The sequence below is a fragment of the Endozoicomonas sp. ALD040 genome, assembly GCF_049275945.1.
Taxonomy (GTDB): Bacteria; Pseudomonadota; Gammaproteobacteria; order Pseudomonadales; family Endozoicomonadaceae; genus Endozoicomonas_A.
The window spans coordinates 3,289,729-3,346,215 of the sequence record NZ_CP184829.1; the positions used below are offsets into that span (position 1 = coordinate 3,289,729).

The following is a 56,487-nucleotide window of genomic DNA, read 5'->3' on the forward strand; positions in this document are numbered from 1 at the left end:
TCGGTGCTCTGCTGCCGGGCAACAGAGAGAACAATTTGATAAAGAGGATCTTGTTTCTTGCGCTGAGGCTTTGTAATGCGCAGGAGGTGATCATCCAGTGAAAGCTTCATGCTCTTCAGGTCCATAGCTAGGGCGTCAGGACATTTTTCCAGACGGGATCTGAGTTCAAACCCTTTAACTTTCAGAAACCTGTCACCAAGATCTTTATCCTGACGGATCTTCTTCAGCAGTCGTTCCAGATTTTCAGTGTTGGATGATTGCAACCAGCCATCCATTTCAATCAGTGATTCGGCATTATCATCCCACTGTCGCTTCTCATCTTTTGCAACCTGATTCGCTGCCTTGGCAGAAGAAGGCGTGACAACATTGCCCTGAGTCTCAGTAATAAGGTCTTTGGTGAAGGCATCAAAACAGTTCCGGGTGGTCTGATACAGGTCATTCAGATCGCCCTGAGTTGCGCACAGATGACTGAATTCATCCAGCCATTCAAACAGTGCTGTTCTGTAGAATCCGACCAGCTGGTTGAGATCGCTGACGTCCATAAAGTCGCAGAATCTTGAAAAGCCTTCATGCAGGGTTTGTTTCAGTTCGACCTGAATATTTTTCCCGGTTTTTTTGGCTTTGACGGAAGCTTGCAGCAGATTATTGAGCTGCTCTCTGGTACGAATGATCTGACAAGCGGGGGTTTTCAGGAATGCTGCGACCTGTTTGGTCAGTACTGAGAAGTCCAGCTCTCCCGCTACCTTTGCTTCAAGCATTGAGGCGGAACGATCACTGAGGTTGAGGTATTGATTCACATCCTGGGCTGATTGAATTAGCGAGCCGAGCAGGTTTCTCAGGCGAACCGGGTCCGGATGAGTGACAATCCAGTCTTTATAGCTGGCTATTACTTCCACCAGTTCGTATTGGTCATTGAGTCCAACCCTGGTACCCGGTGCAAACTTATTACGATCTAGCGTCAGATCCCGAACCTGTTCATAAAGACCCTGAGTCATTGTTTACTTCCCTGTTTTAAAACCTCTTTATCAAGAATCTAGCAACAGAAACAGAGTCAGGATCAGAGTCAGAAACCTGATTCAACATTTAGATAAGCTTTAACAGTGAGTGGAGATGACAAAAAGGCGTCAGCAGGAGAGCACCCTGAGCACTCTTCAGTACAGATCAGATTTCCTTGTGAGGGCCGAATCCTGGTGAGCGCCCGGGATTTCAATCTGCTCACGAATCAGTACGATGACCCCCTGTGTCAGCGTTCATGGTGGTTTTGGAAGGTTGCACGCTGGCTGATCTGATTGAGAATCCTAATGAGCTGTCAGAGCTGTTGGCAGTGGGTTGAGCACTGTTATTTTACTCGTTCATCAAGGCCAACAGCCTTGAGACCGGGTGAGGAATCTCGGTATTCCCAAAACGCTTAACCTGACTTCTACAGGAGTAGCCGGTAGCCAACAGTTGATCCTGGTTGTCAGGATTCTCGATCACAGGTTTCCAGCTCATGTCGTATAGCTTGCGGGACGTTTCCTGGTTACGGGTTTCATGTCCGTAGATACCCGCCATACCGCAACAGCCAGTAGCCTGGTAAGTCAGTTTTAGTCCACAGGCGGCAAACAGCTTTTGCCACTGTGCCGGTGCTGCTGGCGCATTCGTGGTCTCCGTGCAGTGCCCCAGCAGCTTGAACTCACCATTCAGATTTAACTGAAGCTCACGAATGGTATCTGCCTGACTGGCAAACCATTCCGAGAGTAATTGCACTTTGGGAGCTTCTTCACCCATGATCTCATGGTATTCATCGCGATAAGTCAGGGTAACGGCAGCATCAATCCCTATCAGGGCTACACCTTTATCGGCCAGTTTTTTGAGTGCTCTGGCATTGGTTTTCGCGACTTTCTCAAAACGCCCCAGAAAACCATAGACATGCAACACTTTGCCGTTGGGTTTATAGGGCGCAACGAGAGGACGATAACCGAGTCTGACCAACAGCTCGACCAGGTCAGTCAATACCGGAGTTTCGAAAAAACTGGTAAAGGCGTCCTGAACAATCACCACCGTTCGAGCCAGCTCTTTTTCTGTCATGGAAGCAAGCAGACTGTCTGAGGCCACGGAGGCACCAGAACGACAGCTGTCTTCCAGAGGGGATGCACTGGTGATAGTCGGCAGATCCTGAAGACCGGACGTTTTGGCCGAAAGCTTGTTCATCAAACCCGAGTTGGCCACACGGTTGTAAACAGATTTGGCTTTTGCCAGTGTTGGCAGAACGGGTTCCAACATCGCAGCAGCATGATGTTTAGCAGGGCGCAGGTAGCGAGTGTGGTAAAGCTCAAAGTACCGGGACCTCAGGTCAGGCACATTCACCTGAATAGGGCACTGACCTGCACAGGACTTACAGCTCATACAGCTGTCCAGTGCTTCATAAACATCATGACTGAAATCTTCCTTGCCTCGCAGCTTGGCAATGCTGTTGCGGGTCTTGTCCATGGCGTTATAGAAAAGTCCGGACTGGCGAGCTTCGTCCATTGCTTCAGAGATGTTGCTGCCCGCCGCGCTTTGCAGTCGCAACCATTCACGTACCAGTCCTGATCGGCCTTTGGGTGATTGAGTTCTATCCAGAGTGGCCTTCCAGGTTGGACACATGGCGCTGTTGGGATTGTAGTTGAAGCAGGCGCCATTGCCATTGCAATACATGCCATGGGTAAAAGCATCGAAGGCTTTTCTTTCGATGGTTCTGTCCAGCTGGCCACGGGTTTGCACACCGTCAATCTTCAGCAGGGTTTCTGATGCCCGGGTGGAGGGTGTCGCTATTTTTCCCGGATTCAACTGATTATGGGGGTCGAAAGCACTTTTGATGTTTTGTAGTACCGGGTAAAGATCCTGAAAAAAGTCGGGTGCGTATTCAGAGCGAACGCCTTTGCCATGCTCTCCCCAAAGGACGCCACCATGGGCTTTCGCCAGCGCAGAGACTTCATCACTGATGGTTCTGACCAGAACCTCCTGCTCAAGATCTTTCATATCAATGGCGGGTCTTACATGGAGAACCCCGGCGTCGACATGACCAAACATGCCATAAGACAGGTTATGGCTATCCAGTAACGCCCGGAAGCGAGCGATAAAAGCAGCCAGATTCTCTGGTGGCACGGCAACGTCTTCTACAAAGGGTATAGGTCGTGCGTCGCCTTCCATGTTGCCCAGCAATCCCACGGACTGCTTGCGCATATTCCAGATCTTTTTAACGTTTGGAGTTCCTGTCACAACGCTGTGACCCACCCGTTGGATTTCCGATGGCTTGTCCAACTCCGCTTTCAAGCGCTCAATACCTTCTTGAATATCGGCTTGCGACTGACCGGTGTACTCAACAAAGTTAATGCCGTCTATTTGATCAACATCATCCGGGAAGTACTCTTTGACGCTCTCCCAGACACTGTCTGCTTTGGCAAGCGAAAGAACTTTGGAATCAATGGTTTCAACAGAGCTTGGAGTCGCTTGCATAAGGGACTGGGCATCCCTCAGCGATTCCTGAAAGCTGGAATAGAACACCAGAACCAGTGCAGAGGTTTCAGGTATGGGCAGAAGGTTGACCTTGATTTCACTGATCATGGCCAGAGTCCCTTCAGAACCGCAGAGAATGGCATTGAGATCAAACTTGCCAACGTCTTCAGGGTTCACAGGATCTTTTCTGCGGATGTTGGCCAGATCGTAGCCGGTCAGATTACGGTTGAGCTTTGGAAAGATGGTTTCGACACGATCTTTATTCTGGTTATAGGCTTCAATCACCGTTTTGTGAACCTGCCCTGCGCGGTCTTTGCGCTGACAGATTTCATCAAGCTCCTGTTCTGTCAGTGGTGATGAGTTCCATACGGTGCCATCAGCAAAGACCGAGGTCAGTTCAAGGACATGATGGCGGGTTTTGCCATAGACAACCGAACCCTGACCACTGGCATCGGTGTTCACCATGCCACCCACTGTCGCCCGGTTGCTGGTGGACAGTTCCGGGGCAAAAAACAGTCCGTGCTTTGCAGCCAGATCATTCAGATAGTCTTTGACGGTACCGCTTTGAACCCTTGCCCAGCGCTCTTCAGGGTTGATCTCCAGAACCTGATTCATATAGCGACTGGTGTCTACCATAAATCCCGAGGTTAGTGACTGGCCGTTGGTGCCGGTACCTCCTCCCCTTGGAGAGAGTACAACCGTTTGAAAAGAAGGTTCATTAGCCAATGACAACATTGTGCTCAGATCTTCGGTGCCTTTGGGGTATAGGACACCTGCCGGATACACCTGATAGATCGAGTTGTCAGTAGCCAGCACAGTCCGTTCTGCATAGCCCAGCTCTATATCGCCCTGGAATCCGGAGCTGGCCAGCCGATCGGCAAAATTCTGATACAGCGTCCCTTCTGCGCTGGTGGCATTGACGGCCTGTTGGTTCAGTTTGCTGATCACTTTCCTACTCCCGGGCTTTGCTGTTTTATCGTCTTGCGAAGCGAAGGTGACGTTTCTCGGACTGCGTATTGTACGCAATTAAAAGTCTTTAGTCAGTGGGGATTTTTGCTCATTTAGTTGTTTCATGATTTCGGTGCTATATTGCACTGGGTTACAATTTTTCAGGTTTATTAAGATGCGTTTTTTTTATATCCAATTTATGTTTATTCCGGAGAGTTTTTAGATGCCATAAAAAGTGCAGATAAGGAGAAAGTTACTCTGCTCGTTACGCAAGGAAAAGATATTAATGTAAGGGAGTTCGATGGAGTAGTTGAAGATGAAGAAATCTATGAAGAGGCTGTCTATCCAATAGTGGCAGCTCTTCAGCATGGAAGTGTTGAGATGATACTTCATTTACTTCAAAATGGGGCTGATCCCAATGTGTCTGCTTTTTGTATTAGATTTATTGGCTATTCTTCTTTCCATCCAGCCATTTTTGAGACAGAAAGCATGCAGATTATTTTTTTATTATTAGTATATGGAGCTGACCCGAATGCTGGTTTAGGTAGTTCTTACCATATTGATTGCAATACTATATATACGTATGCGAGAGATAGTTGTTTATTTAACCATTATTTTATTTTTTTCTACTGGTTTCTTTTGCCAGAAGATACACGGGCTGAGCTAAAGAGAAATATAACGAACATCCAGGAATTAAATAAAGCATTATTTGATCTTTTTCCGGTGCTAACAATTACTGCTTTAATTACCATATTATCTATAACGCCACAGTTACAATTATCACGCTTCCCATATGCCTTTAGAAAAGTCTTTGAGGGGGTATTGAGACCATTTTTATATGAACGTAATTATATGCGTTATGAAAACTCTTCAATCAATTGTACTGAAAATTGGGATGAGTAACATCTAGAAAAAGGTTTTCAAAGACATTCTTTCATTTGGTGTGATTTTTTCAATTCGTAGTTAACTCTTATCGAGGGGTGAGGTTTGGCTATAGAGTTTCACAAAGAATGACTCATTACCATGAACCGGCATAGGAACGAGTCAAACTAGTCAACAGGCTTTCCCGGTTATTGAAAAGTCTCAGGCCGATCATTTATCAGTTGATATGCGGCTTTAAATAATTCAGAAATTATAAGTTTCCACTGTTTGTTATCGTTTACTTTACTCTTGGCAGCTAGCTCATTCTCTCTTTCATATTCATCTAAAATGTCCTTAACAAGTTCGCCTTTAATTTTATTAGTGTTTTTTGTTGTTAATTTATCTGATTTTGAAGTAACAGAACAAAGACGGTTTTCCGTTACTTTTGCAAGAAGTGAGGAGAGTATAATCTGATTCTCTTGCTTTATTTTTTTATTTTCGTTAGGAAGTGCTTTTTTAAAATTGGTTTCAGCAAATCTCGGGTTTTTTATTTTTAAAATGACAGGTTTTTGGTATTTTAAAAATTTAGGCTGCACAGGCTTAATAACAACACCTTCTGCAACATCACCGGTTTGACTATGAAAACTTGTAAAAACCGGATTGAAAGAAAGAGCACTTTCAAGGGAGTCACATATTTTTATCTCTGTAACCGTAGGGATACCAATGGCTGAAGTCCACTGTTTAAAAGTGTTATAATCTATTTTTTGTTTGTTGACGAAAATGTCAAAAGCCGCAAATTTTATATTATCCTGATAAAAAATTTCTTTCTGAATAGATTTGCCGTAGAGTTCGCCCGTAACATTTAAAATGTCTCCTTCTTTACAGAACTTCCGGTGCATATCAAGAATCATTTCTCTGTATTGTTCATTTACCGGGCGGTGGTTAAAAAAGTTTTCATCTTCACCAATCCAATCATTCCTTCTACCCACCTTAACAATGCTGCCGTCCGTCCAGAAGCTGTAGTTGCAGCCGTGAATTTTTTCAAGTACGACCCATGAAAGATCCTGTTCATCATTTTCTTCAATGAATGCTCTAATGGCATCAAGCACGATTTGATTCGAACTGTTTTCTATTGAGTGATACGTGTTGAAATTTTCAGATAGAGGCTTCGGCGTTAGATCAGCTTTTTCATCCAGCGCTGAGGCTTCCGATCGCTGTGTGGGGGTTGAAGCAGTTTCGACTGTGGTCGAGGAATCTGTTGTCGCTTCTGAAGTAGTGTCTTCCGAGTTGGGGTCATCACCGGACGAATTGGTCGTTTGCTTTTCCTGTTGCCCTCCGTTTTCGCTTTTTTTCTCAGGGCTATCAGGCACTTTTCTGATAATCTGCTCAAAAAAACCGGATGTGGAGTCAGAGTCCTTTCCTTTTGGGTAAACCCTGATGGTATCCCGAGTTTCAAAATCAAGGTCAATATAATCCCCCTCGGATGCCGCTGAGGACACAGGGGTCAGCATAGGAATAGAAGCTGTCGCATAAAATGTATTTTGAGTCTCCTGATAGAGTTCCAGCTCAGAATAAGCGATCGTTTTAGAGTTGTATTCCGTTGGCGGGGCGTACAGAGTGGGTGTAGAAAGAACGATGGTTTTATCGATTACGGTGGTTGCCAGTGATATAACGCTGTCGTTCAGCAGTTGTAGCCCTCTGGTTTGGTCAATGGTTTGAATGCCTGTGGCCGATGGGGTTGGCTCAATCAGTAGTGGAAAATAAATGGTGTCTGGCAAGTTGTTTTTATCTTTGTAAATTTCTATCTTGTCCGGTTCTATTTCTATTTTTTGAATGCCTTTGTTATCCATTGCCAGAGACAACGGGTTGCTTTTGTGAAGCATTTCGTTGTTTTTAAACAGGGCCTTATCTCCCTGAACCTGTACTGCCAAGCTTCCCATTCTCCCAATAAAAACCGCTCCGGAAGCTTGTGCACTATTTGACAGTATTGAGCCTGTAATAGTGCACATCAAACCAAGACGCAAACTACCGAGTGCCTTAAACAGCATAGCCATAAATCCTGAATTATTTTGCAGAAGTGAGAAGACTAGATGAATCTTAGGAAAGTTCTATTCTTATTCGGGATTAAGCGGTCAGGGTCTGAAAAGAAACGGCTCTTAAGTACTTTTTCGTTCGTGACCGCTTAAAAAGCAAGTAGCCGGAAGTGCTGAAGAGCATTACTGTACCGGGTCTCGGTTGATGTTGAAAAAAAACAAATGTGTATTATTTTAAACACGTTGTTCAAAAGGTTATGAGATGTTTAAATCCTATCTGATATTGCCAATAGTTATTATGTGCATGTCTTTCGAAGCCTTTGCAGAGAAGACAATGGAGTGCGTTCGAACTAAAGAAGGATTGCTGTTTTACGAACAGGAATTCAGGTTGAATCCACCAATTTCAATTGATGGAAAAAGAATCCACTATATAAAATTAAGATCAGCACTGAAGGTTGCAACAGAGTTAGGAGCCGATGAACCATTCTTCATTATGGGTAGGGGGATGAGGATATACGCAGGTGAAAATTCCGCAGAGGGGCTGATAATACAACAGTTGGATGGAACGACAAATCCAAATGAAATAATTTCACAAGTTCCGCAACTAAGTGGATATAACACTGATTGTGTTATCGACTACTCAAATAAACTTGATGAGAAGCTGCCATTATTCAACGCTGGAGATCCAATGGCTGAACTTAGTAGATTCAAAGTCAAAGTTGTTCCCATGCATGGCCGCAGCAACTTTTAGAGCGCAGCCAGACAAATTGAGAGCCCCGAAAACAAATGTTTCCATTTCTTTTCGGGGCTTTGTCGATCGGTTGAAGCAGACATTCGTCGTTTTTTCATATTACAGGGGACCTACTCTCAGGTCTCAGTCAATGGCTGAGTAACCGGACGAATCACGCACTGCTGACTGAAGAGCGTAGCCAGAAAGCTACGCTCTAGTCGGCTGGCAATCAGGCATCAATACGCTTGTATTTCATACGATGAGGGCCCGCTGCCTCTTCACCCAGACGCTCTTTGCGATCGGCTTCGTACTCGGTGTAGTTGCCCTCGAAGAAGGTGACTTTGGAATCGCCTTCGTAAGCCAGGATATGTGTGGCCACGCGATCCAGGAACCAGCGATCGTGAGAGATCACCATGGCGCAGCCCGGGAAGGCCAGAAGTGCATCTTCCAGTGCACGCAGGGTCTCAACATCAAGGTCGTTGGAGGGTTCGTCAAGTAGCAGTACATTGCCGCCTTCTTTCAGTGTCGCGGCCAATTGCAGTCGACCGCGCTCACCACCGGAGAGCTCACCCACACGCTTCTGCTGGTCACCGCCTTTGAAGTTGAAACGACCAATGTATTTGCGGGACTGCATTTCGTAGCCATTGATGCGAAGAATGTCCTGGCCATCGGAGATCGCTTCAAAAACAGTTTTGTCGTCTTTCAGCTCGTCACGCATCTGCTGAACATTAGAGATTTTGATCGTCTCGCCGTGTTCGATGCTTCCGGAATCAGGCTGTTCGTCTCCGGTAATCATCTTGAACAGGGTGGTTTTACCAGCACCGTTACCCCCGATGATACCGACAATAGCACCCTTGGGAATGCTGAAACTCAGGTCGTCGATCAGCAGCCGATCACCAAAGCCTTTGGAAACATGATTGAATTCCAGAACCTTATCACCCAGACGTGGGCCGGGTGGAATGTAGATTTCGTTGGTTTCGTTACGGGCCTGAAATTCCTGGGACTGCATCTCTTCAAAGCGTGCCAGACGTGCTTTGGATTTGGACTGGCGACCTTTGGCATTTGAGCGGGACCATTCCAGTTCCTGTTGCATCGCTTTTCGATGAGCGTCCTGTTGCTTGCTTTCCTGCTCGAGTCGGGCTTCTTTTTGCTCCAGCCAGTCGCTGTAGTTACCTTCCCAGGGTATACCGTGGCCACGGTCCAGCTCCAAAATCCAGCCCGCTGCGTTATCCAGGAAGTAACGATCGTGGGTGATAGCCACAACGGTTCCCGGATATTCAACGAGAAAGCGCTCCAGCCAGGCCACTGACTCGGCATCCAGGTGGTTAGTAGGCTCGTCCAGCAGCAGCATTTCGGGACTGGAGAGCAACAGGCGGCAAAGAGCTACACGACGGCGCTCACCACCTGACAGATTGTCTACGACAGCGTCCCACTCGGGAAGACGCAGAGCGTCGGCAGCGACGTCCAGTTTGCGCTCCAGGTTATGGGCATCGGCCGCCTGAATAATGTTTTCCAGTCTGGCCTGTTCTGTCGCCAGGGCGTCAAAGTCCGCATCGGGCTCAGCGTAAGCTGCGTAAACGGCTTCCAGCTTGTCCTGGGCTTCCTTGATTTCACCTAGTGCCTCTTCCACCACTTCACGGACTGTTTTACCGGGTGTCAGTTGCGGCTCCTGAGGCAGGTAACCAACATTCAGACCGGGTTGTGGACGGGCTTCGCCATCAAATTCCTGATCGACACCAGCCATGATGCGCAGCAGAGTGGACTTACCGGCACCGTTCAGACCTAGGACGCCAATTTTGGCACCGGGGAAAAAAGAGAGGGAAATGTCTTTAAGAATCTGGCGCTTTGGGGGAACGATCTTGCTCACCCGGTTCATGGTATAGACGTATTGTGACAATTTAGGCATCCATAATAGGTTTGATCGAAACCCCCGTATGATAGCACTTTTGAGGCATTTCTGTATGCTCGTACTTACCTCCGCAAAGGCGTCAGCCTCTGCATGCTTCATTTTGATTCCCTTCCGTTCTTTGCCTACAGTGTTATGGCAATGGAGGTATTTTTATGGAAAACCTGTATGACACTGATTTCTATAGCTGGTCGTATCGTCAGGCCGAGTTGATTAGGCAAGGTCGTTTCAATGAACTTGATATTGCCAATCTGGTAGAGGAAATTGAAGACATGGGTAAGGCTCAGTATCAGGCTTTACGCAGTTGTGTTAAAGAATTGCTCTTGCACCTGCTGAAATGGCAAATGCAGTCTGGAAAAGACGATCAGCACACAATGACGGACTGGTACAGGAGCTGGCTGGTCAGTATCGCTAAACAACGAGGTGCCATCTTCGATCTACTCGAAGATAACCCTGGCCTAAACAGTAAGATTGATGAGGTCTTGCCAAAAGCCTATCGGTCTGCAAAAAGAGATGCAGCGGCTGACATGAAATGTAAGCCCGATGATTTCCCGGCTGACTCCCCCTGGAGCTTTGATCAGATCATGACTGAGGACTGGCTGCCAGAAAGCTGAGCCAGAGCCCATGAGTCTCGCTCAAATTGACATGAAACTTTTTCGATACGAAATCCTGAACAGCTGTATTAGAATGGTCGCCGAAAAACCTCATTAACAGGCAACATTCCGAGGAATCATTAATGTTCAGAAAGGACATGTCCATCGCTGAGTTCGACCCTGAACTCAAGGCTGCCATAGACGCTGAAGCGGTTCGCCAGGAAGAGCACATCGAACTGATCGCTTCCGAAAATTACACCAGCCCCAGAGTGATGGAAGCACAAGGGTCTGTCCTGACCAACAAATACGCAGAAGGTTATCCGGGCAAGCGCTACTACGGTGGCTGCGAGCATGTTGATGTCACTGAACAGCTGGCTATTGATCGTGCCAAAGAGCTGTTTGGTGCCAGCTACGCTAACGTTCAGCCTCATTCCGGCTCCCAGGCCAATGCGGCGGTCTACATGGCTCTGATCAAGCCCGGTGACAAGGTTCTGGGTATGAGCCTGGCCCATGGTGGCCACCTGACTCACGGTGCCAAGGTCAGCTTTTCCGGCCGTATTTACGAAGCGGTTCAGTATGGCCTGAATCCTGAAACCGGCGAGATCGACTACGAAGAAGTTGAGCGTCTGGCGGATGAACACAGGCCAAAAATGATCGTTGCAGGCTTCTCGGCCTACTCCCGTGTTGTGAACTGGCAGCGTTTCCGCGATATAGCCGACAAGGTAGGTGCTTTCCTGCTGGTTGATATGGCTCACGTGGCTGGTCTGGTTGCTGCCGGTGTTTACCCGTCTCCGGTAGGTATTGCCGATGTTGTTACGACAACGACTCACAAAACCCTGGGTGGTCCCCGTGGTGGTCTGATCCTGGCTAACGATGATGAAGAGTTGAACAAAAAGTTCAACTTTGCGGTATTTCCCGAGTCCCAGGGTGGTCCTCTGTGTCACGTGATTGCAGCTAAAGCGGTTTGCTTCAAAGAGGCCATGTCCGATGACTTCAGGACTTACCAGCAGCAGGTCGTTAAAAATGCTCAGGCGATGACCCGGGTTATGCTCGAGCGCGGCATCAAGGTTGTATCCGGCGGCACTGACGACCATCTGTTCCTCATGGATCTGATCGGTAAAGAGTACACAGGTAAAGACGCCGAAGCGGCTCTGGGTGAAGCTAACATTACGGTCAACAAGAATGCTGTTCCAAATGATCCTCGCTCTCCATTTGTCACCAGTGGTCTGCGTATTGGTACTCCGGCCATTACCCGCCGTGGTTTCAATGAAGAGGATTCTGCTGCTCTGGCAGGCTGGATCTGTGACGTACTTGAAAACATTGGTAATGAACAGGTTGTCGGGGATGTGAAGGCGAAGGTTTTGGCAATCTGCAAGCGTCTGCCTGTCTACAGCTGATCCAGGGCTGTTTTTCAAAGTAAGACCGCTGACCTGAGAATCGGGTCAGCGGCTTACCCACACAGAATCACTTCATTCTGCAAAGTCTTGGTAATTTTACAGGGGTGAATTATGATGGAAGACTCACTCTGAAAAACGTTTCTCTTACCCATGCACTGCCCTTTTTGCAACGCTGTCGATACCAAAGTCATTGATTCCCGCCTGGTGGCAGACGGTAACCAGGTTCGCCGTCGTCGTGAATGTTTGACCTGTAGTGAACGATTTACGACTTATGAAATGGCAGAGTTGTTGATTCCCAGGCTGGTCAAAAGGGACGGTTCCCGTGAACCCTTCAATGAAGAAAAACTAAGGGCAGGCATATCCAAAGCTCTGGAAAAGCGTCCTGTCAGCGTGGAACAGATTGAAGAGTCTGTGAACCGGATCAAGCATCGGCTTCGGGCCACCGGTGAGCGGGAAATAAAATCCCTGGTTTTGGGGGAAGAAGTGATGCGTGTACTTCGGGAGCTGGACGAAATAGCCTATATCCGGTTTGCCTCTGTTTATCGTCACTTCAAGGACCTGAATGAATTCCGGGAAGAAATTGAACGACTGGAAACCATTGATAAACAATGAGGCCATTGCTGACCTCATTGCAGAGTTTTTCGTTCATAAGTCAATGATTGACAATGCCAGCACACCCATAGTAGACGGCAAATGCAGCAAGAATAATGGCACTCTTATGACGCGGTACCCTGCTGCATGCCAATCTTCCCATAGTCATGGATGAAGAGGTGCTGGCGCGATCCATTGACAGGCTGGTTAGTATGCAAATCGCCAGAAGCTATGAGAATGATATCCAGAGGAATTACCGAAGTGCTGCCATACAAATATGTCTTAGTATCTGTTTTGGTGGTCTGTTCTCAGTTTCCGGCTTTTAGAACAGGCAGTTTCGGTTCAAAACTTTCGTCTCAGGGATTGACGGCAGGTTCCAGCATCGTAATAGTCCCTTTACTTGCGTCGATACGAACCTTCACACCTTCACCAATGGTAAATATACTGGCCTGATGGCCAATCATTGCTCCATTCCAGGCTGGAATATTCAAGGGTGAAATATGTTGTTTTAACACCTCCTGCAAGCGGTAAGAGCCATAAGGAACCTTGGCATTACAATTTATACATTGACCAAAAATAAAACCAGAGATTTCTTTTAATATACCGACAGTTTGTAACTGGGTTAACATGCGATCAATTTGATAAACATCTTCACCGGTATCCTCCAAAAACAGAATTTTATTTTTAAAACTGGGTAAGTAGGGGCTTCCCAGCATAGAAACTAAAACGGATAAGTTGCCACCCAGAATTTCCCCTGTGGCAATGCCAGGGCGAATAGTTTGAATCCTGGCAACAGTACGGGTTAAATCATCGCTTTTGATGATGGGGTTGCTCATGGTAATGGCATTACCTTCAAAGAGAATTTTCTTTAAATAATTAACGGTGTATTGTGTCCAGGGGTAAGCTGCAGCCATCGGGCCGTGAAACGTTATTAAGCCGGTTTTCTGGTGGATGGCTAGCAGCAAGGTGGTAATGTCGCTAAAACCCATAAAAATCTTGGGATGCTTTTTGATTAAAGGGAAATCTAAATATTCCAGTATTCGCGCTGACCCCCAGCCGCCCCGCAACTCGATAATGGCTTTTACTTTTGGATTGGCAAACATGTCATTGATATCAGCAGCTCGTGCCTGATCAGTACCTGCAAAATATCCGGTTTGTTGAAAAATAGTTTTACCGTAGATAACGCTCAAGCCCAGTGCCTCGAGTCGTTCTGTTGCAAATTGCACATCCTGGGCGGTATTAACACGAAAGCCACTGGAAATTAAGGCAACGGTATCACCCTTATTGAGAGGAGCCGGTTTAATAGCAGGTAACGCCAATACAGGGCTGGTCATTAGCCAACATAGAATAATAAATAATAATTTTTTCATAGTTTACTCCGGAAGAAGGGCTTGTTTTCCTGGCCTCTCCCTCTCTTATCTCCGGGCTTGTCATCTTCCCGACAGACTTCATCAATGGGTACGTCGTTTGTGAGGGGTGGCTGTCATTACGTCCTGTCATCACTTGCATGCGCTTAGTTCTTAGCCATGAAACATCTCATACAGGGCTGAAAGCTATCTAGGATAGTCTAGACAACATATCAGCTTCGAACAGACTTTGAGCTATTGATTAACAAGCGTGAATGACTCAGTTTTAAACGCTTGTTTCTTTCTACTGTTTGAATGGCTATGATGCTCGGCATAATTACTAGAAGATTTGAGTATGTATCCATTCATTCGACTGCTGACCACAATCCGTAAAGCCAAAAAAGCGCCCAAAATTTCCGTCGATGCTGTCAGTGAAAACTGCTTTCGCTGTATGCCATGGGATTTAGATCTGTTCATGGAAATGAACAATGGTCGGGTTTTGACGCTTTATGATCTGGGCCGGTTTACTCTTTCGATTCAGTGTGGGCTGTCTGATGTCCTCAAAAGAGAGAGCTGGGGATTGGTGGTTGCTGGCAGTACCACTCGTTATCGAAAGCGGGTCCGGATGTTCGACAAAGTAACTATGTACACTCAGGTGGCTGCGATGGATGAGCGATGGGTTTATATTATCCAGTCCATGTGGGTCAAAGGGGAACCGGCTTCTTCAATTCTGTTAAGAACGGCCGTCACCGAGAAGGGCCGGATAGTCGCCACTGAACGAGTCAGAAAAGCCACGGGCAGGGAAGACTGGCGTCCAGAGCCGGAAGGTTGGGTCAAGGCCTGGATTGAGAGCGAAGAGCAGCGTCCATGGCCTCCTTTGTCAGCCCGGACTTAAGACGATATGGGCCATTGACTGAATCTTTTTTAACCGAAAGCATCCCGCTAAACTCATTTACTTTTGGCTGATTCTCCCTGGCTGAAGGGGGCAATGAGAAGTGAGTATTGTCCTCTTTAAATTTTATCGAGCGCTTTCACCAGTGAGTGATGCCGGAGGTAAATTCATATAAACTGGCCCCATTTCTGACTGAGCCTGGAGAAGGTCCCATGGCGTCTGCGATTGATCATGAAATGATGTCTCGTGCGCTGCAACTGGCACGTAAAGGGTTATACACCGCAATGCCCAATCCCAGGGTAGGGTGTGTGATCATAAAGGATGGCGTCATTGTCGGTGAAGGCTTTCATGAACGATCGGGCGAGCCCCATGCTGAAGTGCATGCCCTGGAAATGGCAGGTGACCGGACTAAGGGAGCAACGGTCTATGTCACCCTTGAGCCCTGCAGTCATTTCGGAAAAACACCGCCCTGTGCAGAAGCGCTGATCAAGGCCAGGGTGAGCCGGGTGGTCGCTGCTATGGAAGACCCTAACCCCCTGGTATCCGGTCGTGGGTTGAAAAGGCTGAGTGACGTCGGCATTGAGGTTGAATCCGGTGTTCTTGAAGCCGAAGCCAGAGCATTGAATCCTGGCTTCATCAAAAAGATGATGAGCGGGCAACCTTTCGTCCGACTCAAGCTGGCCATGAGCCTCGATGGCAGAACGGCTATGGAGAGTGGTGAATCCCAGTGGATTACCGGACCCGATGCCCGCAGTGAAGTTCAAAAGCTCCGGGCGCAGAGCTGTGCCATTGTTTCGGGTGTTGGCTCGATTCTTCATGATAATTCTTCATTAACAGTCAGAGCTGAAGAGCTGGGGCTGCCAGACGCTGAAAAACTGGCCCGCAGACAACCATTAAGGGTGGTTCTGGATTCATCCCTGCAAACCCCTGTCGACGCGAAAGTGGTCACCGGGCCCGGCAGGGCTCTGATTGTCTGCACGGATCAGGCAGAACAGAGCCGACAGGCTCAGCTGGAGGCTGCCGGTGCTGAAGTGATCAGGCTGAACGCCGGCAGACAGGTGGACCTGAACGCATTAATGAGCGAACTGGCTCAAAGAGATTGCCAGGAAGTTTTGCTGGAAACAGGAGCAACCCTTGCCGGAGCCGCTGTCAGTGAAGGACTGGTGGATGAGCTGAATATCTTTATGGCCCCGATCTTGATGGGGTCAGCAGCCCGGCCATTGTTGAACCTTCCATTCCAGTTTATGTCAGAAAAGCTGGGTCTTAATATCTCTGATATCCGTGCTATTGGCGATGACTGGCTTATTAAGGCAACGTTTAAACAGAACACTGATTACTGAGATTCACTATTCATGTTTACAGGCATTATCGAGGCTGTTGGTAGCCTGCAGAAAGTAGAACCCCGCTCTGGTGATCTGAGGTTAACGGTCAACTCTGGTTCGTTGGATCTTTCTGATGTAAAACTGGGTGACAGTATTGCCACCAATGGCGTCTGCCTGACTGTGGTGGAATTGACCGGACAGGGATATGTAGCCGATGTTTCCCTGGAAACGCTTGAAAATTCAACGCTTTCGGGACAGGCTGTCGGTTCTGCCCTGAATCTGGAAAAAGCTCTGACGCCTTCAACCCGGCTGGGTGGCCACCTGGTCAGTGGTCATGTCGACGGTGTCGGTAAAATTGTCTCCATCGAACTCTCGGGTCGTTCGACGGTCTATTGGGTGGAGGCTCCCGTTCATCTGGCCCGGTACATTGCCCACAAGGGGTCAGTCACGATAGATGGTGTCAGTTTAACGGTAAACAGGGTGGATGGCTGTCGCTTTGCCCTGAACATCGTGCCTCATACCCGGCAGGAAACCATTATTGCCGGGTACCGGGCAGGAACAGAAATCAATCTGGAAGTGGATCTGCTGGCCAGGTATCTGGAAAGGCTAATGGACCCGAGCCTCAGGGAACAGAGTGAATCGGCTCCTGCCAGCCTGACAGCCGGTTTTCTTGCTGAACATGGCTTTATGAAGTGACTGCTTCCAGCTTGGGAACGAAACCGTTAGAATACGCCGGTTTCGCATACCGGATGTATAAAAAACACACATGGGGGTGTTATGCAGCTTAACTCCATTGAAGAGATTATTGAGGATATTCGCCTCGGGAAACCTGTCATCCTGATAGATGATGAGGACCGTGAAAACGAAGGTGACCTGATAATCGCTGCTGAAAAAATCACTCCTGAGATCGTGAATTTCATGGCCCGGGAGGCCAGAGGTCTGCTCTGCCTGACACTGACCGGAGAGCGCTGTGATTTTCTGGGGCTGCCACCGATGGTGACTTCGGAAGACAATGCATCGGGCTTTGGTACACCTTTTACCGTTTCCATTGAAGCCGCAGAAGGCGTAACCACAGGTATTTCTGCCCATGACCGGGCCAGAACCATTCGAGTGGCAGCGGACCCACTGTCCCGCCCCGGCGATATTGTTCAGCCAGGTCATGTATTCCCATTGAGAGCGCAGCCTGGCGGTGTACTCAGCCGTGCGGGTCATACCGAAGCCGGTTGTGACCTGGCGCGTCTGGCCGGACTGACACCGGCAGCCGCTATCATCGAGATCATGAACGAAGACGGCACGATGGCTCGTCGTCCCGATCTGGAAGTGTTTGCCAAAGAGCATGATCTGAAAATCGGCACCATCGCCGATCTGATCAACTACCGAATCCTGAATGAGAAAACCGTTGAAAAGTCAGAGCGGCGCACACTGGATACCGATTTTGGCCAGTTTGATATGACGGCCTACAAGGATTCTATCAGCGGCGCTACGCACATTGCCCTGACCAAGGGCTATATTACACCGAACTCTCCGGCGCTGGTGCGAGTTCACGCTATGGAACCATTCCGTGATCTGCTGTCGGCACATCCGGAAAGCGGTAAGTCCAGCTGGCCGCTGCACAAGGCGATGGCCAAAGTGGCCAGTGAAGGTCGTGGCGTGATTGTGCTGCTGGACTCTGAGTCCAGACTGGACCTGGGCGGAGCACTGGAAAAGTTCTCGGAAGGCAAGAGTGGCAGCAACGGTATGTCCGGTGCTTATCTGACCATTGGTACCGGTTCACAGATTCTGCGTGACCTGGGAGTAGGCAAAATGCGCCTGCTCAGCTCACCGGTTCGCTTCGCTGCCCTGTCCGGATTTGATCTGGAAATTGTAGAATATATCCCGTGTGAAGACTGAACGTCAGAGCACATGTACTTTGAAGTAAGTGCATTACAAAGATTTATTGAGGAAAGCGCAATGTCATTGCAAACCATCGAAGGTACTCTGCAGGCTAATGACGGCAAGTATGCGATTGTTGTTGGCCGCTGGAATGCCTTTGTTGTAGAAAGTCTGCTCAATGCGGCTGTGGACAGCCTGACCCGTCACGGTGTTGCGGAAGAAGATATTACTATTATTCGTTGTCCGGGTGCGTTCGAAATTCCACTGACTGTTAAAAAAGTCGCCAAAACCCAACGCTTCGACGCTATTATTGCTCTGGGTGCCGTCATTCGTGGTGGCACGCCACACTTTGAATTCGTTGCTAACGAGTGCGTGAAAGGCCTGTCCAGCGTGAATCTGGAGGAAGAAATTCCAGTGAGCTTTGGTGTTCTGACCGTAGACACCATTGAACAGGCTATCGAGCGTGCCGGCACCAAAGCGGGTAACAAGGGTGAAGAGGCTGCCATGGCAGCTTTCGAAATGGTGTCCCTGCTCAAGAAACTGGAGGCCTGAGTTGTCCACTGAGAAGCAGGAAACCGGGCAGAAACCTGCCCCGCGTCCTAAACCATCTGCCCGTCGTCGTGCACGTCAACTGGCGCTGCAAGCCCTGTACCAGTGGCAGATGTCCCAGTCATCCGTCACCCAGATTGAAATGCAGTTCCGTGCGGACAACGATTTCAGCAAAGTTGACGACGGCTATTTCCACATGCTGCTGACCGGGATTGCCCGTGAAGTCAGTCAACTCGATGACGCCATGTCGCCGCTGCTGGACCGTCCCATTTCACAGCTGGACCCGGTTGAAATGTCGGCTCTACGCATTGGTTGCTACGAACTGATGAATCGCTCTGATGTTCCATACCGCGTGGTCATCAACGAAGCGATTGAGCTGGTTAAGCGGTTTGGTGCTCAGGATTCTCACCGTTACATAAACGGCATTCTGGACAAGCTGGCACCCCGTGTTCGTCCTGACGAGGTGCGTAACTTCCGTCGGAAGTAATCGGTTTTTGATCAGGAGGTAGCGCTGTTGTCTCCTGATCTGTTAACCCGCCTGACAGCAGGTTAAACTCATATTTTAGCTTGGCTGGAACCTTTCCTATGGCGCTTGGCGAATTTGATCTGATTCGCAGTTTCTTCGATCGTCCGGGTCTTCGATCGCACTTAAGTGATGTCGTTGGTATAGGCGACGATTGTGCGCTTCTGTCTCTTCAACCTGGTCAACAACTGGCTCAATCCCTGGATACGCTGGTTGAAGGCATTCACTTCCCGAAAAACTGCGACCCTTATCTGCTGGGTTGTCGGGCGCTGGCCGTTAATCTCAGTGACCTCGCCGCTATGGGGGCAAAACCCCACAGTTTTACGCTGGGTCTCACCATGCCTGAATCGAATGATGTCTGGCTGCAGTCGTTTTCTGACGGTTTGGCAGAGCTTGCGTCAACCTATCAGATAGGATTGATCGGGGGTGACACCACCCTCGGGCCATTGACCCTCTCGATACAGGTACAGGGAACATTACCTGTAGCTCAAGCGCTGCGGCGAAATGGCGCTAAAGTCGGAGACCTGATTTACGTCAGTGGTTGTCTTGGTGACGCTGTCGGTGCATTACCTGATGTTTTGAGAGGTGAGAGCCCGGACAGTGTTCGCACCCTCGAACAGCGTCATCTGCTGAAACGTTACTATCGACCGACACCCAGAATAGCGTTGGGTCAGTGGTTACTGGAAAATGGAGCCACAGCTGCCCTGGATATTTCCGATGGTCTATTAGGCGATCTGGGGCATATTCTCAAAGCTAGCCGGGTAGGTGCTCAAATCAGTACTTCATCGGTTCCCGTCTCCAAAGAGCTCGAAAGTTTGCAGGGTCTGGAGAAAGCCAGGGAGCTGGCCCTGGCTGGAGGCGATGATTATGAGCTGTGCTTTACATGGCCCGATCGAAAAAAGTTGCAGCTTCCTGACAGCCTGCTGGCTGAAAATCCTGTAACCTGTATCGGTCGAATAACTTCCGCTACCGGGCTGGTGGATGCAGAGACGGCAGAGCCACTTTCTCCACGAGCCTACCAGCACTTTTAGTGACATCTTTTTTATGAAAGAGCATTCTTTCATGGACTACAGAAACTTATGAGCAATACACCCTCAGTCTGGAAAAATCCGGTGCACTTTTTAGCCTTTGGTCTGGGTAGTGGCCTGTCGCCTGTTGCGCCGGGAACCTTTGGTACGGTAGCGGCCATTCCTTTCTATTTGATGTTCCAGTACCTGCCGCTCTGGAATTATTTTTTAATACTGGCTGTCAGTATTGTTTTGGGTATCTGGCTGTGTGGAAAGACTTCTAAAGATCTGGGCGTCCATGACCATCCGGGTATTGTCTGGGATGAATTTGTCGGTTACTGGATTACTATGCTAGCTGCTCCCAGAGGCTGGGAGTGGGTGTTAGTCGGTTTTATCCTGTTCCGAATCTTCGATATCTGGAAACCCTGGCCCATCGGTTGGTTAGACAAGAGAGTGCATGGTGGTCTGGGTATAATGATAGACGACATTGTGGCTGGTATTTTTGCGCTTGTCTGTCTTCAGGTTATTGCTTATTTTGTGCTCTGATGGCTTGTGTCCTGTTGGATCTCAGAGCCATAGAGCTGAGTGCCGACTCTGAGAGTTGGTGGGTGTTTTCGAGAATAAAATATTCGGCTGTGTCTAACAACTTGACCCTATCGCCTGTGGTGAGCAAGATAGAGCCTAAACGGAATTGGTTATAACCCTTCGTGGGTGATCAAAATAAAAAATAGAATGAAATCAGTATTCTCTTTCAAGGTGATTGCTGGGGTTTTTACCAGCCTATTGTTGTCTTTTTCATACTCTTCCCACGCCGTCAATGTCAGGGTAGTGGCCCTGTTTCCAGACAAAGCTCTTGTCTTCATTGATGGTGAACGTCAATTTCTTAAGGCCGGTCAAGAACCGGTGAAAGGTGTCAAACTGATCGACGCCAGCAGTCGAAAAGCCCGGCTCGAAATCAATGGCGTAGCGAAAGATTATTTTCTCAGTCGCGATATGGGTAACGGCATTCAATCGCCGGAGCTTTTGACGTTTCGAATCAACAGAAGCAATGATGGGCAGTACCTTGCCCAGAGTGTCATTAACAATAATCCGGTTCAGGTGCTGATAGATACCGGAGCGAATGTTGTCGCCATCAACGGTGCCACGGCTGACCGTCTTGGCATTCGCTACAGGGATGGCAGCGCGGTTCGTGTCGAAACGGCCAGTGGCGTCGTCAGGGGTTTTCGGGTGATGCTGGATTTCGTGTCCGTCGGCGGCATACGGGTTGCCAATGTTGAAGCGACGGTCATCGAAGGCAGCAGCCCTGAAAAGGTGTTACTGGGTATGAGTTATCTGAAGAATATCCGATTCAGTGAGGAAGGCGGGGTCATGACACTGGAGGCTCCATATTAACTCGCCTGTAACATCTTGTACTGTTACAATCCCAACGCACGACTGTCTTGAGGAGTAGTGAGTGTCTGTTCGTTACGTTGCAGAGTCTCGCTTGCCCACCCCTTTCGGTGAGTTCATGATGCATGGATTTGAAGAGAGTGGCACCGGCAAGGAGCATCTGGCTCTCTCCATGGGGGATGTGAGTCAGGGTGGTCCCGTTCTGGCACGGGTTCATTCAGAGTGTCTGACCGGAGATGCTCTTTTCAGCATGCGCTGTGATTGCGGCCCCCAGCTTGAGGAGGCCATGCGCAAGATTGCCGAAGCTGGTCGCGGGGTTATCCTGTATCTGCGTCAGGAAGGCCGTGGCATTGGTCTGCTGAACAAAGTACGGGCTTACCAGCTTCAGGATACAGGTCTGGATACCGTAGAAGCCAACGAAGAACTGGGTTTTGCTGCTGATCTGCGCAAATACGATATGTGCAAGACCATGCTGGATCATCTGGGGGTTACACAGTTAGTACTGATGACCAATAATCCTAAAAAGGTTGAAGCCTTGACCCGTCAGGGGATTGATATTATTCATCGTCAGCCCCATCAGACTGGGCAGAATCCTCATAACGAGAAGTACCTGACCACCAAGGTCTGGAAGCTGGGACACTTGTACGATACTGCATGATGTCTGAGCTGGAGCCAGATGCGACCTGTTTCTGGCTCTTGGTGAAAAAAGTAGGACATCCATATAAATACAGCCCATAAGCCGCGAGCCCAGCAGCCCGTCAAACCCTGACAGCTCCCCAGAATAATCGTTTGTCATAACAAACGACAAACGAATGACTCAAAAGGGGAAAAAGTCAGAAATAGCAAAGGTCCCATATGAAATAAACTGGGCACCCAAAAATGCTACTGGAAACAAATCAACCATATATCCCAAAAAAGGAACAGGTTACGAGTGTCTTGTATTTTCCATTGTTTTCGGCACTTGACAGTTTGCACAGAACTTAGTGCAAGCTGTCGGCTAATGAGGATTTAATCATGAAATATTCTGCCCTCTTTTATGATTGATTTATCGGATGAGTCTAATATCACGTATTTGTTATGTCTTGCATCACACTGAATATCGTAGTCGGATGCGGTAACAGGATTTTCATTAAAAAAACACACATAAACGTCGCTGTTGTTACCCAATCTGGTACCATTTTCAACAAGATGGGAGTAGAGTTCATGGTCTCTTACAAAAAGTAGTTTTTTATACTTTTTATCACCGAATTCCTCTAAAAAATCATCGACCTCTCCCTTATGAGAGTCAAGGTTTATTTCATTCATGGCAGTATGCATGGCTGCATTAATTCTGTTCTCACTCGCAGAAATCAGAAGATAACAATAACGATGACACGCACTATAAATGGAAGGCAACTCAGCCCAAATTGAATCCCCTGTTCCCAGGATAACTTCTATATTTGATCCTAACGGATCGTCATAACTAAACGTGCTAGCATATTCTGCGTTAGTCATTTGTGAATATTTTTCATGGTTATTTTCTCTATTTTCCAAAATGGAAGTAGAGGGATGACTGCCAGAAGGCGGCCTGTCTGTCGGAACCAACAGTACTTCTTCAAACTTTCTTTTAGTTGCTTTACGGGCTGCAATGCCTGAAGCCTCATCTACAGAAGGCTGATCAACACGTGGAATAAGCGTTGTAGCCTCCGAATCGGTCCTGGACGCGGCTGCACTGTAATGCGGCGGTTGAGTTACCGCACTGACTGCGGCGCTGGTTGTTACTCCGTAAGTCATTATATATCCCTCGTAATAATTTGTAGTTTTAGACTAGCAATGGCCATCTAAGTTTTAGACAGGTAATGGTCATTAAAGTTCAAAAGAAAAATAGGACATCCATATAAAAATATAAAATACGGCCTATTAACCGCGAGCCCAGCAGACCATCAAACCTACAGCCAAGCAGAATAATCGTTTGTCATAACAAACGACAAACGAATAGCTCAAAAGGGGAAAAGTCAGAAATAGTAAAGGTCCCCATATGACAGGACAAACAAATAACAATGGAAAAGTTGGGCAGTCAGCTTACGCCATGAAATGAGCGACTACAGGTAAACGATCCCTATACTCATTACTGCCCCATTTTCCGAGCAATAGTTTTCATGGCTTCCAGCCTGCCCATTGCCCGATAAAGGCGGTTATTCCATCTCATGGTTTTGAGCCATTCATTTGAATCAATTTCCAGTTGGTTCAGAATGGGTGGGATATCTGAAGAAATTGAACCTTTCTTATCGAATGAGCGTAAAACCCCGTACTTTGAGGACGGGGATGAAAGCTCGGCTTGCAGAGCAAGCCCCTTGTGCTGTTTTGCTATCCGTCAGGTGTTTTTAGCGATTACGCTACCTGACAGGAAAAGTAAAATACCTTCCGCTTTCTGCCCGTGTTTGTTAAAGGGGTCGCCCAGACAATCTGAAAGGTAGAGCAGATTGTCGAATAAGGTGTATGCCGCTGTTGGGTAAGGTGTACACTGCGCTCGGGCATGACCCTCTAGGAGCCTGACCGAGAATAGTCTGCCCTACTGCGGCGGCAGCAAATTGGTCTGAAAATCCGCTTTTGTTCGTCAAATAGCTCGCTATTCTCCTCACAAAACCGAATTTTCATCCTCAATTTTCTGCCGTCCTCGCTACGGGCGCTATTCTCGGTCAGGCTCCTAGCTGTAGGAATCCCCGTCGTTCAGAGGGTGTCGCAAAACTCCAACAGCTCGTTCCCATGCTCTGAAGGTCGTCATTCCCGCGAAGGCGGGAATCCAGCGCCAACGGTGGGTCTCTGCCTTCTCGGAGATGACAAGGCCAGGGGAGCACCGGGCAGTACGGTTCTGGTGGTGAGTCAGTGTGGATTCCCGCCTTCGCGGGAATGACGAGAATGACGGGAGTCAACTCGTTCCCACGCTGGAGAGAGTTTTGCGACACCCTCTTCACGGCGGGGAGGATGTCGAAGGTAGGAATAGTACTCATGAATGCAAAGGTAATGACTTATCAGCAAAAAGTGCAACTTTTCTGTGATGCTCTACAAATTGTCCTGGCAAAGCATGACACCTCAAAAGTGACTGATTATTTTACGGAGGACGCCGTCATAATCATCAATGAAAGACGTCTGGAGGGCAGCCGACAAATTTGCGAGCGATTACAGTGGATAAAGGAGCATACCAGAAGCGTAGATATTTCTGTGCATCGGATTTTTTTTGACGGTGACCGGGGGTTCGATCACCACACCTCCAGAGTAACCTCCAATGAGGGCACTACCGCCTTGTTTAAAATATTTGGCTATATAGAGATGCGCGACAATAAAATATCACTGTATGAAGATGTGACCATTCAGATGGAAGGCGAAGAAGCTATGCATTTAGCAACATCTGTTCAGCAATAGATCAGAGTATCAGAAGTGAAATGAATCAGCCTCCCATGAACAGGAGGCTGATAATGAGATGATCAGGCCGGGGTGACGTGGGCGATTTTAATCGCTCTTTTCAGGCTCCGGCTCATGCGTTTCAAAATGGATCGTCTGATACCCTCGGCATCCAGTCCACACTCGGCCAGTTGTTGTTTGTGACTGGCGGCTTCGATGTAGTCATCCGGAATGCCCAGCTGCATGATGGGCACATTAATGCCATGCTCATTCAGGAACTCGGAAACGGCTGAGCCGGCTCCACCGGCAATGCAGCCTTCTTCCAGAGTGACCAGCAGTTCATGATCTTTGGCCAGTTGTTGAATGAGCTCTTTATCCAGCGGTTTGACAAAGCGCATGTTTGCGACAGTGGCATTCAGTTCGTCAGCGACTTGCAGAGCGTTCTGCAGCAAAGTGCCGAAAGAGAGAATAGCTACTTGCTGTCCCCGACGACGAATTTCTCCTTTACCGATTGTCATGGGTTCCAGACTTTCACTGATCGCGACACCGGGTCCGGTTCCTCTGGGATAACGGACAGAAGCCGGTCCCTGATACTGGTAACCTGTAGAAAGCATACGACGGGTTTCATCTTCATCAGAGGGCGTCATGACCAGCATTTCAGGTACACAGCGCAGGTAGGCAATATCAAAACAGCCGCCATGAGTCGGGCCGTCTTCGCCAACCATGCCTGCCCGGTCGATGGCGAAAAGGACATCCAGCTTTTGAACGGCAACGTCGTGAATCAGCTGATCGTAGGCTCGTTGCAGGAAAGTAGAGTATATCGCTACGACGGGTTTCATTCCCTCACAAGCCATACCGGCAGCCAGAGTCACTGCGTGCTGTTCGGCAATGGCGACATCAAAATAGCGATCCGGGTAGCGATCAGCAAAGCGAATCAGGTCCGAGCCTTCACACATGGCCGGGGTAATACCGACCAGTTTGTCGTCTTTTGCAGCCATGTCGCAGAGCCATTGACCAAAGACATTACAGTACTTGGGTTTTTTGGGAAGACTGGGTTTTTCTTCACTGGCTTTGGAGCTGGGTTCCAGTTTTGTGATGGCGTGATAACCAATAGGGTCTTTTTCTGCCGGTGTAAAGCCTTTACCTTTGCGGGTTACTACGTGCAGGAATTGAGGACCGTCCAGATCTTTGAGGTTCTCAAGAGTATGCAGCAACATGGGCAGGTCGTGGCCGTCAATAGGACCAAAATAGTTAAAACCCATTTCTTCGAACAGAGTACCGGGAATGATCATTCCCTTCATGTGTTCTTCGGTCCTGCGCGCCAGCTCCCAGGCATGGGGGATGCCATTAAGTACTTTCTTGCTGCCTTCCCGAATATGGTGATAGGTCCTGCTGGATAAGATTTTGGTCAGATAATTCGACAAGCCGCCCACGCTTTTTGAAATGGACATGTCATTGTCGTTTAAAATAACCAGCATGTTGGCTTTGAGGTCGGCGGCATGGTTCATGGCTTCATAAGCCATCCCGGCCGTCATGGAACCATCGCCAATCACGGCAACGGTACGACGTTTTTCTCCTTTCAGTCGAGCGCTGGTCGCCATGCCCATTGCGGCACTGATAGACGTACTGGAGTGACCTACGCCAAAAGTATCAAATTCACTTTCTTCTCTTTTTGGAAACGCAGCCAGACCGTCTTTCTGTCGAAGAGTGCTCATTTTGTCTTTGCGACCAGTGATTATTTTATGGGGATAGGTCTGGTGGCCCACATCCCATACCAGGCGATCATGGGGGGTATCGAAGAGATAGTGCAGGGCGACAGTCAGTTCAACAACACCCAGCCCGGCACCAAAATGCCCACCTACCTGACCGACCGAGTAGAGCAGAAATTCTCTGAGTTCCCGGGCCAGCTGGGGCAGATCTGTCCTGTCAAGTTGGCGCAGCTGATCAGGCGTATCGACCTGATCCAACAGCGGAGTATCAGGTTTTGTCTTGGGTATTTCGTGAAACATGTTTGCTTGCGATCCAGGCCTCTCAGCCATAAAAAGCGACTTTTTCAGGGGAAGCGGTGTTCCGGGTCGCTTTTCAAAAATTCGACGTAGTTCCTCATTCACCACAACTTGTATGGGACGGGAAGGGGAAACCTTGATGCTTCCGGCAGTTTGCCAGGTTTGAGGGTATCGAAGCCTGACAGCGTCATAACACAGTCATGAGAGACTGATATCATTCCACACTCTTCTCAAAGGGCAAAGAATGATAACAGTAAATGTCATCGGTGAATTATAGGATTGTACCTGAACAGGAGGTTTTTTCTATTGGAATACTGCTCAGATCGGTTCAATGAGATCTCTGGATGAGATACTCCGCCATTTGCCTGAGTATTATGGCTCGACTCCCGAAGCTTTCAAGGGAGTGAATCGCCTGCTGAGAAAGGGAGTTGGCGAGCTCTCTGGCTCCTTCCAGTCCCATGAGCGATACGTAAGTGGGCTTGTCGAGAGCCAGGTCTGCCCCCTGTTGTTTGCCCAATACTTCGGTGTCGACAGTGACATCAAGAATGTCATCCTGAACCTGAAAAGCCAGACCAATAGCGTTCGCATAACGAATAAGGTGGGTCAGTTGTTCCCTTTCGACTTTACCGCTTGAGATGGCGCCCATGACAACACTGGCGCGAATCAGCGCCCCGGTTTTGTGGCTGTGCATTAACTGCAGCTGTTCCTGATTCAGAGGACTGCCTACCGAGTTGAGGTCCATGGATTGGCCACCGCACATGCCCCCATGGCCAGAAGCACGGGCCAGCTCCCTGACCAGTTGCAGACGGACAGGCGCGGGTAATTCATGACTGTTGGTAGCCAGTACTTCAAAAGCCAGGGTTTGCAGAGCGTCACCGGCCAGAATGGCTGTGGCTTCATCAAAAGCTTTGTGGCAGGTGGGTTTGCCTCTTCTAAGGTCATCGTCATCCATTGCTGGAAGATCATCATGTACCAGGGAGTAAGCATGGATCAGCTCTACAGCGCAGGCAGCAGGGTCTGCCTGAGCCTGCTCGCCGCCGAGGGCTTCAGAGGCGGCATAAACCAGGATCGGTCGGACGCGTTTGCCGCCGTTAAAAACGGAGTAGGACATAGCCTCAACCAGTCTTTCACTGACCTGACTGATTCCGGGAAGATGATTTTTGAGCTGCTCATCAACGCGGCTTTGACAACCCTTGATGTATTCCAGCAGAGTCATGGATTATTAGCCTTCTTCTGTCGGATCGAACGGGCGGGTTTCCGGCTGGCCCTGATTTTCCAGAAGCTGCTGGACTCTCTGTTCTGCTTCAGTCAGGGCTTTCTGACATTCACGTGTCAGCTTTACCCCTTTTTCAAAGGCCTTCAGTGACTCTTCCAGTGACATATCACCGGATTCCATTTGCTGGACCAGTGTATCCAGTTCGGTGAGCGACTGCTCAAAGGCGAAGCCCTGCTTTTTTTCCGGCATGCTCAGAAACCTTTTCCATTGACTTGGTGGGGGAATACCTGCCTTTGGGATGACCTTTCACAGCCAGAGTGCTTCAGTGCATGGCAAAAAGGACGGTACTCACCTGGATAACTTTAAACGGGCTCAAGCATATCACAAATCCGGGTTAGGACAGGTTCTGCTGAAGCGGTTTTATGTCAGGCAGGAGAGCATTTTCAGGAAAAAGAGGTCGGGCAGGTGGCTCGACCTCAACAGATGTTATTCAACAGCCGTCTGGACCTTCCCTTTCGGGATAGGGTATGGTTGAACCCCGCCAGCATTGTGCTCCTGCCATACGTCTTTATCCATGGTCTTATCAAGCAATGGAAACTTCTTACGGTTAAATACCGGGACAACGCCGTCAGCCACCTGTTCGTCAAAGTCTTTCAGAACCTGCACAACGATGCCTGACAGTAGCAGAATAGCGGTAATGTTGATCAGGGCCATGATACCCATAGACAGATCGGCAAAAGCCCAGACGGCAGGAAGATTGCCAATAGAGCCCCAGAACACCATAACCAGCACTGCCAGACGATAAAGCACCAACAGAGGCTTGCTGTTTTTGATAAACAGCAGGTTGGACTCACCGTAGTAGTAGTTGGCAATGATGGAAGTGAAAGCAAACAACAAAATGGCTACTGCAACCAGATGTTCACCCCAGGAGCCTATCTCACTGGACAGGGCAGCCTGAGTCAATGCAACGCCGGTCAGGCCACTGCCCGGTTCCAGCATGCCAGACATCAGAATGATAGCAGCCGTGGCTGTACATACGACGATAGTGTCCATAAATACGCCCAGCATTCCCATCATGCCCTGACTGACCGGGTGAGTAGAGTGTGCAGTCGCTGCAGCGTTAGGTGCGCTACCCATACCCGCTTCGTTGGAGAAAAGACCGCGCTTGATACCTTGCATCATCGCCTGGGAAACCATGTAGCCAACACCGCCACCCATAGCTGTTTCAAGACCGAAAGCACTCTTGAAAATCAGAGTGAATACAGCTGGCAGTTCAGAGACATTCATGGCAACGATCACGAGAGCCACAGCCAGGTAGCCCAGAGCCATCACAGGAACAATCATTTCAGCGACTTTGGCAATGGAACGAATGCCGCCAAAGATAACAATGCCGCTGACCAGTACCAGACCTGCACCAATGTACTCAGGAGCAATGTTATAACCCGAAAAAGCAGCCGCAATAGAGTTGGACTGAACACTGTTGAAAGCAAATCCGAATGCGATAATCAGGGCGATGGAAAAAGCAATGCCCATCCAGCGCTGACCCAACGCTTTCTGCATATAGTAAGCGGGACCTCCGCGATAGGTGCCGTCGCCATTGTTGGTTTTGTATATCTGGGCGAGAATGTTTTCAGAAAAGCTGGTTGCCATACCCAGCAGGGCGATCAGCCACATCCAGAAGATAGCACCGGGTCCACCCAGGTAGATGGCAACGGCAACACCGGCGATATTACCGGTACCTATTCGGGCCGCAAGACTGGTGCAGAATGCCTGGAACGCAGAAATCTGGCGGTGGGAGTGGGTTCTGCGACTTCCCATCATGGTTTTGGCGGCCAGACCGAAGCGGCGAAACTGCACGAAGCGGGTACGAATAGTGAACAAAATACCGGCTCCTAGCAGCAGGTAAATCAGGATACTTCCCCAAAGAAGATTATTCGATGCAGAAATGAAATCGTTCATAGTAATTCCGGAATATCAATATGACATAAAGTTTGTTTGTTATTATTTCCATATAATATAGATGAATAAACGATGATGGATAGGTACAAACCCTGTCTTTACGGTTCAGCTGAAAGTCACGAATAGCAACGGGTTAAGAGGCTGCTGAAAAACTACCGAGTCAAGCTGAGACACAGCACCAATTGGCGAAAAAGGCCAGTTTACAACGAGTAAATGAGCATCCCAGCCGCCTCCAGGGCTGCCCTCGGAGAAGCGCAGCACTTTTGCGACAGCCTCTTAGAAGTGTGGGTGAAACCACAACAATGAGTCAGCAGGCATCATCAGAGAGGTTTTTCGTCATGGGAATGCAGTCCAGCTGAAATCCTCTGGAAGAATGATAAGTCGATACTTCATTTCCTTCAAAACCACAAAGTCTATAAAAGGGAGCCGCATTCAAAGTTGAATTCAGCTTCATCTCAGGCAGACCGGCTTCTCTCGCAATCTGTTCCAGGTGAGTCATCATCCTGCGGGCTACGCCCATTCCCATAAATCGAGGGTCCACAAAGATGGCATCGATCATACCGTTCCCGATATCAATCATTCCTGTACCGGCCACTTCCCCTTTCATCATCACAACATGAAAATTCTGCTCAACGTCATCGACAAATTTCTCAGTGGCAGAACCATCAGTCCAAAGAGCGATGGCTTCATCACTGTAATGGCCTTTGCATTCAGAACGTATCGCCAGAGTTCGAAGCTCAAAAGCTCTATGGGCATCGCTGCGTTGTGCTTTTCTTATTTCCATTGTTGTCAGGGATCTACTGCTTTTTTGCGAAGAATAGCTTTTAAAATCTAACAGTTATTGACATGTTATTTTAGCCGTCTTTCTGCTTGAGGCCGCCAGACTGTCGATTGATAGCAGTAATCCCTGATATTACAGTTCCGGTTTGCCTGAGGGTTGATCAGGATAATTTAAAAGATAAGCGTCGTTTATGCCGTCGGCTGTGTCATCGTAGTCAATCAGATTGCCAGTTTGATAGTGACCGGTTTTATCAACGCTACAGTACTCGTGGCCTCGAATCATGGCCTGAAGCAGGCAATATTCTGTGGAGTAGGGAGGGCCATAAACCGTATGCGTGGCAAATGGCTGACCATTGCGCACAGCCCAGCCAACGCCTATCCACGTGGCATAAGACATATCTTTACGCATAGCCTGCACCAGACGGAGGGGCAATACACCTTCGCCTACCGCTGCATCAAACACCTTGCATTTAGCCTGTGTGGAAAGTTTTCCGAAAGCAATGCTTTCGTTCTGCAAAGGTTTTGCGCACATGCTGATATCGCTTGAATCAACCACTTCTGGTTTTTCAGCAGAGCAGAACTTGAAAAGATCTGCCAGAGCGCCTGAGCTCAAAACCCATTTATCAGACTGATCAGGGCTGAGTGGATCATTTTTGTGCTTAGGCAGTATTTGAAATCTTGACTGGACCTCACTTTCCGTCGCATCCAGCCAGAAATAGTCATTGCTGCGCCTGATGTCATAGCCACCTTCACTCTTTACTTCATAAACACAAAAGTGTTTTATTTTGCCATCCGCCTGGTCGGTTTCACTCAGATCCAGTGCCGCCCTGCCGAAAAACCATTTTGGTTGATCTGGCTCCACTTTATCATCGATGAGAATACACAGGTTGCCGTCGGCAGGCAGAACCGACTGTTGCTGCCAACATGGTTCGGCACTCGCACCCAGAGAAAATAACAGGGTGAAAGGAAGGCCAAATTTGAGAAATCTCTTCATTACACGATCCTCCAATCTTCAGAACACTTCGCTTCAGTCAAGAAGTTTAGTGAATTAATAAGAATGAGCTGATATTTAAAATTGCTTAAGCCATGCACATTAGACACGCCGGACCCCGTGTAAGTTCCCGAAAAACACTAGCTGATGGCTGCTGCATGGTTAAAAATCCGAAAATCACTTTACCGGTGGTCTCCTCATATCTTTCCATCTGGAATGGCATCCCGGGTGGCAACTTTATCGACGAGAATATACAGGTCGCAATCGGCAGGCAGAATCGAGTGTTGCTGCCAGCATGGTTTGGCATTCACACCCAAAGAATGTATCTATCCTATTTGTTCTTCATAAATTTCCGAGAAGGATCTACTAAAAAAAAATTACCCATCCCTTCTCTTCCAAGTAACATCAGATATGTCATCTTTGCACGGTTAGAAAGTGTTACATCGATAGTCCAGATGTAGTCATGCAATTTTAATGTGGTACTAATCACATACCGTTTTTCTATCATCCCGTTTGATGACCTTATGGTTTTGATATCTTTAACAGGCGCTTTACAGCTTAGAACTTCTTCCACGTTATGGAGGTTTGGATGCAGGTCAAACATAACCCATGGGCTCCCCTCGTCTTCAAAGGATATTAAATTGTCCACATGCAGGGAGGAGGTTTTTGCTCCGGTATCAATGCGTACTTCAACGCCACAAATACCCAGGTCTGGCAGGTCGCATAGCTCTACACAGCCAATAACAGGTTTGTTGTTTGCTTTTTGTATTTTTTTAAACATTTAAGTTACTCCAAGACGGACGATTCAGTTTGCAGTTCTTCCTGCATCATTTCTATATCTTCAGCAACATCATCATCGGATGCAGAAAAGAAAGCGATATGAAACATAGCCTCACCCTCCTGAACGAGAGGGATATTCTGTTTACCAATAATGATGCCTGCCTGTGTCGCTTTTACTACATCAATGATTTCACCAAGTGGGCTACCAATAGTGGCTAATGGAGTTCCCTTATCAACCTGATCACCAAGATTTTTAAGTGAGTTGATAATGCCGCTGGCATTAGCCCTGACCCACGAACTTTTGTTCGCTATGTAGGGAGTAAAAGCTTTTATTTTGCGCCTTAGTCTGAGCATCCCCAGTTCAGCTAACACATTGATAACGCCATGAACTCCCGCACGTATACTGACTTCATCAAATCTTAAGGCTTCTCCAGCTTCATAAAGCAGTATTCGCGCATTGTGCTCTTCAGCTGCCTGTCGAAGAGAATTATCACGAATATTGGCGTTCAATAAAACGGGTACACCGAATGCACGGGCCAGAGAGAGTGTTTCTTTATCCATCAGGTTGGCACGAATCTGAGGCAGGTTTGAGCGATGAATAGCACCTGTGTGGAGGTCTATGCCGTATTCACAGAGGCTGACTATTTCTTTCAGGAATATATGAGCTAACCGGCTGGCCAATGAGCCTTTCGGTGAACCGGGAAAGCTTCTGTTTAAATCTCGGCGATCTGGGAGGTATCGGCTTTGATAAAGCACGCCATAAACATTAACCATTGGGACAAGAATTAATGTGCCCACAGTAACTTTAAATGTCTTTAAATTTATTAGCCGACGAATAATCTCAATTCCGTTCAGTTCATCACCATGAACAGCTGCAGACACAAAGACTTTTGGACCCGGTTTTTTACTGTGTATAACATGTACAGGTACTGAAAAGTCGGTATTGGTGTACAGCTTTGCAACCTCCAGACTAACTTGTCTGGTTTGCCCGGCCTTGATCACAGAGCCACCGATACTGATATCTGGTAATAACATCTTTGTCACCTTCAGCCTTTTCCACGGGTTCGGGTTGATTTAGTTGCTTTGCTTTCAATAAATTCGTAGATCATGCCAGCAACATTTTTTCCTGTTGCTGTTTCAATGCCCTGCAGTCCCGGAGAGGAGTTAACTTCCATAACGACTGGCCCATTGTCAGATTGTAAAAGGTCGACACCACAGACATTCAGTCCCATTACTTTTGCGGCATTAACGGCAGTCGCTCTCTCCTCTTTTGACAAACGGACAAGCGTTGCTGTTCCACCGCGATGGAGGTTTGAGCGAAATTCTCCATCTGCTCCCTGTCGTTTTATAGCGGCTACGACTTTGCTGCCAATCACAAAGCAACGGAGATCTGCACCTCCTGCTTCTTTTATAAACTCCTGAACTAAAATATTAGCTTTCAACCCAAAAAAAGCCTCAATTATTGCTTCTGCTGCTTTCTGATTCTCTGCGAGAACTACTCCGATACCCTGAGTACCTTCCAGTAATTTTATAACCAGGGGGGCTCCACCTACGTTTTTGATAAGGTCCTTTACATTCTCGGGTTTACAGGCAAAGCCTGTTCTCGGTAATCCAATATCTTTTCGTGACAACAATTGTAAAGAACGTAATTTGTCGCGAGAGCGAGTAATGGCAACAGATTCATTCACACAGAATGTGCCCATCATTTCAAATTGCCTGACGATGGCGGTGCCATAAAATGTAATTGAAGCGCCAATTCTTGGTATGACTGCGTCGTAGTATGGAAGAGACTCACCATCACAACGAACAGTGGGGCGACTGCGTGTTACATCCATATAACATCGGAGTGTGTCAATAATATCAACTTCATGTCCTCTTTCTTCGCCGGCTTCTTTTAAACGACGAGTAGAGTACAGTTTGGGGTTGCGAGACAGTACTGCAATTTTCATATTGACTCCAAATTACTTCAAGATAGAAGTTTGTGGGAACAAACAAACTTGATAAGAAATCTTTATTTCTTCAAAAATAGTCCGTCAGGGATGATGTGTTTCAGGCAGGTGGCAAATGTTCATGCGCTCGAGAATTGCACGACCCGGAGATAAACCTGCGAAAACGGCTGGAAGTTTCGCTCGACAAACCTTTGATACTTTTTCGGAACCCTGAAGAAAAAGTGTCTTGTCAGACATAAAAAAAGCCCTGCAGATCAATTATCCACAGGGCTTTATATTGGTGGAGGCGGCGGGAATTGAACCCGCGTCCGCCGATTCTCAGCCTTCGGCTCTACATGCTTAGATCCGCCTTTGGATTTAACTCAGTAACGACCCAGCGGTCGGGGTTCTACTGAGCGATCCTGTTAAGTTTTAGCTGGCCAGCCACAGGCATACCGGGCCTCGCGAGTCTACTTACGGTGACAGTCCAAAAACCGGCCAGTAGACGAGCCGGAGAGACTGGAAGACTCGTAGGGTTTAGCTACGATTAAGCTGCAAGTGCGATCTCTTCTTGATCGAAGAGTTCGTTTTGAGCGTCTCCAAGAGCTACCAGGTTGGCAACTATAAGGTTTGTAGTGTTTTGATTAACGAGAACCACTACGTCCTCGGCATGCACCTAAGGTTTCGATACCGTCGTCGAATCCAGATCGCCCCCGGATCAAAACTTCATTGGATCATTTAGTTATAGGCCATCTATAGAAGTAAGACAATTTTTTATATATCTCGCTCCCATCTCTTATTGTTCCAGCAGCACCTGGCGCACAGAAGTCCGGCTATCCAAATTACCCCAGAATCTCTTTGATTTTAGAAATGTAATACAAAGGCAGGACTCTGGCAGCAGGGTCATCCAGTGAGCCTGTTGAACCAATCAGCTTGAGTGTTGTATTTGGGCTATATCGCTGGACATAAGTTTGCAGCGATTTGGCTCGAGTCCTTTTGCCACTTTTTACTTCTACAGGTACGATGTCACCTGCTTCGGTTTTATACAGAAATTCGATTTCACTTCTGGCGTATTCCCATGAATAGGTTGGCTTGCCGATCAGGGTGATGAGTTCGTTTTGTATGAAGTTTTCTGCGATAAAACCCTTGTAGTGATACTTCTGATCCCGATGCTCCTTGTAGTTGATCTGCAGCATGTGTCCCAGTAAGCCAATATCGAATAAAAACAGTTTGAAGATATTTTCTTTGGCCAGTGGTTTAAGGGGGGAGTCAGGCTTGCAGTCTATGGGGTGACACTTGGAGATCAGTCGGCAATTTTCCAGCCAGTTAATGGGGCCCGCCAGCTCTTTGTAGCGACTTTTTTTCTCTAAAACGTCTTTGAACTTAAACCGTTTAACTGAGTCGTCCATGGTATTGGATAACTGAACTGGCACATTTTTAAAAATTGCCTGTATATGTTGTGCAGAAAGTTTATCGGAGTACTTTCCGAAATCGCGCTCATAACCCGAGAGAAGTGAAGTATGTATTTGTTGGACTGTCCGGGTTCTTTCAGTGATGTCTTTATCAATCTCAAACCAGGCCTTTACTGCTTCTGGCATCCCTCCAACAAAGTAATAGTCAATAAGCAAACTGAAGAGCTTTTCATGAGCTACCTTACCCAGATTCATTTGTTCAAAAGCTTTAAGCAGAGGCGGTTGATTGGAGGCCAGGAGGAATTCCTCAAATGTCATTGGGTAGAGTTCAAGCCATTCCACCTTACCAACGGGAAATGAATCCAGAAGACCAATATTTGACCCCGATGCACAGAGATACATATGAGGACACTGTTCAGCAAAAAACTTCAGGGAGTGAAGGGCCGCCAGACACTCTCCAACCTCATCAAAAATGATGAGATCCTTTTGCCTGTCAATGCTGATGTTCAGTTCAATCTCGATATTGGTGATAATATCGTCTGGTTTGAGAGAGTCGGCAAACAGGTTCGCCAAACCGGGCTGCTCAAGAAAATCCAGGCGTATGACTTGTTCAAAGTGTCCACCGAACAGTGTTTCAAGGAGAAAAGATTTGCCCGTTTGCCTTGCACCATCAAGCAGAACAGGCTTTCTTGAGGGGCTTTGCTTCCAATCAAGCAGTTTTTTCAGCAACAATCTTTTCATGGGTTATGTCGGATTTTTGATCGTTCTTCAATAAAGTGTAGGTGTATACACTTTTATGCGCAATAAAGTGTATTTTTATAACATTTTATTGCGCATAAAAGTGTTATAACAGTTTTTTTGCGTGACCAACATTCTGTCCAAAAGATCAGGCATGAAGGTAGATCTGTCATTAGTTCGCTGCAGACAAAGAGAGCATGACCCTCAGAGATTCATTCGATATGCACCCGCCATTTCACGCCCGCTTCACTTTATGCTATTTTCCCACGACCCTGACGATCAGGAGCCTGTCCGAGTCTGACAGAAAGGACTCACCCGCAAATGATACGGGTAGAAAACGGTGGCCTTTGTCCCGTCACATTCAGCAAACTGCGCTGTTTCAAGCCCATAAACCAGTCTGGTGACAGGTTATTCAATGACCATACAAGAAAAACTACCCAACACACTGACGTCAGCAAGCCCTCTGTCGTCTGAGGTATCTAAACAGCCTGCCAGGTCGCTTAAAATCTGTCTGCTGTGTTATCGAAGTCATCCTTTCGTGGGCGGTCAGGGCATCTACCTCAAATACCTGAGCAAGGCTCTGGTCGAAGCTGGCCATCAGGTGGATGTTATTTCCGGCCCTCCCTATCCGGATCTTGATCCCCGGGTGGGACTGATTGAAATCCCCAGTCTGGATCTGTTCAGCCAGGAAAGTCATGTCACAGCCCTGAGACCCAGACACCTGAAATCCTGGTCTGATTTTTTTGAATGGTGGGCCATGCTGACCGGAGGCTTTGCCGAGCCCTACACATTTACCCGTCGTGTCGTGAAATATCTGCACAAAAACGGTCATGACTACGACATTATTCATGACAACCAGAGTCTGGGCTATGGCCTTCTGGACCTGCAAAAACAGGGTATTCCTGTTGTCGCCACCGTCCATCACCCCATAACCCGCGACAAACAGCTGGCTCTGGATGCCGCGCCTGACTGGAAGCATCGTCTGTTGACCCGTCGCTGGTATTCTTTCCTGACCATGCAGGGCAGAGTGGTTCGTGAACTGAAGCACATTGTCACTGTTTCGGAACAGTCCCGGGGGGATATTGCTGAAGCCTTTGAGCGTCCAGCTGACGACATTAGTCTTATTTATAATGGGATTGATACCGAAGTCTTCAGTCCTCAACCCCATATCGAACGCAAGCCGTTCAGAATTATGACAACAGCCTCTGCGGACCAGCCTTTGAAAGGTTTAAAACACCTTCTGGAAGCCATGGCTTTGTTAAAACCGGACTATCCTGAGCTGGAACTGCTGGTGGTAGGCAAACTGAGAGCAGGTGGTCAGACAGAGCGGCAGTTGAAACAACTGAATCTTGGTTCAGTGGTAACTTTTGTGTCCGGCATTTCCACTGAACAAATGGTGGAATACTATTCCCAGGCCGCCATTGCTGTGACCCCTTCACTCTATGAGGGTTTTGGGCTGCCGGCCGGAGAAGCCATGTCCTGTGGATGTGCGGTAATTTCTTCAGACGGAGGAGCTCTCCCTGAAGTTGTGGGAGATGCTGGCCTGATTGTCCGGGCTGGCAACAGCAAAGCCCTGGCACAAGCCTTGCGGACACTGTTGGAAAACCCTGAACAGCGGATGAAATACGGCCAGCTTGGCCGACAACGAATTCTGGATACCTTCTGCTGGAAACTAGCCGCCAGACAGTTCAGCCAGTATTACCTGAACCTGTTGGATACTGAACAAGAACCCGAAGAATTAAAAGCCACAATCGCTGCCGATGCAGAGCCTGACCAGCGAACCGCTGTCAGCGGGTGATGCCAGAGGATAACTGAAACAATATGCAAACCATAGATTTTAATCGTCTGAAGTTACGCAGTGGCGATAAAGTGCTGGACGTGGGTTGCGGTGAGGGCCGTCACTCCATCGCAGCCTGGCTGAAGGTCAGAGTGGATGTGACAGGTTTGGACCTTTGCGAAAAAGACTTGCAAACAGCCCGTGACAGGCAGCAGGAGTCTGAACAATTTCTGCAGGGGGCAGAAGACGGTCGCAGTCTTCGTTTTATTCAGGGCAACGCTCTGGAATTGCCTTTTGAAGACGACACGTTCGACAAAATAATCTGTTCCGAAGTGTTGGAGCATATTCCCGATTACCTGGGGGTGCTGGCCGAGATCAAACGGGTATTGAAGCCCGATGGTTTGCTGGCAGTCAGTGTGCCCAGAGCCTGGCCGGAAGAGATCTGCTGGCGACTGAGCAAAGCATACCATGAGGTGGAAGGTGGCCATATTCGCATCTTCAACGCCACGCATCTGCGCCATGATATCGAATCGCTTGGCTGGCGTCGTTATTCACGACACTGGGCTCACGCCCTGCACGTTCCCTACTGGTGGCTGAAGTGCTGGAAATGGGAACAGCCCTCTAAACTGGTCGATCACTATCACAAACTGCTGGTATGGGATCTTATGAAAAAGCCGAAGGTGACCCGCATTACCGAAAAGCTGCTTGATCCGGTCATGGGAAAAAGTGTCGTGATGTACTTCGAGTGGGAGTCAGGCAGAGGTAAATCCAACGATACCAACAAGGAGGTCTGTTATGGATAGCCTGCTGCTGACCAAAGGCCTGTTCCCAAGAGATTTTCTCAACAAAACGGCAGAGCACATCCTCTCTGTACAGCAGGAAGATGGCAGCATTCCCTGGTTTACCGGTGGCAAGCTGGACCCCTGGGATCATACCGAAGCGACCATGGGACTGAGTATTATTGGTCATTATTCTGAAGCTGAAAGCGCCTATGGCTGGCTGCGAAAAGAGCAGCTGGAAGATGGCAGCTGGTTCGCCAACTATCAGGACGGCAAGCCTCTATACAGTGATAAGCGAGAAACGAACTTTGTCGCCTATGTGGCGACCGGTGTCTGGCATCACTATCTGATTACTGAAAATATCGGGTTTCTGGAACTGAACTGGCCCATGGTCGAAAGTGCCATCCAGTTTGTACTACGACAACAGTCGTTTACTGGTGAGATTTACTGGGCGGTCATGGAAGATGGTGAGCCACACAAAGATGCGCTGATTACAGGCTGCTCTTCGGTTCTGAAAAGTCTCGAATGCGCCATTCTGATCGCTCAAGCGCTGAACAGGAAGGTTGAGCCATGGCTCAATGCCTGGCAACAGTTGGGGCAGGCTCTGAAATTCCATCCCGAGTACTTCGACCGCACCTGGGAAAGCAAAGAGCGTTTTTCCATGGACTGGTTTTATCCCATTCTGGCCGGTGTCTTCCGTGGTCAGGAAGCCCGTGACCGAATCCAGACATTCTGGGACAAGTTTGTACGTAAAGACATGGGCTGTCTCTGTGTCAGCGATCAACCCTGGGTCACCATCGCTGAATCCTGCGAGCTGACCATGGCGCTGCTGGCTGCCGGTGAAAAGCAGAAAGCCACTCAGCTCTATAGCTGGTTGCACAACTGGCGTGACAGTGATGGCGGCTATTGGACAGGCTATCAATACGTTGAAGAGGTGATCTGGCCGCAGGAAAAAACGACCTGGACTGCCGGTGCTATTTTGCTGGCAGCCGATGCTCTGACCGAACACACAGCCGCTTCCCGTCTGTTTCTGGAATCGAGTCTGGAGATAAAACCGGAAGTGGAACTGCCAGAAACCGAAGAAGCTCTGGCAGCAGTCAACAATTAAAGGCGGCGGAAAAGCCCCAAAGTGTTGACCATGGGCAGCTCTTCAAACAATCCGGAGGCTTTCGCCAGCTTCCAGATATTGTAAGGCGCCTGCCCACCGTCTTTCGGATCGGGGAAGATATCGTGTATGGCCAGAATGCCGCGGGGCTTGATAAAGCTGACCCAGCTGCGAAAATCTGTCCGGGCGGCTGCTTCACTGTGACCGCCGTCAATAAACACCATGCCCAGAGGCGTGGCCCAGTGACGGGATGCTACCGCTGAAGGTGCAACAACAGGGACAACCGTATCTTCCAGTTTGGCTTCGCGCATTGTGGTTCGGAACGCTTTAAAGCTATCCATCTGTTGAATGCTGGCATCGTAGAGGTCACTGTCATGGTACTCTTCTCCCAGCTGGTGCTCTTCTGAACCCCGGTGGTGATCGACGGCGTAGAGCACACTGTTATTTTGCTGACAGGCAACACCCAGGTAGACCGTAGACTTGCCACAGTAACTGCCAATTTCCAGACAGGGGCCCAGCTGGCTGGCTTTCAGGGCGAACTGATAAAGTGCTTCACCTTCATCCGGTGCCAGAAAGCCTTTAACCGAATCGATATTGAGTGGCAGTTTTAGAGGCATAGCTTGTAAAAGACCCGTTTGTAAAAGACCTGTCTGTAAAAAGGTCGTTCGTTTTTTTCAATTTATACGTCGGAAGTAGTTCAGTCAGATGACTGGCTGCAAAGGCATAATAACAAATCAGGCTTGGACAGTGCGTAAAAATCATAAACCTTTCTGGATCAAGGTGCTCTCAGACCGCTGGCAGCGGTTTTATATCCGGCACTTTTTCAGCAAACATTTTGAACATCTGGGCGAACACCCCATGGTGGTTCACCCTTCTACTGTCAATGTTCATGGTGCCGGTATTTCCATTGGTCGTTTTGTCCACCTGATCAGTATCCGCCATAACCCGGTCAGTCTTTCCACCTGGAGCGGCCGGGGAATCCAGGGTGATATCAAAATAGGTGATCATTGCCTGATATCTCCGGGAACTACAATATCTTCAGCAGCCAGCATTACCATTGGTGACAACTGTATGTTAGCCGCCGATTGCTACATATCCGACAGCGACTGGCACGGTCTCTATAACCGTCTGCGCCCCTTCCGTTGCAGCAAACCTATTGTGCTGGAAGATAATGTCTGGGTAGGGCATGGTGCAAAAGTTGGCAAGGGTATCACCATAGGCGAGAACAGTGTTGTGGCAGCAGGTGCGGTGGTTGTGAAAGACGTGCCTCCCAATACGGTAGTGGGAGGCAATCCGGCCAAAGTCATTAAAAAGCTGAACCCCCAACGCCGGATGCTGAAAAGAGAATTTATGTTTCGGGACAGCGATCGTTTCCTTCACATGCAGGAGGAACTGGATCGCTATGTTTTGGGGGGGAATAGCCTGAGAGGCTGGGTTCGTCACAAGCTTTTTCCCAGAAAAGGGGATTAACTTTGACGCCCCGGCAGGCTCTCATGAACAATTAGCCCGGAATCAAGCGAGTTTACAGGTCAGCCATTCTCCAGATTCCCAGCAGATCCGGCACTTCATCCTTGCCTCTCATAAAGTCATTAATGGCTGCCGCCAGGGTTGAATAATCGACTCTGCTTGCGGGCATTGAGGCAATGACGACCGGAATCGGTTTGTTATCATCAGCCGCAAAGGTAATGTTGATGAACCCCCTGGCAATGCTGACGGTGAAATACTGGTATTTGGACTGACCATAAAATGCCAGCAGGTAGACGACGTCTTCATGTTTTGCAGCGTGCTCTGTAACGGCAGCAATGATGACATCAGCCTGACTTTTGCCACTGTAATGGCTGACGACTTTTCCGGGGTCTACTTTACTTAGTTGCAGGCCAGATCCACCGGCTACGGCATTAAACCCCTTGCTCATGCCCTCGGCATTGCCGGTGTTGCTCCTTATGAGTCTTGAATCTTTGCTGTTCGAGGTAAAGCTGACGATGTCATTAACCTGGTCAGTACGTGCCTTTGAACCGATGCCCAGTAAATTAAGAAGATCTTTATTGATATTGAAAATCATGGTTCTGGCATGGCTGCTTTCTATGAGCTTTCTGAAACTTCTTGCACGAGAGGGCAGGAGTGACTTAAAAGCTTTTTTAATCAGGGAAGGCGTTTTGTAAAGTAAGAGCCCGTCATCTCTGTTGCGGGATGCCTCAATGCCGGCATTAAATTGCCTGCCGAAGTCCAGCGCCTTCATGGCATCCAGAACATCCTGTGCCGTCGGTTTACTCTCGGAAGCTGACAATTTATAGGCTTCACAGAGTTTGGAAAAATTCTCCTCAGCCTTGGCTCCAAGAGCTGTATAGGCTTCAGAGAAAGCAGGGTCCACAGAGTGGTCGTTACCGATGGCTCCGGCAGCGAGCATTTGTTCATAATAAGCAGAATTGCCGACCACTAAAGCAGTCTCGGGATAGGCGCCCGATACGCTCAAACCGTAGGCTGTGGAAACCATATCAATCATTCCCTGATTGATTTCTTCCGCTGGAGCTTTAAGTGGCAGGGCCAGAATCAATAGAATTGTCCATAAATACTTCATAATGGTACCTCCTGATAGTAAATCCGTTTAATAATTTAGACACGACTAAGGGTGAGAAAGTTCCTCTTGCCCCAGAAGGCATTAAAGGTAAGGATGTAGGCAGATACTTGCGAAGGTTCTATGAAAACCTATTCAACACTGAGGCTCATCCTCGGAGACCAGCTATACGCTGGCCATAGCTGGTTCAGTAACAAAGAGCCGGATACCCTCTATCTGATAGCAGAGCTCTATCAGGAAGCCTCCTATGTAAAGCACCATGTACAAAAGATCTGTGCCTTCTTTGCAGCGATGGAAGCCTTTGCTGCGGCACTGGCAAAGTCCGGCCATGAGGTTTTGCATTTAACCCTCGATGAGACGGCTCAATACGAGGATTTGCCATCCCTTCTGCGAGCGCTGGTCAAAACCCACGGGATCAAGCGGTTTCAATACCAGAGAGCCGATGAATACCGGCTTCTGAGGCAGTTGCAGGACATGAATATCGGTGTCCCTGTCCAGGAAGTCGATAGCGAACACTTTCTACTGCCGTTTGATGAGCTTTCGAGCTATTTCTCTCAGGGCAAAGCCACAAGGATGGAGCACTTTTATCGCAAGATGCGAAAGCGATTCGACATTCTGATGGACGGCGATCAGCCAGAAGGCAGACAGTGGAATTATGACCAGGAGAACCGTAACTACTTCAAAGCCAGTGATCTTGAAGAGATCCCGGAGCCACTGGTGTTCAGTAATCCGGTGACAGGCATTCTGGAAAGGCTGAACAGACAAAATATTCAATATTTTGGTAAAGCCACTCCCGAGCTGATCTGGCCGATTACGAGGCAGCAGTCACTCAAACAACTGCGTTACTTCTGTCAACACGGATTGCCGCGGTTCGGGCAGTTTCAGGACGCTATGACTCACCGGAGTGATAAAAAATGGAGCCTCTATCACTCTCGTCTGTCCTTTGCCCTGAACAGTAAAATGCTGACCCCAATGCAGGTGATTCAGGCCGCAGTCAGAGCCTGGCGAGCAGACCCCGAGTCCATCTCCATTGCCCAGGTGGAAGGATTTGTCCGACAGATTCTTGGCTGGCGGGAGTACGTTCGGGGCATTTACTGGGTCAACATGCCAGAATATTCCTCACTCAACTACTTCAAGGCTCAGCGTGCATTGCCGGACTTTTTCTGGACCGGCGAAACCCGAATGACCTGTCTGCAGGAGGCGATTGGTCAGTCTCTGGATTATGCCTATGCCCACCATATCCAGAGATTGATGATTACCGGCACATTCTGTTTGTTGGCAGGAATCGACCCCGGTCAGGTTGATGAGTGGTACCTGGGCATTTATGTGGACGCTATTGAGTGGGTCGAACTCCCAAACACCCGTGGCATGAGCCAGTTTGCAGACGATGGTTTGCTGGCTTCAAAACCCTATGCCGCCAGCGGTAACTACATCAACAAGATGAGTGACTACTGCAAAAGCTGTCACTACGACGTGAAGCGAAAAACCGGTGAGCGGGCCTGCCCATTCAACAGTCTTTACTGGCATTTTATGGTGAAACACAGAGAGCAACTGAGCAAGAACCCCAGAATCGGTATGATTTACAAGAACTGGGACAAACAGTCCGGTGATGAACGGGCAGTTATTACTCATCAGGCAGAGGTGTATTTGGGGGAAATAGACGAGCTTTAGCAAAAACGCCTTAAACCCTTGCCCAGCCGAACATGTTAGAGCTTTTGTATTGGCTAAGGCTGGCCCACTCGCCGCCTGACCAGTAACGATTGATTTAAATAGCGATGCTGGGCTGATGAATGTGTATCCATTTCAAAATCCCCGGTCAATTCGTAAACTGCCCAACCGGAGGAAAAGTTATCCAGTTCAGTTTGGTTATTTTGCATAAAAGCTGTGGCTTTTCTGGCACTTTTAAACGCCAATCCACCGGGATATAACCCCCAGAACATAGGTCCAAACTTGATGATATTTTTCCCTTTCGACAGGGCGCTCTGATAGCTGGCATCACCAATGGTAAATACGGGGTGGGTAATATCCTCTCTCGCCAATGGGCTGAACGAATCCATTACCCCAAACCAGACAATGGCAGCCAGGACAGCGGTCAGGATGATGAGGTACTTGGCAAATTTCATAAAGAGTGAGATCTGTTATTGGTTGATCAGCCTCCCAAGTCTCCGAAACAGGGTGCCGTTGAGTCCATTCTGGCACAACCTGAAGAGACCATTATTGATTCAGCCGACCGGTCACACCAAAATAGGCTCTATAGGGCAAAATTCTGAGCATTCCCATCATCATGCCAAACACCTTCGGAAATCGAATTTCAAAATGTTTGCCATTTAAACCGCGCAGAATAGCTTCTGCTGCTGGCTCAACATCCATCAGAAAAGGCATTTCAAAGGTGTTTTTATCCGTCAGAGGGGTTTTTACAAATCCCGGGTTGATCAGTTTGATATCCACACCTTTCGGTTTCAGATCCGTATACAGGGACTCAGCCATATTGATCAGAGCTGCCTTGCTGGCCCCATAAGCGGCGGCAGCAGGTAAACCACGATAGCCGGCCAGCGAGGCATTAATCGCCAGGGTTCCCGACTGCTGGTTCACCATCATGGGGATTAACGCATCCAGACAATGACAGACGCCCATCACATTCAATTCGAAGTGTTGACGCATATGGGTGGATCTGAAATCCACGCCTGCTGTTTTGATAAATGTGCCTGCATTCAATACGGCAATATCCACCTGACCAAAGCGGCTCATAATCTCCTCGGCTACTCGCGTCACCTCATCCTGACGGGTCACGTCGGCAGGCAAAGGGATAATAACTCCCTCCAGATCAAGCGCTTCGTTCTGTAGCCTGTCCAGATTGCCGAAACTTCGCGCCGTAGCTATGACCGTGCCACCTTGACGGGCCATCATTAAAGCCAGCTGGCGACCGATTCCCTGACTGGCACCGGTAATCCAGATTACCTTGTTTTTCAGAGATGGGAGTTTCTTCATTTTTCCTTCTCTGATTCTGTATTCGAAAGCTGCAGTTTTTCCAGCGATGATGCACTGATCAGCGAAGCATCTTTACTGAAATAGAAGGTCAGGGTGCCCAGCCTGAACCCCCATTTGCTGACATCAGCAATATTGAGAATCTGGCCATTTTCCTGCAGGAACAGCCAATCATCAAATTTCACCCGCCAGTTGATTCCCTTGATGGGTAAATTCATTTCATAGGTCCAGTTAAAGGTGTTGCCCTGACTGCTGCCTGTGGCCAGACCGATCAAATCATCTGCCTGACCTTCGTAGTGGCTGTCATCCAGTGTTTTTATTTTCCAGAGCCGGTTGGATGCAGTGCCATCGTCATAAATAAAGTCCTCATCCAGTATTAGTGTATTGTCTTCTATTCGACCTTTCATGATGACTTCAAAGTAGTTCCGCACTTTACCAAAGCGATCAACAAACTCTCCCCAGGCATAGGTGGTGCCCTGGAAATATTGTTCAATGGTTAGAACAGGTTGGTCCTGCCTGTATCGCTTCTGTATTGCTTCCCGCATAACTAAGACCTCCCTGCCTGCTTCATATACCGGGCTTACTGATTCGATAAAGTCTCACGTCAATGCTGTCCTGCTTAAAGCCGGCTTCACAATAAGCCAGGTAGAACAACCACATACGTTTAAAATGTTCGTCAAAGCCCAGAGTCACAATCTCTGGCCAGTGTTGCCTGAATGATTGGGCCCAGATTGAAAGTGTTCTGGCGTAATCACGGCCAAAGGAATGAGTGTTCTCGATATTCAGGCCTGCCTGATGACACTGGTCGTGGATCACCTGGTCTGTCGGGAGCATGCCGCCCGGGAAGATATAACGCTGAATAAAGTCGGCTTCCGCCCGATAATCGCTGAAGCGCTCTTCATCAATGGTAATCACCTGAATCACCGCCACTCCGCCAGGCTTGAGGGCATCAAACACTTTCCGGAAATAAATGGGCCAGTGGTTCTCTCCCACGGCCTCTAACATCTCTATGGAGACAATGCGGTCGTACTGTCCCTGGATATCCCGGTAATCCTTTAGCTGAAAGTTAAAACCGGCATCCTGCTGAAGCGAATCACGGGCAAACTGTAACTGCTCTCTGGACAGCGTCACTCCGGAATAATTCTGTCCTCCCTGCTGCTGTAATGAGCGGGCAAAACCTCCCCAGCCAGAACCGATTTCGAGCACGGAATGTTCTGGCATCACATCCAGCCAGTTCAGTACCCATCTGTATTTATTGGCCTGAGCCTGTTCAAGTGTTTCATCGTTGTTGCTGAACAAGGCACTGGAATAGGTCATGGAGTCGTCCAGCCACAATCGGTAAAAGTCATTGCCCAGATCATAATGGGCGGCAATATTGCGACGACTTCCTGAGCGACTATTGTTGTTTAAAAGATGACTTAATCGATTCAGTTTTCGAAATAGCCAGTTTGAGGAAAATTGCTTGTCTAACTGCTTTTCATTAAACATTCCCCAGTCCAGCAGAGCCTGCAGGTCTGGCGTATCCCAGTCGCCTTTCATGTAAGATTCTGCCAGCCCGATGATCCCCCGGTTGGCTGCCAGGAGCATGCTGAAAGGGTGATTAATTCTGACTCTGGCAATCGGTACGTCCCGTAGAGACGAACCTATTTTTATCACACTGTTCTTTTGTACTAACTCAATACGACTCAGCGAAGCCTTCTCCAACCGTTTAACCAGCCAATTAACGGCTTTGGACGATGTTTTATTGAGAAACAATTCACTTTCGCCAAGGGCATTTCCTTCGCTGTGGGCGCTTCTTTCAGCATGGAGGTTAGCTGCGCTCTGCCCGGAAGGCAATCCATTCTGCGACAGGGTTTTTCCTGAGATGTCCAACATTTACGCCCCCTGTTTCTGGTACTTTTTTTGTTCGTTCATGGTTGTTGTTTTTCCTGTGCGTTTCAGGGTGCTATTCCAGCGGTGTGTGATGCCGCGACTCCAACTGAAGAAGCGATCTTTTGGAACATGGCGAACTACCCGAACACCTTTAATGAATAGCCGGAGAGCTTCCCAATGAATGGCCAGAGTTACCTTGAAAGCCTGCAATGGCAGAACAAACAACTGCCTGAGAATGTTCAGATCACTGAGCGCCTGTCGCTCGCCCTTGAGAACTGCTGCAAATAGCTGGCCATCAGCATTATGTAGATGAATGCCAAGTTTCAGAATCTGGTCGGGCAAGCGGGCCTTGAAACGGTATTCACATTCGGTTTCAAAAAAGGGTGAAACGTGAAGTTGCTTCTTGACGGACTGGTGAAAGGTTGTTTTTTTACCCTCACTGTTTTCTATCGGTATAACGTAACTGTGTCGTTCACCAAAGGTGTTGGACACCTCATAGATAAGGGTAGACAGTTTCTGCTCTGAGTCCAGACAGTAATAGACCGTCAGAGGATTAAAGATATAGCCAAGTACTCTGGGGTAACACAACATAAAGATTTGTTCAGGTGCCGGGATGTCATATGCCAACAAAAGCCTGGTTGCCTGGGTTTTGAGACAGTTTCCGGAACCGTCAGCAAAGTCTTTTGGATGAAAAGAGAGCACATTGAATCGGCTCACTGAAAACAGCTTGAGCTCGTCATCAAGCTGATTCAGCTCATCCAGATCGATAAGCCAGGAAGCCACCCGATAACTGAAACGGTGCTTCCGGGGCCGAATACGGTTATGCATTAACTGTCCCCAATAGACCGCTGACTTCATGTCCGCCTCCCATTACTGACACTGCTGTCTGTAACCTTGTTGGTAGTGCTGTTTGTAAAATGAGAAACCGGCCTCTTCCCGATACCATGTTCGGGCCAGATCAATCTGTCATTCTGGTTTTCAACAGACCAGGGTCTTCTTTTTCCACCCAGTGCTTCGGCAACGGCCAGCCCGGATTGAAGGCCGTCTTCATGAAAACCGAAACCAAACCAGGCGCCACAGAACCATGTACGATTACGGCCCTGTAACTCCCATAATCTTGATTGTGCCTCCAGAGCATTTCGATCAAACACAGGGTGGTCGTAGAGGTAGCAACCATGAATAGATTCAGGCTCTATGGAAGGGTTGAGAGTGACAAACAGAGGAAGACCTTCCAGATGCTGAAGACGATTCATCCAGTAAGTGACGGAAGGACCCTCATTGCTCTGGGTGCCAAAATAGTTCCAGCTCGCCCAGGCTCTTTTTCGTTTAGGCATCAGTCGTTCATCACTGTGCAAAATAGCCCGATTACGCTGGAAACTGAACGATCCTAACAGTAATTGTTCCAACTCACTGGGTTCACTCAACATCGCCAGAGAAGTATCTGCGTGACAGGCCATAACAACATGATCAAACTCATGAGTATCGCCCTGCAAGTCAGAAATGATAACCCGGTCTGCATGGCGCTTGACCTTTCGAACACAGCGATTTTTGATGGCCAGGCCGTCCATGTCATCCAGAATGCGGCGAACATATTCTTTGCTACCGCCATTGACAGTTTGCCATTGAGGACGATTTGTCAGCTGGAGTAAGCCGTGATTCTGGCAAAAACGCATAAAAGCCAGGGCGGGATAATCCAGCATTCGATCGGATGGCGTTGACCAGATAGCCGCTCCCATTGGCACCAGGTGATCATCCATAAAACGTTGGCTGTAGCCCCGACCTGTGAGCAGTTCCCGGAGCGTGACTGATGGGTCCAGCTGTTTCATTAATTTGGCACTGGACCGATAGAACCGGAAAATATCCAGCAACATTTTCAGAAATCCGGGCTTAACGGCATTCAACCTTTGGGCAAACAGTCCATTCAGGTCTGTTCCGGAATATTCAGTCTGTCCTTTATTCATGGATACCGCAAAAGACATATCCGTATTGGTGACAGGTACATCCAAATGGTCAAAAAGAGCTGTTAGATTGGGGTAAGTTTTATCATTGAAGACAATAAAACCGGTATCCACGGGTATAGACTGGTCATCATCCTGAACCATCACCGTGTTACTGTGACCTCCAAAACGATCATCTTTTTCAAATAGAGTGACTTGATGCTGCTTGGACAGTAACCAGGCGCTGGAAAGCCCACTGATGCCTGATCCAATTACAGCAATGCTGAGTCCTTTAGCTGTCATAGGGCGACCTGTAAACATAATCTTCAAGATTTTTACGCTATAACGATTTATTTGGATCACTCACTAAAAAATCGGAATCCAGATGATCCAAACGACATTTCATAGCGTAAAGAGAGACAAATGAGCTGGACACACGATACTCTCATGATAAGTCCATCTACGAACAAGACCACAATGGATTCAGAAAACAGTCACTCTGAAATGCCAGACAAGCTCAAGCAGTCATTGGTTGATCTGGGCCGCTATCGGGACAAACAAACGTTTGCGCTCCTGTACAGTTTTTTTGCACCCAGACTCAAAAGACACTTGATGACTAAAGGCGCACACGGAGAAATGGCTGAAGAGCTGGTTCAGGAAACCATGCTCTCTGTCTGGAGACATTGCAAAAGTTACGACCCCGAGAAATCTACGGCGTCCACCTGGATCTTCAGGATTGCACGCAACCTCTGGATTGATCGGTTGAGAAAGGAAAAAGCGGACTTGATGACGCCGTTAGATAATTATCCGGAAAGCCATTTTGAGCCAGCCATGGCGGAGCTTGATTCAGAAAAGATCAAGTCCGCTCTCAAGAGCCTGCCTCAACAACAGGCTCAGTTGGTGTACAAGGTCTACTACGAAGGAAAAAGCCACCGGGAAATTTCTGAAGACATGGACATGCCTCTGGGCAGTGTCAAGTCAGGCTTGAGACTGGCTTTCAACAAACTTCGTAGTCAGGCGGGAGGGTTAAAATGACTACACATCATCCTGACCTCAGCACCCTGATGAGCTACTCTGCGGGCAGTCTGCCTGATGCCATTGCTACTGTGGTTGCTGCTCATCTGAGTGTTTGCAGTCATTGCAGACAACAGGTTCAGGAAGCTGAACAAGTCGGTATCAGTTTACTGGAAGAGTTAGAACCAGCACCCATGTCTGACCATGCTAAAGACGACATTCTTGCCCTGCTTGATGAGATTGAGCAGGCTCCCGTCAGTAGCAGAGAGGAGCGGGATGTTCCGGTTGATGCCGATATACCGGCTCCTTTCAGACCCTTGCTCGGCTATTACCTGGACGATCTGCATTGGCGGTACATGGCTCCGGGCCTGAAGCAATTCTTACTGCCAGCGTCTGGTGGCAGCAACCTGCGGTTGTTAAAGATCGCACCTGGCACCTGCATGCCTTCCCACGGGCATACCGGCTCAGAACTTACCATGGTATTGAGAGGTTCCTATTCGGATGAGCTGGGTCGATTCTGCGCTGGAGATGTAGCCGATCTGGACCCGGACGTTCAACATCAACCGGTGGCAGACACAGGCGAAGACTGCATTTGTCTGATTGCCACTGATGCACCTTTACGATTCAATGGTCTCGTTCCCAGGCTTCTGCAACCCTTCTTCCAGCTTTGAGTTGAGTCATTTTACAGTCAGTCTTCCGGGATGCATGGGTTATCCACACTCTTTGCATTCCGACGACTGAATCTAAACGACAGCCTTAAAGTATCTACATAAATAGTTGGTTGTTTTTTGATCAGTTGACAAAAAAACCGTTTAATGAGGCTTCCAGATGTATCCAGAAAGAAGTCACAAGGTTATCCACAATATTTGTGGATAATGAAACATAACTGTCATCATCGTGCAGATATGACGTGGTATTCCAGCAATCCCCGGTGTTGCATCCAGCGGATAAACCAGACCAGCAGCCGCAAACGAATCCAGACTTTTGGACGGGTAACAGGCGACAGTTGACGATAGTGCTGCGAGAACCAGAAGCAGAAGCCCGAAAGAACATCCTGGCTGATGTCCAGACACTCAACTTTTTCAAAGCCCGCTTCTTTAAGATGGAATTCATACTTTTGCCGAACCATTAAGCCTTTCACAGAAATACCACAGGGTCTTGCCAGCAGGTTTACCATTCTTCGTTCCATGGGATTCCTGAAAGGGCGGCTGAGTATCATATCGGTCAGGGTAAGGCTGCCGCCATCCTTAAGGACTTTTCTGGCGTTGTTGAAAAAACGCGATTTGTTATCAAACTGGTAAGCGCAATCAAGGGCCAGCAATTTGTCAAAAGAATCAGCCTCCAGCTTCGCCAGCTCCAGCTCGTGGCCTCTTACCAGCTTCAGCTGGTCATAGTGATCACACTGGTCCTGGGCGCCTGCCAGCAGTTGCTCTGTTTCTGCCAATGCGGTGAGTGAATCAACCTGATAATAATCGAGCCAGACCAAAAGCTGATCGTTGCTGGAGAAACCCACATCCAGCACCTTATCCTGATTGGAGAGGCAGGCTTTATCGGCAAGCAGACCTGCCAGCTCGGAACAGGCATGACCATAATCGGAAGTCTCGCGCCAATAACCGATCAGCCTCCAGCCGGAGGAAGTTGATACACCACTGTTCAAAAGCCACTGATCAGCCAGCATGCCACGCTCTCCATTAGAAGGGGGCCACCAGATATTGACGATCAGACTGATCAGCTGGGACAAAAGTCCTGACATTACCAGCCAAGTTAACAGGATGCCTGAAAGAAATGCGAAGATGGTCATAGAATATAAATTATTAATTCCTTTGGATAAGCCTGTATGTCCGCACAGAGCTCGGGCAGTTAGCTGATAATAGTGAGATCCTTCTTCTATTGCCAGCGGCAAACCGGGAGGCCACAGCCGTTTGCTGACGGACACTGTCACTATCAACAGGGAAGTATGGAGCACCTCTGATAACCAAACAGGCACATTTGTGTAATAATTGGCGGTTTATCTTTTAAATGATGTATAGGCTGTCTGGTCAGGCAGATCGCCAAGGGGGAGCTAGGTTATGCTGATAACGTCTAATGTGACCATGCAATTCGGGGACAAACCCCTCTTTGAAGATATCTCCGTCAAGTTTGGCGACGGCAACCGTTACGGTCTGATCGGTGCTAACGGTTGTGGTAAGTCCACCTTGATGAAAATTATCAGTGGCGAACTGGAACCCTCTGCCGGCAATGTCAGCTACGATCCCAACGAGCGTATTGCAAAGCTGAACCAGGATCAGTTCGCCTATGAAGAAAACACGGTGATTGATACCGTGATCATGGGCCATGCCGAACTCTGGAAGGTCAAGGAAGAGCGTGACCGCATTTATGCCAAGGCTGACATGACAGAAGAAGAAGGTATGCGTGTCGCAGATCTGGAAGTTCTGTTTGGTGAAATGGACGGTTATTCCGCCGAAGCCCGTGCCGGTGAACTGCTGCTGGGCCTGGATATTCCTCTGGAGCAACACTATGGTCCAATGAGTGCTGTTGCCCCGGGCTGGAAGCTCCGTGTTCTGTTGGCTCAGGTATTGTTTGCCGATCCGGACATCATGCTGCTGGACGAACCCACCAACAACCTGGACATCAATGCGATCCGCTGGCTGGAAGGGGTACTCAAGCAGCGCGACTGCACCATGATCATTATTTCCCACGACCGTCACTTCCTGAACAGTGTCTGCACCCACATGGCTGATCTGGACTACGGTGAGCTGCGAACGTTCCCGGGTAATTACGACGAGTACATGATTGCGGCTACCCAGGCTCGTGAGCGTATGCAGGCTGATAATGCCAAGAAGAAAGCCCAGATTGCGGAGCTCCAGAGTTTTGTCAGTCGCTTTTCTGCCAATGCTTCCAAAGCCAAACAGGCGACCTCCAGGGCCAGGCTGATCGACAAGATCAAGCTCGAAGAGGTTAAACCTTCCAGCCGACAGAATCCGTTTATCCGTTTTGAACAGGAAAAGAAACTGTTCCGCAATGCGCTGGTGATGGAAAAAATGTCCCAGGGTTACCAGGACAACATGCTGTTCAACGACGTTAACCTGATGGTTGAAGTAGGTGAGCGCATTGCCATCATTGGTCAGAACGGTATTGGCAAGTCCACATTGCTGCATACTCTGGCCGGTAAGATGGCACCGAAGGGAGGCACTATCCAGTGGTCAGAAAACGCTGATATCGGTTACTACGCCCAGAACCACAGCGACGAGTTCGATAAGGATATGAACCTGTACGACTGGATGAGTCAATGGATGAACGAAGGCGACGATGAGCAGGTGATCCGTGGTGTTCTGGGCCGTATGCTGTTCTCCCAGAGCGACATCAAAAAGTCAGTCCGCGTTATTTCCGGTGGTGAGCAGGGCCGTATGTTGTTCGGCAAACTGATTCAACAAAAACCGAACGTATTACTGATGGATGAGCCGACTAACCACATGGATATGGAATCCATTGAATCTCTGAACCTGGCGTTGGAAAACTATCCGGGCACACTGATCTTTGTCAGTCATGATCGTCAGTTTGTATCGTCTCTGGCGACCCGCATCATTGAAATCACAGAAAATGGCATCGTCGATTTCCACGGAACTTATGACGATTACCTGCGCAAGCAGGGGGTTGTTGAAGAATAAGTGATTAATGGGGCAGAGGGTCTCTGCCCTTATCATGAATGAATGGTTTATTCGATACCCAGCAGCTCCACATCAAAGATCAGCGCAGAGTTGCCGGGGATTTTACCGGCACCCCCGCTGCCGTACGCCAGATTGGCAGGAATAAACAGTCGGAACTTGTCGCCTACCGACATCCGTTGCAGACCTTCGGTCCAGCCCGGAATCACCTGATTCAGTCCAAAAGAAATCGGCTGTCCACGGTCTACAGAACTGTCAAACACCTGACCATTAATTAACGTACCGTGATAGTGCACTTTCACTTTGCTGGTGGCTGTGGGGTGATCGGAATCTTCACCCTTCTCAAGAATCTTGTACTGCAATCCGGACTCTGTAGTCATCACGCCTTCTTCATTCCGGTTTTTTTCCAGAAAAGCCTGACCCTGAACCAGGGCCTCCTGAGCCAGTTGTTTTTTCTGGTCAAAGCGGCGTTTGCCCCAGAACAAGATGACAGCAATAAAAACAATGAGGATAGCAGTAGACACAAGGATCACCCGATCTGTGGATAAGTCGATGAAAAATACCTTATCCGGACAGCTAACTCAAAAATATCAGCCTCCTATCTCCGCTTCCCTGTCGGTTTCTGCGGGCTCAGGTTTGGGATTAACCAGCTTTTCCTCTTTGGGCCATTGTCCACTCTGTTTTCGGGTCCCCATAAAAAGAACAGCAACCATACCCACCAGAATCAGCCCCATCTGAACCATAAAGATCAGCATGATCAGCGGCAACATCAGTACAAACAGGCCCGTGAGAATAACGGTGCCGAGAATTGCTTTAAACGGGCTGATGGCAGCGCCATTACGCTGCTCAAAAAAAGCAGTCTTAACGTGAATGAAGTCATTTTTTAATTGATTGAGCCATTTTTCCATGATTTACCTCGATCAGGGAGGAAGTTAGTCATGGCTCAAGTGTAGAGGGTTGTGGATAAACAGATCGTGTCCGGTAGATTAAAGTTTGTTCATCGAAAAGGGTTGTGTTTTTAAAGGACAGGAGTTGCCACTGGCCGGTGAAGGACTGTTTTGACGAAGATTACTGGCTTAGTCTGATCCCCCGTTACCCCTGCTCCAGTCATAAAGCAAAATGCCAACTCGAGGTGAATATACGCATGCTGCCAGACCTCCATAGATTAAAGCACCTCTCAACGCCCTGATGTGGGGTGATCCATGGTAAATACAATACCCTGTAACAGCGCCTATGAATGCGTGTGGAGTCACAGTAAAAACAACAACTCCCGTTCCGAACAATGCCGCAAAAGTATTCACCAAGCTTTTCGGAGTGTATAAACCCCACAAAATGGTTTTTTTGCTGTAGCTGTCAGGACCAAAGTTGTCATCATCATCGCAGCAGCCATAATTGTAATTGCCATGATCACTGCTGCCACTGGAGAAGACAGCGCCTGAGAAAATAATCACATATCCAAGCATTATGACAAACAGGAAGTTTTTCATTAGATGATCTCAATGGCCATTAGTTCCTGATTGAACACGCAGGATAGCATTTGACTGAAAGCTTGCAAGCCGGGCTGCTTTGAGCGTGATTGAAAAAATTATTGAACCATCGTCCAAGCTAAGAAGGTTCTGATTGGAATCAGCATCTTTGGTGAAAAGGCAAGAAAGAAACGAAAGCTACCTTGAGAGTCAGGCAGCAGGTTATATATTGTGCAAGGAACAATAGAGGTTATCGACGCTTTAAGCCAGGGAGATTAAGAAATATACGGGTGATCTGTTTTTCTTTCAGTGCGACCCCTCTTTTACATTATCTATGCGGCAATTATAAAGCATAACGCCAGCTGCAGTTGAAAATGCACATGCTGATAGCCCTCCCAGAATTGCAGCACCCTTCAACGCCCTGATGTGGGGTGATCCAGAGAAAAAATAATATCCTCCAGCAGCGCCTAGACATGCACGTGGAATAACCCAATAAACAACAAGCCCCATTGCGTGCAATGCCAGCAAGGTCCTCCTCAAGCTTATCTCATCGTATAAACCCCACAGCATGGGTTCTCGATTGTGGCTGTGAGGGACGACGTAGTCATCATTGGAGTTTTCCTCATCGTATAAACCTGACAACATGGGTTTTTGATCGTAGCTGCGAGGGACGACGCAGACGTCA

General features: G+C 48.3%; 53 protein-coding genes and 1 other RNA gene (2 of these 54 cut by a window edge). 24 read left to right on the forward strand and 30 right to left on the reverse strand.

What is annotated here, in order from left to right:
• Both ACOJUN_RS11960 and ydiJ read right to left on the reverse strand, forming a co-directional pair.
• Positions 1-995, reverse strand: partial view of a hypothetical protein gene (locus tag ACOJUN_RS11960; RefSeq protein WP_422136825.1) — the 5' portion only. 820 nt of this gene lie to the left of the window's left edge; only the first 995 of its 1,815 coding nucleotides appear in the window; its start codon is at positions 993-995; its stop codon lies beyond the left edge, outside the window.
• A 349-nt stretch (positions 996-1,344) separates the two neighbouring features.
• Entirely contained in the window at positions 1,345-4,425 is a 3,081-nt protein-coding gene (gene ydiJ, locus ACOJUN_RS11965; RefSeq protein WP_422136826.1) for a D-2-hydroxyglutarate dehydrogenase YdiJ, read from the reverse strand.
• 351 nt (positions 4,426-4,776) lie between these two features.
• Between ydiJ and ACOJUN_RS11970 the strand changes: the two genes are divergently transcribed.
• Positions 4,777-5,328 (forward strand): hypothetical protein, encoded by a 552-nt coding sequence (locus tag ACOJUN_RS11970; protein WP_422136827.1) that lies wholly within the window; start codon positions 4,777-4,779, stop codon positions 5,326-5,328.
• Positions 5,329-5,495: 167 nt separating this feature from the next.
• Here the strand turns inward: ACOJUN_RS11970 and ACOJUN_RS11975 are convergent, their stop codons facing one another.
• On the reverse strand, positions 5,496-7,334 hold the full coding sequence (locus ACOJUN_RS11975) for an RNA ligase family protein (protein ID WP_422136828.1): 1,839 nt from the start codon (positions 7,332-7,334) through the stop codon (positions 5,496-5,498).
• 247 nt (positions 7,335-7,581) lie between these two features.
• Here ACOJUN_RS11975 and ACOJUN_RS11980 point away from each other — a divergent pair, with 247 nt between their 5' ends.
• On the forward strand, positions 7,582-8,070 hold the full coding sequence (locus ACOJUN_RS11980; protein ID WP_422136829.1) for a hypothetical protein: 489 nt from the start codon (positions 7,582-7,584) through the stop codon (positions 8,068-8,070).
• A gap of 208 nt (positions 8,071-8,278) precedes the next feature.
• Here ACOJUN_RS11980 and ettA read toward each other — a convergent pair whose 3' ends face one another.
• Positions 8,279-9,946, reverse strand: coding sequence for an energy-dependent translational throttle protein EttA (gene ettA / locus ACOJUN_RS11985; RefSeq protein WP_422136830.1), 1,668 nt, complete (start codon positions 9,944-9,946; stop codon positions 8,279-8,281).
• Between the two features lie 164 nt (positions 9,947-10,110).
• Between ettA and ACOJUN_RS11990 the strand changes: the two genes are divergently transcribed.
• The 3 genes from ACOJUN_RS11990 (at position 10,111) to nrdR (ending at position 12,557) form a co-directional block, all read left to right on the forward strand.
• Complete coding sequence (locus ACOJUN_RS11990) at positions 10,111-10,569, forward strand: DUF29 domain-containing protein (RefSeq protein ID WP_422136831.1); 459 nt, start codon at positions 10,111-10,113, stop codon at positions 10,567-10,569.
• A 122-nt stretch (positions 10,570-10,691) separates the two neighbouring features.
• Positions 10,692-11,945, forward strand: coding sequence for a serine hydroxymethyltransferase (glyA, locus tag ACOJUN_RS11995; RefSeq protein ID WP_422136832.1), 1,254 nt, complete (start codon positions 10,692-10,694; stop codon positions 11,943-11,945).
• Between the two features lie 150 nt (positions 11,946-12,095).
• The gene (gene nrdR, locus ACOJUN_RS12000) at positions 12,096-12,557 is read left to right on the forward strand and encodes a transcriptional regulator NrdR (protein WP_422136833.1); all 462 of its coding nucleotides are present in this window, start codon (positions 12,096-12,098) and stop codon (positions 12,555-12,557) included.
• 335 nt (positions 12,558-12,892) lie between these two features.
• On the opposite strand, the gene ACOJUN_RS12005 is transcribed toward nrdR, so the two are convergent.
• On the reverse strand, positions 12,893-13,906 hold the full coding sequence (locus ACOJUN_RS12005) for a S66 peptidase family protein (RefSeq protein WP_422136834.1): 1,014 nt from the start codon (positions 13,904-13,906) through the stop codon (positions 12,893-12,895).
• A gap of 331 nt (positions 13,907-14,237) precedes the next feature.
• On the opposite strand from ACOJUN_RS12005, the gene ACOJUN_RS12010 reads away from it, so the two are divergent.
• From ACOJUN_RS12010 to ribA, 10 genes are all read left to right on the forward strand, one after another.
• Entirely contained in the window at positions 14,238-14,777 is a 540-nt protein-coding gene (locus ACOJUN_RS12010) for an acyl-CoA thioesterase (protein WP_422136835.1), read from the forward strand.
• Positions 14,778-14,986: 209 nt separating this feature from the next.
• On the forward strand, positions 14,987-16,114 hold the full coding sequence (gene ribD, locus ACOJUN_RS12015; protein WP_422136836.1) for a bifunctional diaminohydroxyphosphoribosylaminopyrimidine deaminase/5-amino-6-(5-phosphoribosylamino)uracil reductase RibD: 1,128 nt from the start codon (positions 14,987-14,989) through the stop codon (positions 16,112-16,114).
• Between the two features lie 12 nt (positions 16,115-16,126).
• On the forward strand, positions 16,127-16,792 hold the full coding sequence (locus ACOJUN_RS12020) for a riboflavin synthase (RefSeq protein WP_422136837.1): 666 nt from the start codon (positions 16,127-16,129) through the stop codon (positions 16,790-16,792).
• A gap of 81 nt (positions 16,793-16,873) precedes the next feature.
• Positions 16,874-17,986 carry a bifunctional 3,4-dihydroxy-2-butanone-4-phosphate synthase/GTP cyclohydrolase II gene (gene ribBA, locus ACOJUN_RS12025; protein WP_422136838.1) on the forward strand — a complete coding sequence of 371 codons (1,113 nt, stop codon included), beginning with the start codon at positions 16,874-16,876 and terminating at the stop codon, positions 17,984-17,986.
• A gap of 60 nt (positions 17,987-18,046) precedes the next feature.
• The gene (gene ribE / locus ACOJUN_RS12030) at positions 18,047-18,520 is read left to right on the forward strand and encodes a 6,7-dimethyl-8-ribityllumazine synthase (protein ID WP_422136839.1); all 474 of its coding nucleotides are present in this window, start codon (positions 18,047-18,049) and stop codon (positions 18,518-18,520) included.
• A gap of 1 nt (position 18,521) precedes the next feature.
• Entirely contained in the window at positions 18,522-19,004 is a 483-nt protein-coding gene (gene nusB, locus ACOJUN_RS12035) for a transcription antitermination factor NusB (protein WP_422136840.1), read from the forward strand.
• A 98-nt stretch (positions 19,005-19,102) separates the two neighbouring features.
• Positions 19,103-20,071 (forward strand): thiamine-phosphate kinase, encoded by a 969-nt coding sequence (thiL, locus tag ACOJUN_RS12040; RefSeq protein ID WP_422136841.1) that lies wholly within the window; start codon positions 19,103-19,105, stop codon positions 20,069-20,071.
• Positions 20,072-20,119: 48 nt separating this feature from the next.
• Positions 20,120-20,593: a phosphatidylglycerophosphatase A gene (locus ACOJUN_RS12045; RefSeq protein ID WP_422136842.1), complete on the forward strand. Its 474-nt coding sequence runs from the start codon at positions 20,120-20,122 to the stop codon at positions 20,591-20,593.
• Positions 20,594-20,779: 186 nt separating this feature from the next.
• Positions 20,780-21,439, forward strand: a complete 660-nt coding sequence (locus tag ACOJUN_RS12050; RefSeq protein WP_422136843.1) for a retropepsin-like aspartic protease family protein — start codon at positions 20,780-20,782, stop codon at positions 21,437-21,439.
• A gap of 61 nt (positions 21,440-21,500) precedes the next feature.
• Entirely contained in the window at positions 21,501-22,094 is a 594-nt protein-coding gene (gene ribA / locus ACOJUN_RS12055; RefSeq protein ID WP_422136844.1) for a GTP cyclohydrolase II, read from the forward strand.
• Positions 22,095-22,444: 350 nt separating this feature from the next.
• Here ribA and ACOJUN_RS12060 read toward each other — a convergent pair whose 3' ends face one another.
• A complete protein-coding gene (locus tag ACOJUN_RS12060; RefSeq protein ID WP_422136845.1) occupies positions 22,445-23,209 on the reverse strand; it encodes a hypothetical protein in 765 nt (254 codons plus the stop codon).
• A 905-nt stretch (positions 23,210-24,114) separates the two neighbouring features.
• On the reverse strand, positions 24,115-24,348 hold the full coding sequence (locus ACOJUN_RS12065; RefSeq protein ID WP_422136846.1) for a hypothetical protein: 234 nt from the start codon (positions 24,346-24,348) through the stop codon (positions 24,115-24,117).
• Between the two features lie 76 nt (positions 24,349-24,424).
• Here ACOJUN_RS12065 and ACOJUN_RS12070 point away from each other — a divergent pair, with 76 nt between their 5' ends.
• A complete protein-coding gene (locus ACOJUN_RS12070) occupies positions 24,425-24,838 on the forward strand; it encodes a nuclear transport factor 2 family protein (RefSeq protein ID WP_422136847.1) in 414 nt (137 codons plus the stop codon).
• A gap of 62 nt (positions 24,839-24,900) precedes the next feature.
• Here the strand turns inward: ACOJUN_RS12070 and dxs are convergent, their stop codons facing one another.
• The 11 genes from dxs to ACOJUN_RS12125 all read right to left on the reverse strand — a co-directional run bounded on the left by dxs (position 24,901) and on the right by ACOJUN_RS12125 (position 36,630).
• Positions 24,901-26,826, reverse strand: a complete 1,926-nt coding sequence (gene dxs / locus ACOJUN_RS12075) for a 1-deoxy-D-xylulose-5-phosphate synthase (RefSeq protein ID WP_422136848.1) — start codon at positions 26,824-26,826, stop codon at positions 24,901-24,903.
• A 325-nt stretch (positions 26,827-27,151) separates the two neighbouring features.
• Positions 27,152-28,039 carry a (2E,6E)-farnesyl diphosphate synthase gene (ispA, locus tag ACOJUN_RS12080; RefSeq protein ID WP_422136849.1) on the reverse strand — a complete coding sequence of 296 codons (888 nt, stop codon included), beginning with the start codon at positions 28,037-28,039 and terminating at the stop codon, positions 27,152-27,154.
• 6 nt (positions 28,040-28,045) lie between these two features.
• Positions 28,046-28,288, reverse strand: coding sequence for an exodeoxyribonuclease VII small subunit (locus tag ACOJUN_RS12085; RefSeq protein ID WP_422136850.1), 243 nt, complete (start codon positions 28,286-28,288; stop codon positions 28,046-28,048).
• Between the two features lie 237 nt (positions 28,289-28,525).
• Complete coding sequence (locus ACOJUN_RS12090) at positions 28,526-29,998, reverse strand: alanine/glycine:cation symporter family protein (RefSeq protein ID WP_422136851.1); 1,473 nt, start codon at positions 29,996-29,998, stop codon at positions 28,526-28,528.
• Positions 29,999-30,305: 307 nt separating this feature from the next.
• Positions 30,306-30,782 (reverse strand): GNAT family N-acetyltransferase, encoded by a 477-nt coding sequence (locus ACOJUN_RS12095; RefSeq protein ID WP_422136852.1) that lies wholly within the window; start codon positions 30,780-30,782, stop codon positions 30,306-30,308.
• Between the two features lie 129 nt (positions 30,783-30,911).
• A complete protein-coding gene (locus tag ACOJUN_RS12100; RefSeq protein ID WP_422136853.1) occupies positions 30,912-31,772 on the reverse strand; it encodes a hypothetical protein in 861 nt (286 codons plus the stop codon).
• Between the two features lie 328 nt (positions 31,773-32,100).
• Complete coding sequence (locus tag ACOJUN_RS12105) at positions 32,101-32,550, reverse strand: ATP-dependent zinc protease (RefSeq protein WP_422136854.1); 450 nt, start codon at positions 32,548-32,550, stop codon at positions 32,101-32,103.
• 5 nt (positions 32,551-32,555) lie between these two features.
• Positions 32,556-33,584, reverse strand: a complete 1,029-nt coding sequence (locus ACOJUN_RS12110) for a succinylglutamate desuccinylase/aspartoacylase family protein (protein ID WP_422136855.1) — start codon at positions 33,582-33,584, stop codon at positions 32,556-32,558.
• An 11-nt stretch (positions 33,585-33,595) separates the two neighbouring features.
• On the reverse strand, positions 33,596-34,498 hold the full coding sequence (gene rimK / locus ACOJUN_RS12115; protein WP_422136856.1) for a 30S ribosomal protein S6--L-glutamate ligase: 903 nt from the start codon (positions 34,496-34,498) through the stop codon (positions 33,596-33,598).
• A gap of 278 nt (positions 34,499-34,776) precedes the next feature.
• Positions 34,777-35,192: a transfer-messenger RNA gene (gene ssrA, locus ACOJUN_RS12120) on the reverse strand.
• Positions 35,193-35,319: 127 nt separating this feature from the next.
• Positions 35,320-36,630: an ATP-binding protein gene (locus ACOJUN_RS12125; protein WP_422136857.1), complete on the reverse strand. Its 1,311-nt coding sequence runs from the start codon at positions 36,628-36,630 to the stop codon at positions 35,320-35,322.
• A 412-nt stretch (positions 36,631-37,042) separates the two neighbouring features.
• Between ACOJUN_RS12125 and ACOJUN_RS12130 the strand changes: the two genes are divergently transcribed.
• From ACOJUN_RS12130 to ACOJUN_RS12140, 3 genes are read left to right on the forward strand one after another with little or no spacing between them, the layout of a single operon-like run.
• Positions 37,043-38,425 (forward strand): glycosyltransferase family 4 protein, encoded by a 1,383-nt coding sequence (locus ACOJUN_RS12130; protein ID WP_422136858.1) that lies wholly within the window; start codon positions 37,043-37,045, stop codon positions 38,423-38,425.
• Positions 38,426-38,448: 23 nt separating this feature from the next.
• Entirely contained in the window at positions 38,449-39,207 is a 759-nt protein-coding gene (locus ACOJUN_RS12135; RefSeq protein WP_422136859.1) for a class I SAM-dependent methyltransferase, read from the forward strand.
• A complete protein-coding gene (locus ACOJUN_RS12140; protein ID WP_422136860.1) occupies positions 39,200-40,291 on the forward strand; it encodes a prenyltransferase/squalene oxidase repeat-containing protein in 1,092 nt (363 codons plus the stop codon). Before ACOJUN_RS12135 ends, ACOJUN_RS12140 begins: the two co-directional genes overlap by 8 nt.
• Here the strand turns inward: ACOJUN_RS12140 and ACOJUN_RS12145 are convergent.
• Positions 40,288-40,905: a class I SAM-dependent methyltransferase gene (locus ACOJUN_RS12145; protein ID WP_422136861.1), complete on the reverse strand. Its 618-nt coding sequence runs from the start codon at positions 40,903-40,905 to the stop codon at positions 40,288-40,290. The two genes, ACOJUN_RS12140 and ACOJUN_RS12145, sit on opposite strands and share 4 nt — an antisense overlap.
• Positions 40,906-41,035: 130 nt before the next feature.
• Here ACOJUN_RS12145 and ACOJUN_RS12150 point away from each other — a divergent pair, with 130 nt between their 5' ends.
• A complete protein-coding gene (locus ACOJUN_RS12150; protein WP_422136862.1) occupies positions 41,036-41,758 on the forward strand; it encodes an acyltransferase in 723 nt (240 codons plus the stop codon).
• 52 nt (positions 41,759-41,810) lie between these two features.
• Here ACOJUN_RS12150 and ACOJUN_RS12155 read toward each other — a convergent pair whose 3' ends face one another.
• A complete protein-coding gene (locus tag ACOJUN_RS12155; RefSeq protein ID WP_422136863.1) occupies positions 41,811-42,866 on the reverse strand; it encodes a hypothetical protein in 1,056 nt (351 codons plus the stop codon).
• Positions 42,867-42,986: 120 nt separating this feature from the next.
• Here ACOJUN_RS12155 and ACOJUN_RS12160 point away from each other — a divergent pair, with 120 nt between their 5' ends.
• Positions 42,987-44,534: a cryptochrome/photolyase family protein gene (locus ACOJUN_RS12160; RefSeq protein ID WP_422136864.1), complete on the forward strand. Its 1,548-nt coding sequence runs from the start codon at positions 42,987-42,989 to the stop codon at positions 44,532-44,534.
• 53 nt (positions 44,535-44,587) lie between these two features.
• Here ACOJUN_RS12160 and ACOJUN_RS12165 read toward each other — a convergent pair whose 3' ends face one another.
• The 6 genes from ACOJUN_RS12165 to ACOJUN_RS12190 form a co-directional block, all read right to left on the reverse strand.
• Complete coding sequence (locus ACOJUN_RS12165) at positions 44,588-44,986, reverse strand: hypothetical protein (RefSeq protein ID WP_422136865.1); 399 nt, start codon at positions 44,984-44,986, stop codon at positions 44,588-44,590.
• 91 nt (positions 44,987-45,077) lie between these two features.
• Complete coding sequence (locus ACOJUN_RS12170; protein WP_422136866.1) at positions 45,078-45,851, reverse strand: SDR family NAD(P)-dependent oxidoreductase; 774 nt, start codon at positions 45,849-45,851, stop codon at positions 45,078-45,080.
• Positions 45,848-46,393, reverse strand: coding sequence for a DUF3833 family protein (locus ACOJUN_RS12175; protein ID WP_422136867.1), 546 nt, complete (start codon positions 46,391-46,393; stop codon positions 45,848-45,850). Before ACOJUN_RS12175 ends, ACOJUN_RS12170 begins: the two co-directional genes overlap by 4 nt.
• Positions 46,394-46,415: 22 nt before the next feature.
• On the reverse strand, positions 46,416-47,723 hold the full coding sequence (locus ACOJUN_RS12180) for a class I SAM-dependent methyltransferase (RefSeq protein ID WP_422136868.1): 1,308 nt from the start codon (positions 47,721-47,723) through the stop codon (positions 46,416-46,418).
• The gene (locus tag ACOJUN_RS12185; RefSeq protein WP_422136869.1) at positions 47,724-48,578 is read right to left on the reverse strand and encodes a DUF1365 domain-containing protein; all 855 of its coding nucleotides are present in this window, start codon (positions 48,576-48,578) and stop codon (positions 47,724-47,726) included.
• On the reverse strand, positions 48,575-49,960 hold the full coding sequence (locus ACOJUN_RS12190; RefSeq protein WP_422136870.1) for an NAD(P)/FAD-dependent oxidoreductase: 1,386 nt from the start codon (positions 49,958-49,960) through the stop codon (positions 48,575-48,577). The genes ACOJUN_RS12185 and ACOJUN_RS12190 overlap by 4 nt, the downstream gene beginning before the upstream one ends.
• A gap of 120 nt (positions 49,961-50,080) precedes the next feature.
• Here ACOJUN_RS12190 and ACOJUN_RS12195 point away from each other — a divergent pair, with 120 nt between their 5' ends.
• Together ACOJUN_RS12195 and ACOJUN_RS12200 are read left to right on the forward strand one after the other, a co-directional pair.
• On the forward strand, positions 50,081-50,692 hold the full coding sequence (locus ACOJUN_RS12195) for a sigma-70 family RNA polymerase sigma factor (protein WP_422136871.1): 612 nt from the start codon (positions 50,081-50,083) through the stop codon (positions 50,690-50,692).
• Positions 50,689-51,342, forward strand: a complete 654-nt coding sequence (locus tag ACOJUN_RS12200) for a ChrR family anti-sigma-E factor (protein ID WP_422136872.1) — start codon at positions 50,689-50,691, stop codon at positions 51,340-51,342. The genes ACOJUN_RS12195 and ACOJUN_RS12200 overlap by 4 nt, the downstream gene beginning before the upstream one ends.
• Positions 51,343-51,563: 221 nt before the next feature.
• Here the strand turns inward: ACOJUN_RS12200 and ACOJUN_RS12205 are convergent, their stop codons facing one another.
• The gene (locus ACOJUN_RS12205; RefSeq protein ID WP_422136873.1) at positions 51,564-52,412 is read right to left on the reverse strand and encodes a methyltransferase domain-containing protein; all 849 of its coding nucleotides are present in this window, start codon (positions 52,410-52,412) and stop codon (positions 51,564-51,566) included.
• Between the two features lie 328 nt (positions 52,413-52,740).
• On the opposite strand from ACOJUN_RS12205, the gene ACOJUN_RS12210 reads away from it, so the two are divergent.
• Entirely contained in the window at positions 52,741-54,339 is a 1,599-nt protein-coding gene (locus tag ACOJUN_RS12210) for an ABC-F family ATPase (protein WP_422136874.1), read from the forward strand.
• A 47-nt stretch (positions 54,340-54,386) separates the two neighbouring features.
• Here ACOJUN_RS12210 and ACOJUN_RS12215 read toward each other — a convergent pair whose 3' ends face one another.
• From ACOJUN_RS12215 to ACOJUN_RS12225, 3 genes are all read right to left on the reverse strand, one after another.
• Entirely contained in the window at positions 54,387-54,860 is a 474-nt protein-coding gene (locus tag ACOJUN_RS12215) for an FKBP-type peptidyl-prolyl cis-trans isomerase (RefSeq protein ID WP_422136875.1), read from the reverse strand.
• A 66-nt stretch (positions 54,861-54,926) separates the two neighbouring features.
• Positions 54,927-55,244: a hypothetical protein gene (locus ACOJUN_RS12220; protein ID WP_422136876.1), complete on the reverse strand. Its 318-nt coding sequence runs from the start codon at positions 55,242-55,244 to the stop codon at positions 54,927-54,929.
• An 864-nt stretch (positions 55,245-56,108) separates the two neighbouring features.
• A protein-coding gene (locus ACOJUN_RS12225) for a hypothetical protein (protein WP_422136877.1) crosses the window boundary here: on the reverse strand, positions 56,109-56,487 show its 3' portion. The gene runs 68 nt beyond the window's last position; 379 of the gene's 447 nt are visible here — the last part of the coding sequence; the start codon falls outside the window, past its right edge — the gene reads right to left on this strand; the stop codon is at positions 56,109-56,111.

What these genes read in the sequence shown, in the direction of transcription:
- ACOJUN_RS12005 (WP_422136834.1), bottom strand. Translation starts at nt 13,906, where the DNA reads ATGAAAAAATTATTATTTATTATTCTATGTTGGCTAATGACCAGCCCT.
- ACOJUN_RS12180 (WP_422136868.1), bottom strand. Translation starts at nt 47,723, where the DNA reads ATGTTGGACATCTCAGGAAAAACCCTGTCGCAGAATGGATTGCCTTCC.
- ACOJUN_RS12110 (WP_422136855.1), bottom strand. Translation starts at nt 33,584, where the DNA reads ATGTTATTACCAGATATCAGTATCGGTGGCTCTGTGATCAAGGCCGGG.
- ACOJUN_RS12095 (WP_422136852.1), bottom strand. Translation starts at nt 30,782, where the DNA reads ATGGAAATAAGAAAAGCACAACGCAGCGATGCCCATAGAGCTTTTGAG.
- ACOJUN_RS12060 (WP_422136845.1), bottom strand. Translation starts at nt 23,209, where the DNA reads ATGACTTACGGAGTAACAACCAGCGCCGCAGTCAGTGCGGTAACTCAA.
- ACOJUN_RS12045 (WP_422136842.1), top strand. Translation starts at nt 20,120, where the DNA reads ATGAGCAATACACCCTCAGTCTGGAAAAATCCGGTGCACTTTTTAGCC.
- ACOJUN_RS12170 (WP_422136866.1), bottom strand. Translation starts at nt 45,851, where the DNA reads ATGAAGAAACTCCCATCTCTGAAAAACAAGGTAATCTGGATTACCGGT.
- ACOJUN_RS12160 (WP_422136864.1), top strand. Translation starts at nt 42,987, where the DNA reads ATGAAAACCTATTCAACACTGAGGCTCATCCTCGGAGACCAGCTATAC.
- ACOJUN_RS12130 (WP_422136858.1), top strand. Translation starts at nt 37,043, where the DNA reads ATGACCATACAAGAAAAACTACCCAACACACTGACGTCAGCAAGCCCT.
- dxs (WP_422136848.1), bottom strand. Translation starts at nt 26,826, where the DNA reads ATGTTTCACGAAATACCCAAGACAAAACCTGATACTCCGCTGTTGGAT.
- ACOJUN_RS12125 (WP_422136857.1), bottom strand. Translation starts at nt 36,630, where the DNA reads ATGAAAAGATTGTTGCTGAAAAAACTGCTTGATTGGAAGCAAAGCCCC.
- ACOJUN_RS12090 (WP_422136851.1), bottom strand. Translation starts at nt 29,998, where the DNA reads ATGAACGATTTCATTTCTGCATCGAATAATCTTCTTTGGGGAAGTATC.
- ACOJUN_RS12050 (WP_422136843.1), top strand. Translation starts at nt 20,780, where the DNA reads ATGAAATCAGTATTCTCTTTCAAGGTGATTGCTGGGGTTTTTACCAGC.
- ACOJUN_RS12145 (WP_422136861.1), bottom strand. Translation starts at nt 40,905, where the DNA reads ATGCCTCTAAAACTGCCACTCAATATCGATTCGGTTAAAGGCTTTCTG.
- ACOJUN_RS12020 (WP_422136837.1), top strand. Translation starts at nt 16,127, where the DNA reads ATGTTTACAGGCATTATCGAGGCTGTTGGTAGCCTGCAGAAAGTAGAA.
- ACOJUN_RS11980 (WP_422136829.1), top strand. Translation starts at nt 7,582, where the DNA reads ATGTTTAAATCCTATCTGATATTGCCAATAGTTATTATGTGCATGTCT.
- ACOJUN_RS12085 (WP_422136850.1), bottom strand. Translation starts at nt 28,288, where the DNA reads ATGCCGGAAAAAAAGCAGGGCTTCGCCTTTGAGCAGTCGCTCACCGAA.
- ACOJUN_RS12165 (WP_422136865.1), bottom strand. Translation starts at nt 44,986, where the DNA reads ATGAAATTTGCCAAGTACCTCATCATCCTGACCGCTGTCCTGGCTGCC.
- ACOJUN_RS12220 (WP_422136876.1), bottom strand. Translation starts at nt 55,244, where the DNA reads ATGGAAAAATGGCTCAATCAATTAAAAAATGACTTCATTCACGTTAAG.
- thiL (WP_422136841.1), top strand. Translation starts at nt 19,103, where the DNA reads ATGGCGCTTGGCGAATTTGATCTGATTCGCAGTTTCTTCGATCGTCCG.
- ACOJUN_RS11975 (WP_422136828.1), bottom strand. Translation starts at nt 7,334, where the DNA reads ATGCTGTTTAAGGCACTCGGTAGTTTGCGTCTTGGTTTGATGTGCACT.
- ACOJUN_RS12140 (WP_422136860.1), top strand. Translation starts at nt 39,200, where the DNA reads ATGGATAGCCTGCTGCTGACCAAAGGCCTGTTCCCAAGAGATTTTCTC.
- ACOJUN_RS12010 (WP_422136835.1), top strand. Translation starts at nt 14,238, where the DNA reads ATGTATCCATTCATTCGACTGCTGACCACAATCCGTAAAGCCAAAAAA.
- nrdR (WP_422136833.1), top strand. Translation starts at nt 12,096, where the DNA reads ATGCACTGCCCTTTTTGCAACGCTGTCGATACCAAAGTCATTGATTCC.
- ACOJUN_RS12190 (WP_422136870.1), bottom strand. Translation starts at nt 49,960, where the DNA reads ATGACAGCTAAAGGACTCAGCATTGCTGTAATTGGATCAGGCATCAGT.
- ACOJUN_RS11990 (WP_422136831.1), top strand. Translation starts at nt 10,111, where the DNA reads ATGGAAAACCTGTATGACACTGATTTCTATAGCTGGTCGTATCGTCAG.
- ispA (WP_422136849.1), bottom strand. Translation starts at nt 28,039, where the DNA reads ATGACTCTGCTGGAATACATCAAGGGTTGTCAAAGCCGCGTTGATGAG.
- ACOJUN_RS12105 (WP_422136854.1), bottom strand. Translation starts at nt 32,550, where the DNA reads ATGTTTAAAAAAATACAAAAAGCAAACAACAAACCTGTTATTGGCTGT.
- glyA (WP_422136832.1), top strand. Translation starts at nt 10,692, where the DNA reads ATGTTCAGAAAGGACATGTCCATCGCTGAGTTCGACCCTGAACTCAAG.
- rimK (WP_422136856.1), bottom strand. Translation starts at nt 34,498, where the DNA reads ATGAAAATTGCAGTACTGTCTCGCAACCCCAAACTGTACTCTACTCGT.
- ACOJUN_RS12195 (WP_422136871.1), top strand. Translation starts at nt 50,081, where the DNA reads ATGAGCTGGACACACGATACTCTCATGATAAGTCCATCTACGAACAAG.
- ACOJUN_RS12200 (WP_422136872.1), top strand. Translation starts at nt 50,689, where the DNA reads ATGACTACACATCATCCTGACCTCAGCACCCTGATGAGCTACTCTGCG.
- ACOJUN_RS12135 (WP_422136859.1), top strand. Translation starts at nt 38,449, where the DNA reads ATGCAAACCATAGATTTTAATCGTCTGAAGTTACGCAGTGGCGATAAA.
- ribE (WP_422136839.1), top strand. Translation starts at nt 18,047, where the DNA reads ATGTCATTGCAAACCATCGAAGGTACTCTGCAGGCTAATGACGGCAAG.
- ACOJUN_RS12175 (WP_422136867.1), bottom strand. Translation starts at nt 46,393, where the DNA reads ATGCGGGAAGCAATACAGAAGCGATACAGGCAGGACCAACCTGTTCTA.
- ribD (WP_422136836.1), top strand. Translation starts at nt 14,987, where the DNA reads ATGGCGTCTGCGATTGATCATGAAATGATGTCTCGTGCGCTGCAACTG.
- ACOJUN_RS12070 (WP_422136847.1), top strand. Translation starts at nt 24,425, where the DNA reads ATGAATGCAAAGGTAATGACTTATCAGCAAAAAGTGCAACTTTTCTGT.
- ACOJUN_RS12185 (WP_422136869.1), bottom strand. Translation starts at nt 48,578, where the DNA reads ATGAAGTCAGCGGTCTATTGGGGACAGTTAATGCATAACCGTATTCGG.
- ribBA (WP_422136838.1), top strand. Translation starts at nt 16,874, where the DNA reads ATGCAGCTTAACTCCATTGAAGAGATTATTGAGGATATTCGCCTCGGG.
- ACOJUN_RS12100 (WP_422136853.1), bottom strand. Translation starts at nt 31,772, where the DNA reads ATGAAGAGATTTCTCAAATTTGGCCTTCCTTTCACCCTGTTATTTTCT.
- ACOJUN_RS12155 (WP_422136863.1), bottom strand. Translation starts at nt 42,866, where the DNA reads ATGAAGTATTTATGGACAATTCTATTGATTCTGGCCCTGCCACTTAAA.
- ACOJUN_RS12210 (WP_422136874.1), top strand. Translation starts at nt 52,741, where the DNA reads ATGCTGATAACGTCTAATGTGACCATGCAATTCGGGGACAAACCCCTC.